Source organism: Nocardia grenadensis NBRC 108939 (genome assembly GCF_001613445.1).
GTDB classification, from domain to species: domain Bacteria; phylum Actinomycetota; class Actinomycetes; order Mycobacteriales; family Mycobacteriaceae; genus Nocardia; species Nocardia grenadensis.
In genome coordinates, this window is sequence record NZ_BDCJ01000009.1 from 399,576 (window position 1) to 456,684 (window position 57,109).

Here is a 57,109-nt window from a genome sequence, read left to right on the forward strand (position 1 = left end):
CGCTCGATTCACCCGGCTTCGAAAGGCGTCCAGTGGGCCGAACGGACCGCTTCGGCCGACGGCGGCCAGCGTGCCCAACTGCTGCCAGAGCCCCTTGACAGCGGTGAAGAAACCGGATCTGTCGCCGTCGTGCTCACGATCTGTCATACCGCCCTCCCCGGATGCTATCGACGCTAGTCATCCGACGGCCTGAAGCACAACGTCTTCGACGATATGATCGAACTGCCGCGCTGCACCGCCGTGTACGTGGCATCTGCCGGATTGCTCGTCGTCCCAGGGGGTTGTTTGCTGCCGTCGTCACAAAATGCCGGGCGGGTCGCCGCAGGATTGGCGTATCTGTGTGGGCATCTGGAGGATATTCGCAGCGTGCTCGGCGACGACGGGAGCGATACCGCAACACCCCTCAACCGTCTGATCGCCGCCGTGCACTCGGACAGCGCCACAGATCTCGGTGGGGCGCTCGATGCCGTCCATACCGCACTACAGGCCGGCGGTGATGCGCGTGGGCTGTACGGACATCACCGCACCCCCACGCCGATCGGCGTGCACCACCTCGAGGTCGTCTACCGCTGTCCGCTCGCACGGTGCACGGGCCGAACCGCCGATGAGGTCCACGACGACCCCCCGCGGTGCGCCCTCACCGAGCGGGAGTTGTTGCGGGAGCGACTTTCCTGAATGGGCGGCTTGTGGGGCGAACTGACGAAGAAGCTCGCCGAGAAATGGCTGTCGCTGCTGGTTTTGCCGGGTGCTTTCTATCTCGCGGTCGCCGGTGCCGCATTCGTTCTCGGACACGGTCGTGCGCTGGATGTGGGCCTGCTCGCCCGAACGATCACCGGCTACGCCGAAAACCCGGCGATCACCGCCACGGGCGCGGGGATCCTGCTCCTGGTGGCGATCTCGGCCTGCGCGGCCGCGGTTGGGCTCGTCGCGCAAGCTGTCGGAACATTTGCCGAACATATCGCGCTGGCGGCGGATTGGGCCGCCTGGCCGATGCCGGTCCGGTATCCGGTGCGCTGGTGGGTGGCCCGGCGCATACGTCGCTGGGATATCGCCGAGGCCGTCTACCGCCGGGAGCTCCGGAAGATGCTGGCTCCCGACCCCGCGGACCGGCCGGATTCCGCGCTCCGGCAGCGCGCGGCCCGCACCCGGAACCGGATCTCGGTGGAGCGGCCGGAACGACCCACCTGGAGCGGTGATCGAGTACACGCCGCGGCTGTTCGCCTCGACCGCGACCACCACCTCGACCTCGCCACGGTATGGCCGTCGGTGTGGCTGATCCTTCCGGATTCCACCCGTGACCAGATCAACGAGGCACGGACCGCCTTGGCGCGGGCGACCACGCTGCTCGCCTGGTCGGTCCTCTATTCGGTCCTGACGGTCTGGTGGTGGCCCGCCGCCCTGATCGGCGTCGTCACCGCGGCAACGGCCCGGTATCGCATCCGCACCGCAACAGATACCTATGCGACTCTCCTGGAAACCGCGACCCGGTCGCACGCCGTTTCCCTCGCGACCCAACTCGGTATCGAGCACGCGGGCCCGCTCACCCCGCAACTCGGCCACGTTCTCACCCGCCACCTCGGTAGCCCGCGTCCGGTCACCGACTGAGCGAACCGGTATCGCCCTGTAGGAAGGCGGCACGACCGGACCGGTCGCTGCCCACGGCTGCTCCGATATTCGTCGACGTTCCGGCTGTTCCGAACAGCAGATCGTTCCCGCACCGCCTGGGGCGGAATCGTGCCGGCCGGGTGTGGTCGGCCGAGGTCGCCGCTCACGAATCGTGGGCTACCGATCCGGAATCGAAACGGAACGTGCGGGCGGCCAGGGCCGATTGCAGCTGCCACCTCGACAGCATCTGGCCCAGCTTCATCGCCGTGCCCTTCATACTGCCCAGCACAGCCACCATCTGCTGTGCCGCCTGTAATGTCGAGCGCTCGGCGAGCATACGGCGCGCCTGATCGGTGCGCCCGATCAACGCCATCTTGGTCCCCACTCCGTGGGCCGCCTGGGTGGCCGCCAGTTTTCCGAGCATGCCTGCCCGGGCCAGCCGGCCCGAAACAATGCGATGTTCCACCGCTACGCCTCCTTCGCGTAGGTGCGATGCACCTTTCCGCCAACAGTCCCGGGCCATCGCCGATTGCGGTATCGAGTCGAATTCCTCCGCCGCGCCGGCGGCCCGTCATTACGCGACCATGATTATGCGAGCATGTCGGCTCCCCGGAAATCAGGTAGTCGGCGCCGGTCCGGTCACCTTGTGACAGGGCACAACGAATCGCGGAGCCACGGGATCGTCGGAGGAGCAGTCCTCGTAAACGGTGGGCGAACCCGGTAGCTGCCCGAAGTCGCAGTTCGCCGCGCGACCCAGGTGCGGGCCGCGCGGCGGAATCGTGCCGACCGAAGATCGTGGGTGGTGCGGGCCGGCCGCGTGAAGGGCGATCACGCGGCCCGCGGTGCGGCGATCAGAGCGAGCCACCGCCGCCGATCAACCACGGATTGAAGGTGCATTGCAGAGGCTGGGACGGATCCAGGGTGTTCAGGATGATCGACAGTACCCGCGGCGAGTACATCATCGTGAGGTGATCCGACAGGTCTTGTTCGCAGCCGTCTTGCAGAGTGATGTTGTGTACTGTCGCGCCGGGCCCCGCCGTCAGGAAGGTCGAGTCGTATGGGGTGGTGATCTCGTCGTACCGGCTTCCCACCACCGTGTACTTCACGCCGGGCACGGTGTCACCGGCGGCATTGAGATTGTTGACGAAATCGGACCCGACCGTCTGTTGGATACCGGAGTGGCCCACGAAGATCTCCACCAGGCCGAGCACATCGATACCGAGATTGTTGATGGCCCGGCCCAGCGCACCGATACCGATCAGTGTGGTGCCGTGATGGGTGGCACCGAAGGTCATCAGGTGCGCGACCTTCTGGTCGCCACCCTCGAACTGGAGGTACTGCCGTGACACGGCCCCACCCTGGGAATGGCCCACGATGTTCACCTTCTGTGCACCGGTGGCCGCGAGGACCCGGTCGACGAATACGGCGATCTGCTTCGCCGAATCCTCGATGTAACCGGTGCCGTTGGCGCCGGGCAGCGCCGAGCCGACGCCGCCGCCCTGTATCAGACCGGACTTACCGTAGTTGAAGGTGAAGACGCAGTGGCCGGCGTCGTGGATCGGCTGCGATACGAACGCGAAGTTGTCGTAGGCGTTCTCCCAGGTGCCGTGTATCAGTACGACCGGTTCCGGATGCTCGGCGGTGGGCTTACACGCCCAATCATTGGAGCCGGGTGGCGCGACATCGGGATTGAACGCGCTGTGCGCGAAGGCGGCGAGAAAGGAGGTGGAGGCGGGCCCGAATCCGACGGTGTCGGAGGAATGGCCGCCGCGCAACCCCGAACTCGAACCGGAACCGCCGTAGCAGTCGCCGGACCCGTTGCCCGAGCCGGTCCCACTACCGGAATTGCACGCGGATCCCGAAGCACTGCCGCTGTCGGCGATGGGGTGCGCGGCCGGGTCTTTCAGCCCGTCGGCGATCAGGTCGGCCAGCTGTTGCTCGGTGGGTGCGGCCGTAGGTTCGGCATGGCCGGCCGGGCCGGCCACGCCGGCCGCGAGGACAGCCGCGCTCACGACCACGGCGGCACGCAATAACCTGCTGATTATCGTTCGCTTCATCGGTTACCTTCCTGCACACAGGTGCGATCGGTTCCCGCAGTGGGTGAAACCTTTCACGCCTGAGAACCGCGAACGACGCTAGAACGGGTGGAGCCCGAAAAGCTTTCGAAAGATATTTATTCGGTGCGGTTCACGAGAAGAGCCACCGATAATCGGGCTCGACCACAGGCACTCGATTATGGGAGGGGGAGGAAAGAACAGCCGTTTCGATAGTTGTTTTGCACAGTGCCGGAGGAAACGCTTCCGGAACTATTGACGGCATATAGACCAATTCGAGTTTCGCCGGTCCGGGTGATCGGTGCTCGACGCTACGGTTGAGCGGATCGCCGATACGTGAGCCCGAGTCGGGGTCGGTGCCGCGGCGAGAAGGCCACCTCGGCGAGGACGGCGGGCGCGGGCGGCCGCGGTGCCTTGGGGCCGAGATGATCGGCCTGTTCGCCGAACGGGTGGCCGATCTGACGCGGCCGGATTCGGCGCCGCAGGTAGGGCCTCGACAGTTGTCGACTCGATGAACTCGGCCGAGGGGAGCGGAGTGTTTTCGGCTGTCTCCATCCGTCGGGCCTGTCGGTTGACCGGAGTCGGGCCGCCGGATGCCGCCCGCGTCGGCGACCGGCGATGGAACCGTTACCTCGCCGGGCCGGCCGCGTTCGGTCGGATGTCGTCGATCCGGAAGAGCACACACCGGCCGGCCAGCGCGGCGAACTCGTCCGGATCGTCGCTGGTCACCACCCCGGACTTGATCATCACCGGCACACCCGTGGGCACCAGTCGCGGAAACTCCCGCAGCACCGGTTCGCTTTCCTGCGCCGGGATCTCGACCAGGCGCACGACGCGCCGACGGCGTCCGAGCTTCAACTCCACGGTATCCGCGGCCTGTACATTCTTCACCCAATCCGCACCGGGTATACCACCGAGAACATATTCGACGCCGTGGTACTCGAACGGTGTCACCGGTGTCGTCCGCGGCTGCCCCGATTTCCGGCCCGGTACGGTGAGTAGCGCCATCGGCAGCGATACGCCTATCCGGCTCACCGCAACCATCGCCCGGTTCATCGGTTTGAGCCAACGGGGGATTCGGACGCTGCGCTCGCCTGCCACGATGTACTCCTGAAGAATTCGGTGTCGACGGCCCGCGCCGAGAGGAGCGGCCGGGGCACGAGATCATATCGTGCCGCGGTCGTTCAGAACGAATTCCACCGCCGCCGCGCCCCCATATCCCGGTCCCGCTCACGACCGTCCGGTGCGGGCTGGGCCCGGCTCTCGTCGCGGTCGTCCCGCGTACGGTCATATCCATGGGATCGGCGTTTCTGGGCCGGGCCGGTCCTTGCCGGCATTACCCTGTGGCGATGCGCCCACGGCTCCGTCGGTTCTGTGTAGTTTCGCTCACGGTTCTCGTTTCGACCGTAATGCTCTGTTCGCACTCCGCCGCCGCACCACAATCCGCCGCCGGGCTACCCCGATTGGACGGCGGGTTCCTCTGGGGTGTGGCGTCCTCGGGGTTCCAGGCCGAAGGGCATGCGCCCGACAGCAACTGGACGCGGTACATCGAGGCGAACCCCTCCCTCGACCGTCTCGGTAACTCGGTGGATTTCTACGACCGCTACGAATCCGATATCCGCCTCGCCGCGGATATGGGTGTGCGAGTGTTCCGGATCGGGATCGAATGGGCACGCCTGCAGCCGGCCCCGGGGGTGTGGGACGAGCAGGCTTTCCGCTTCTACGACTCGGTGATCGCGAGTATCGCCCGGGCCGGTATGCGACCTATGATCACCCTCGACCACTGGGTGTATCCGGGCTGGATCGCCGACCGGGGCGGCTGGCGCAGCCCGACCATCGTCGAGGACTGGCTGGCGAATATGCGCGCCGTCGTCGACCGTTACGCCGCCCAGGACCCGCTGTGGGTCACCGTGAACGAACCCGTCGCCTATATCGCCCACGAGACCGGCCGCGGTAACGCCGACGCTCCCCAGATGCTGGACCGGATCGCGCAGGCGCACAACAGTATCTACGACCATATCCACCAGATCCGCCCGGACGCTCAGGTGACCAGCAATGTCGGCTACGTCGCCGGCGCGGACGACCAGATCAACGGTGACCTGGTCGGCCGTATCGCCGCCCGCCTCGACTACGTCGGAATCGACTACTACTGGGCCTATGACCCGACGCGGACGATCCTCGAATATCTCGGCGGCGCCGTCGGATCCGCGACCCCGCCGGGGCAGCCGATCTGGGACCTCCCGGTCCGTCCGGAAGGGATCTACTTCGCCCTCCGGCACTATGCCGACCGTTTCCCGGGCAAACCCCTCTACATCGTCGAAAACGGTATGGCCACCGACAACGGGCAACCACGCGCCGACGGCTTCACCCGCAGTGCCCATCTCCAGGACACCGTCTACTGGATCCAGCGTGCCCGGGCCGACGGTATGAACGTGATGGGCTACAACTATTGGAGCCTGACCGACAACTACGAATGGGGCAGCTTCCGTCCCCGGTTCGGCCTCTACACCGTCGACACCACCACCGACCCGAGCCTCACCCGCCGCCCGACCGACGCCGTCGGCACCTACCGCCGGACCATCGCCGAAGGCGGTGTCCCCGGCGACTATCGACCCGGCCGCGGCCTGGCGCATTGCTTTCTCATCGACCCCCCGGACAGCTGCCGACGCCCCATCCCCGCACCCTGACCGCACCCGGTCCGCACACCGTCTCGTCGGCGGCGTGCGGACCGGTTGTTCATGAACTCGACGATCGCGGCCGGGTAGCGGCCGGCTCAACCGGCCTGCGTGGTGCAGGTCTGTCCGCTCGAGTTCGTGGTCGACAATGTCGGAATCACTGATGTGGTTCCCGGGGTAGGGGCCCTCGGGTGACATCGAACCCGTGGCCGATATCGCCGGACAGGGGCTGCAGACGCTCGGCGGCTGGCTCTTCGTGGGTTTCGCCAAGATTTCGAGAACGCGCGCGACTCTTGATCCTGACACCGTGTGAGGCGGTAAACCGGAGGGCGTCATGTTCAGTATCGGAGATTTCGCCAGACACGGACGAGTGTCGGTGCGCATGCTGCGTCACTACGACGGCATCGGCCTACTGCGGCCCGATGTGGTCGACCCGGCCACCGGCCACCGGTCCTACGCCGCTGGTCAGCTGGCCCGGCTCAACCGGCTCGTCGCGCTGAAGGAGCTCGGCTTCACCCTGGAACAGGTGCGCCGGATCCTCGACGATGAGGTGAGCGGCGCGGAACTGCGCGGCATGCTGATCCTGCGCCGCGCGGAACTGGAACAGCGTATCGCGACGGACCGGGACCGGCTCGTCCAGGTCGAGACGAGACTCCGTGTCATCGAGAAGGAGGGCGCCATGCCCATGCCAGATGTGGTTGTCACATCCGTCCCTGCTGTCCGCGTCGCCGAATTGATCGGTGAGGCGGGTGATTTCGAGCCGAACTCGATCGGTCCCGTGGTGGGTCCGCTGTTCAAGGAGTTGTGTGCGCGGCTGGAGCGCGCGGGGGTCGAACCCGTCGGGCCCGCCATCGCCTACTACGACGAGCGACCCGACGGCTCGGTGCTGGTGCACGCCGCAATGCCGGTCGTCGCGGACCCCGGAGCGGAAAACGACTTCTCGATCGTCGATCTGCCCGCGGTCGAGCAGGCCGCGACCGTGGTGCACCGCGGCAGCATGGACAAGGTCCTCGAACCGTGGCAGGCGCTCGGTCGGTGGATCGAGGCCAACGGCTACCGTTCGCACGGCCCGGCGCGCGAGGTGACGCTGGAGTTCACCCAGGACCCGAGTGGATGGGTCACGGAGTTGCAGGAGCCGATTGCGCGCCGGTGAAGGCCGCCCGAAGCTCGCTGTGATGCAAGAGCTCTCGGGCCCATCAAGCATCGTGGGCCGGCAGGGGGTCCCGGACCGGCAGGCTCCCGTAATCAAACTGACGAGTTGGTGTCCGGCCGGCGTTGTGCGGAACAACCCGACCGACTACCGGGTGAACGCCGACGGCACGATCGATATCGGCGGGATGCGGATGCGTGCCAGCCGGAAGTGCCGCAATGTGGAGGCGGGCAGCCGGGTGTCGTTCGTCATCGGCCGACAGGTTTCCCTGGAGCCGTACGTGATGCGCGGTATCGAGGTGCGCGGCACGGCCGAGGCGCTCGCCGACGAGGAGCCGTCGTACCCGCCCCAGGAACGCGCGGTCATCCGAATCCACCTCGAACGGGTCATCTCTTGGGGATTGACGGCGGACCCTTCGACTTCACCGGTCGCGGGGCCGAGTAGGCGGGCGCACCCCTACTTCTTCTCCTCCGTCCCGGCCGCCGGACTCTCCGGGATTCCTGGCGCATGGACCGTCACTCGGTCGGGTGTCGTCATAACTTCGTGGGCATGGCGCAGGATTCGTCGAGTGCGGGGGAATTCCGCCAGCTGCGCCGACAGCGAGCGGAGCGCGGAACTCAGCGCGGGTGCCGGCACACCGCGGGCCGTCAGGACATCGGCGGTCCAGAGGACGAAGGTGCTGAAGAGACCATCGTCGTCGATGTAGAGCGCCGTGGCCAGGAAGTCGACGATATGCGCGATATCCTCCGCGGTGCGCTCGCGCTGGAGTTCGGTGTAGGCGCGCATCGGTGGGTAGCTGTTCTCGAGGTCGGTCACGGTAGCGGCGATCAATTGCGTTTTCGTCCGGACGACAAGGGTGTATTCCTGGTCGCTCCGGTGCGTCGGGGGCGAGGACGGTACTCCTGCCGAGTTCGGTTGTCTGCGTCGAAGGCCACGCTCGAGTTCCCGGGCGGCGCCGCGTGCGTCGGCCGCCCACCCGTCGGCCGCCAGCAGTCGCGCGTAACGGCCGTCGGCGCCGAATGCCGCGCCGCCCACCAGCACGGGTACGCCGGCCGCCTGGCATGCGGTGATCGTGGCATGAGCGGTGGGGAGACGGGTAGCGAGCGAGGAGGACAATAGAACCGCGTCGGTATCGTGCTGATGGATGTGGGCGATCAGGTGATGGGTGGGTACATGGGCGCCGAGGAATTCCACCTGCCAGCCGCGCAGTCGCAGAACTTCGGCGACCAATCGGGCGGGCAGCGCGTGCCACTCTCCGTCGATGCAGGCGACGGTGACGTGACCTGCTGTGGCAGGGGTGGCGGCGGCGGGATGGCAGGCCACTGCGGCGATGACGCGCTCGTTGATCGCGGTGGCGGCGTGCTCTTGGGCGACAGTGAGGCGATCGGACGCCCATTCCGTGCCGACACGGAACTGCACCGCCGCGATGGCTCCGAGGAGTACCTCTTCGGGATGGACGCCCTTGTCAAGGGCGGCGATCACGGCGGCGACAGCGGTGTGCTCGTCACGCCGGCCGAGTGCTTCCCAGAGTTCCGCACGGAGCGCACCCATATCGCTGTGTGCCACGGTTTCGGACTGCGATGCGCTCATATCCTCCGGTCTCCCGTTCACGGTCCGGTCTTCTCCCGCTGCTGCGGCCACATCGGCGCGGTGACCACGACCAGCGCGATATCGTCGTGTTGCCGGTGCCCGACCCACTGCGCGGCGAGCATCTGGACATGTTCGACGACCGCCTCGGCGGGCATTCCGGCGCACCGCGACAGTGCCTCCAACAGACGGTGTTCCCCGAACATGCTCGTACCGAGTGGACCACCGCGGGCTTCGGTGATCCCGTCGGTATACAGCAGACAGCTTTCTCCCGGTTCGAGTGTGGTTCGCAGGGTGGTCGCGGTGACTCGCGGCAGCACGCCGATCAATTGCCCTCGGGTGTCGGCCTTCTCCACTGTGCCGTCGGAACGCACGATCAGTGGCGGTGGGTGACCGGCGGCCGTGAGTCGTATCCGCACCCGGCCGTCGCGGTGGGCGACCGAGGCCATGACCAGGGTGGCGAACCGGTCGTGGTGGGAGGTGAGCAGCGCCTGATTGAGAAGGTTCAGCACTTTCTCGTGGTCGTCGGACATGGAGACCAGCGCATGCAGTGTATTGCGGATCTTGCCGGTCAGGACGGCGGCCTCGAGGCCTTTCCCGCAGACATCGCCCAGGACGACAAGTGATTCGTCGCGGGTTCCGGCGGCCGCATGGACATCGTAGAAATCACCGCCGACGATCTGGTGGTTCTCCGAAGCCCGGTAGCCACTGGCCAGCTCCACACCGTGGACGCGCGGCAGCCGCGGCGGTAGCAGTTCGCGCATGAGCAGGTCGGTGATAGCGGTTTGCTCGGCGTAGAGCCGGGCGGCCGACAGGGCTGCCCCGGCGCGGATTGCGAAGAGGTGGGCCAAGATCTCGTCCCGCTCCCCGAAGGGATGCCGACCGACTCGGCGGAACAGGACGAGCGCGCCGGCGGGAAGCCCGTGACCGGGTAGCGCGATGATCATCACCGAGCCGAGCGGACCGCGGAAGTCCTCGGGCAGAATCCAGGACGGGACGGCATGCGGATCGATCCAGCGCGACGGTACCGGTGGAAAGCCGAGCAGGGCTTCCGCGAGACCCGGTACGGCAGCCGGGTCCCGGTCGACGAGTTGGTGCCGTACCTTGTCGACCGAGCAGGTGATCACGGGCAGCCGGAGGTCCTGGACAGGTGCTACGACGGTCGCCCCGTCGGCGAGACGGGCCGCCAACCGAGCGACGGATTCGGTGCACCGCTCGATATTCAGCGATGCCGACAGGGCCTCGGACGCTTCGATGAGGAACTCGGTCCGGCTGCGCTCCTCCGCGAGTTCCACGCCGGTGGTGCGCCGCCGTGGCCGACTCAGCGGTTCCCGGGTCACGCGATTGCGGCCGCGATACTGTCGAAAATCTGGAATTGCTCGGTGAGCCCGGTGACTTCGATCACCCGCCGCACGGCCGGTGAAACCGCCAGGCGCAGGTCCGGTGCCTCGTCCCGGCAGCCCAGCAGCACCTTCAGACCCGAGGAGTCGAAGAAACCCACTGCGGATAGGTCGAGGATCAGTGTCCGCGGCCGCTCGTCCATCGCGCGCGTCAATGCTTCGTGCAGGCGTGGAGCCGTATGGATATCGATCTCGCCGGTCGCGGTGACGGTGACCGACGCACCGTCCGGCAATACTTCGACCGTGAAATCACGTCGTCGGTCCTCATGATGCACGCTGGCGTCTCTTCCTGTGCTGGCGTCGGAGCGACCTTCTACACGGTCGTGCCGCAGGTGGCGGCCTCACTGCAGAGCCCTCGCTGAGCCGAACGGTTGTGCGCCGCTGCTCGGGGTGTGTCGCGCTGGATCGGGTGGCTCTGCGGGGCTGCGTTCTCAACACCGCAAGACTGCCTCACTCTACGGGCTGCTCGGGCTTCCTTCGCTCCCGGTCCCGGAGCAGGGATCGGGTCGGACGGCTCCGGTGCCCGTGGAGTTGCATTTCGCCATGGGGCTCCTGGTTCGAGTGGCGGCGCGAATGTCGCCGAGCGAGGCGATCGGCTTCCCGGGCCTCGATACCGGAGGTCGGATGGACCGGCCGCGACCTCTAGTCTGTTTCGAGGAGAGCCCGGTGGCTCATATCGGCGGGCGTCGGTGGGTGGATCGGCCCGGCGATGCGTGCGAGCCGCCGGCCGCTGCCGCCGCGGCGCCGGGCGATGACCTCGGCGAGGATGGAGACAGCGGTCTCCTCCGGTGTCGCGGCGCCCAGATCGAGCCCGATCGGGGAGGACAGGCGCCTCAGTTCGGCTTCGGTCACCCCGGCGGCGCGGAGACGTTCCATCCGGTCGGTGTGTGTCCGCCGGCTGCCCATGGCACCCACGTAACCCGCGTCGGACCGTAGGGCGATTTCGAGGGCCGGTACGTCGAAGCGCGGATCGTGAGTCAGGACGCAGATGGCGGTGGACGGTGTGATCGCCGCCTGTTTCAGGTAGTCCTGGGGCCACATCACCACCACTTCGTCGGCTTCCGGAAAGCGTTCGCACGTCGCGAAAACCGGCCGGGCGTCGCACAGTGTCACCGAGAACCCCAGGAGCTTCGCCGCTCGGACGAGCGCGTGGGCGAAGTCCACCGCGCCGAATACCAGCATGTTCGGCGGCCGAGAGATGGACGAGATCAGAACCGACAGCGCGCTCTCGGCGCATTCTCCGGTCTCGCCCAGCTGTACGGTCGTCACCGTGCCTGCCTCGAGGTGTCGGGCGGCCCGGGTGCGCACTGCCGCGTCCAGGCGCGGATCGCCGCAGGTGCCCGCCCATGATGTGCCGGTCGTGACGATCGACCCACCCAGGTGGACGCCCGCGGAGACGACGGTGGCCGTCGCGACCGGCCGGCCCGCCGCGACGCTGTCCGCGACCAGTGTGAGGCCGGGGGTATCCGTCGGCTCTACGCGCCGGATGAGGACATCCATCGCGCCGCCACACATCAGTGCGACGGCTCCGGCGCCGGCATCATCGGCCGAGTACCGGCGGATGGTCGCGTTCCCGGTGTCCATCACCTCGGTGGCGAGATGGAAGACATCGCTTTCGATGCAGCCACCCGAAATGCTGCCGACGACGGCGCCGTCTCGCGCGACGGCCATGACGGTGCCGACGGGACGGGGGATCGAGCCCACCGATCCGACGATTGTGGCCAGGGCGAGTCGATTCCGGCTGCCTGCCATCGGGCCACTGTGTTCAGCACCTCGTACATCCGACTACCCTCTGCCTTGTCGTGCCGGTCCGCGTTCGGTCGACCGGTGCGCGCGGTTCGCGGCCGGTGGTCACTGTCGGCGTTCACGCCGGTGCTGCGGCCGAGCCGTCCCGGCGAGACGATCGCCGGAGTCCCGCGCTGGTGGGATGATAGAAAAGATCGTACAGTACCTTTGCGCAAAGGTAAGCCGGTCGGGCGACGAGGGATGGGTTGTGGCAGAGGCAGTGACGGAAAACTCGGACGGTGTCGGCGAGATCATCCGGCAGTGGGCCCAATCGCGGCCCGAACTCGATGTCTCCGCGCTGGAGATCTTCGGGCGCATGCATCGCAGCTTCCTGCTCTACCGATCCCGGATCAACGGTGTGTTCGAGCAGTTCGGCACCAACGAGGCGGGGTTCGACGTCCTCGCGTGCCTGCGCCGGGCGGAGCCGGAGTTCCGGCGAACGGCGGGTGAGCTGGCGAAGCAGACGCTCGTGACGACAGGCGGCCTGACGCTGCGGGTCAACCGGCTGGAAGAGGCCGGGCTGGTGCTGCGGGAACGCGACCCCGAGGATGCCCGGGTGGTCTATGTGACCCTGTCCGATGCGGGGCGTGACCTGGTGGACCGGGTCGCCGATGCGCACTTCGCCGAACTCACGCACATGCTCGTGGGCCTGGACGCCGACCAGAAGGCTCGGTTGGCGGGGTTGCTCACGGTGCTGGAGGGATCGCTGCGAATGGCGGCGCTGCCGACGGGGGAGGGCGCCGCGGTCGATCGCACTGCCTGAATATCTGTTCTACACGCTCCCGGATCCCACGATCTGGGAGCGTTTGTCGTTTTCGGGGGAGTTTCCGCGACGTCCTTCCGGCGTTTTCTGTGGGTGCCGTCACGCGCGATTCATGGGTGTGACCTGCATCTCTCCGTTCATTTCGACGGATTCCGGTGGGGTTAACCCCCTGTTGATCGTCGGATTCGTGCCCATCCGACCGTTGACCTCTTAGCGGTAAGGAAGTACAAATCTCTTGCAGCCAAGATGTTCGGGCAACCGCGGTGGAATACAGCCCGGTCGCCACCATCGTCCCGACAGGAGACGTTCATGACGACAATCCGCCTCGCGGCCGCGGCCCTGCTGGCCGGCTCCGCCTTGGTTCTGAGCGCGTGCAGCGGTTCGGGCGAGCGCGCCGCCGTGGCCACCGACGGCACACTCGAGCAGACCGAGGTCTCGGTAGGCGTTCTGCCGCTGGCCGACTATGCGGCGGTGTACTGGGCGGACGAGAAGGGCTACTTCGAGAAAGAGGGGCTCACGGTAACGCTCGAGCCGATCCAGGGCGGGCCCATCGGTATCCAGAAGGTCGCCTCGGGAGAACTCGACTTCAGCATCGCCAACTCGATCTCCGCGGCGATCGCGCAGTCCCGCAAGACACCGATCACCACCGTCGCGCATACCGCCTCGCTCGGTGACGGCAGCGGAATCCTCTATGTGAAGCCGGATTCGCCGATCCGATCGCTGGCCGATGTCAACGGTAAGACCGTCGGCGTGAACACCACCAACAACATCGGCGATGTCACCATCGGCAACCTCGCGGCCGACCAGGGCGTCGATATCGAACCGCGGTACGTCGAGGTGCCGTTCCCGGAGATGCTGCCGGGAGTACAGGCCGGGTCGATCGATGTCGGGTACGCCCCCGAGCCGTTCTCCTCGGCCGCGCGCGGCGCCGGGATGCGGGAGATCGCGGACCTCACCACGGACACCAACAACGCACTGCCCGCGTCGATCTTCGTCGCGGGTGACGATTTCGTGGACGCGAACCCGGACACCACCGCGGCGTTCGCTCGCGCGATCTACGCCGCCGGGGCCGATATCTCCGCCCACGAGGCCGATTTCCGCAGCTGGCTGCCCGGTGTCGCGAAGGTCCCCGCGGAGGTAGCCCAGTCGATGTCGCTGCCGATCTTCGCATCGCGTATGGATCCGGCGAAGATGCAGTCCGTCGCCGATATGCTCGCCGCCCAGGGGCGGATCCCCGAGGGCTTCGACGTCACCTCGCACCTCGTCACGCTCGAGGACTGAGATGGATCTCCTCAGTGAGCCGCTCGGCCGGAAGCAGCAGATCGTCTACGGAATCGTCGGTGTGCTCGGGACGGCCGCGCTGACCGAACTGGTCATCCGGACCGGGGTGATCGCCACGCCCGGGTTGCCCGTTCCGAGCCGGGTGCTGACGGAGACCGGTGCGCTGTTCGGTGACCAGACCTTCTGGCAAGAAGTCGGTTTCACCCTCCGCGAATGGATGCTCGGACTGCTGATCGCGACCGTGGCCGGGATGGTGCTCGGCGGCCTGATGGGCGCCTTCACCAAAGTGTTCCTCGCCTTCGAACTCCCGGTCGAGGTCTTCCGGGTCCTGCCCTCGGTCGCGCTGGGTCCGGTCCTGGTGCTGTTGCTGGGTTCGGGGATGTTGCCGCTCTCGATCACGGTGGCGCTCGCCTGTATGTGGCCGATCCTGCTGAACACCCTGTACGGCGTGCGCGCCACCGACGCCACCGCCGTGCAGACGGCCCGGACCTTCGGACTCTCGGGGATCGCGATCCTGCGCCGCATCAAGATCCCCAGCGCACTTCCCTTCGCGTTCACCGGGATCCGGATCGCCGCGTCGATCGGGCTCATCGTCGCCGTCAGCGCGGAACTGCTGATCGGCAACGGTCAGGGGATCGGCGGTTACATCCTGCTCAACAGCGCCAACGCCACCAACCTCGACACCGTGTACGCCGCGACGCTGGTGGCCGGGGTCCTCGGCCTGGCGGTGAGCACTGTTTTCACCGCCCTCGACAACAAGGTGTTCGCATGGAAGAAGGGGCTGGCCCAGTGATGGTCGCATCGACCGACGACCCGGGACTCGCCGCGCCGGCCGTGCGGCCGGATCGGAAGTCTCCCGTGCTCGCCTCGGCCGCGCGTACCCGCGGCTCCCTGCCGGCGTCGCTGGGCAGGACAGGCATCCGGCTGCTGGTTCCCGTGCTGATCCTGGCCGCGTGGTGGGGGCTGGCGCAGTCGGAGGTCGGTTCGCTGATCGTGGCACCACCGTTCGAGGCGTTCGAACGGGTCTTCGCCGACTTCTTCGGTACCGACACCGGCCGGCTCTTCCTCGGCGACGCGACCTTCGACCATTTCTTCCCCAGCGTCTACCGGGCGATGGCGGGACTGCTGCTGGCCGTCGTGATCGGGGTGGCGCTGGGCGTCGCGCTGGGGGTCGTGCCTGTGCTCACGGCGCTGTTCCAGCCGCTCATCCACCTCGGGCGGTCGCTGCCCAGCCCGGCCCTGCTGGGGGTGTTCTTCTTCCTGTTCGGCACCGGGGACAGCCCGAAGATCTTCCTCATCGCGTTCTCCGTGGTCTGGCCCATCCTGTTCAACACGATCGACGGTGTGCAGAGCGTGGGAACCGGCCGGATGCAGGCGGCCGCGGTGTTCAAGATCTCGCGCTGGAAGGTGCTGACGCAGATCATCCTGCCCGGCGCCGGACCGAAGATCTTCGCCGGTGTGCGGACCGCGATGTCGCTGTCGCTCATCATCATGATCATCTCCGAACTGCAGAAGGCCGAGAACGGTCTCGGATATCTGCTGATCCGGTCACAGCGCGACTTCGACTACACCGGATTCTGGTCTGTCCTGATCGTGCTCGCCGCCCTGGGTGTCGCACTCAACTTCATCTTCGTGTTCGTCGAACGGCGGGCGTTGGCCTGGCACCGAGGAGTGACTCAGCAAAATGACTAGTACAGATGTGACGATCACGTCCGCGGAGCTGGTCCTCACCGGCATCTCGAAGTCCTACGGAACCAACCCGGCCGTCCGTGATATCACCGCCGACGCGCCGGCCGGCAAGGTCAGCGTGATCGTCGGGCCCTCCGGATGCGGTAAGTCGACCCTGCTGCGGATCATCAGCGGACTCGATACACCGACGACCGGCACGGTCACCTTCGACGGACGGCAGGTGTCCGGTGTGCCCGACGGTTTGGCCATGGTGTTCCAGGACTACGCGCGTTCCCTGTTCCCGTGGATGCGGGTGGACAAGAACATCGCCTTCCCGCTCGAACATCTGCCGCGGCCGGAGCGCGCCGCGCGGGTCCAGGAAGCCATCGACGCGGTCGGCCTGTCGGGCAAGGAGAAGCTCTACCCCTGGCAGATGTCGGGCGGTATGCAGCAGCGCGTCGCCATCGCCCGGGCGCTGGCCAGCCATCCGAAGCTGCTGCTCATGGACGAGCCGTACGCCTCGGTCGACGCGCAGACCCGCGCCGAACTCGAGGATCTGCTTCTGACGATCCAGGCGCGGCTGGGAATCACCGTCCTGGTGGTCACTCACGATATCGACGAGAGCGTGTACCTCGCCGATCACATCATCGTGCTGTCGAAACCGCCGAGCATCGTGGCGGAGACGATCGAGGTCGATCTGCCGCGGCCGCGGGATCACATCACCACCAAGACGGATCCACGATTCGTCGAGATCCGTTCGCATGTGACCAGGCTGCTGCGCGGTGAGGGCGTGGCAGCCGACAGTCCGCGCGATGCGGTTGTGAACAAGGCGCACTGATGAGGGCCACGGTCGACGGGTCCGGAATCGTCGCGCAGAGTCAATCGGCTCTCGCGCCGTTCCGGCTGTACCGTCCCGAATCGGTAACCGAGGTGGAGGCGGTGCTCGCCGCCGACCCGAAAGCGGTGATCGGTGCCGGATGCAGTGATCTGGTCGCCAGGATCCGGGAGGGCTGTACGCCGGCGGCGCTGGTATCGCTGCGGAAAGTGGCGGGCCTGAAGGCGATCACGCACCACGGCGGTGTCCTGCACCTGGGGCCGATGGTCACCCATCACGAGGGCGCGACCAGTGCGACTGTGGCCGCGGCGATCCCGGGGCTCGCGGCGGCATGGTCACGGATCGCCACCGTGCGGATCCGCTACACCGGAACGATCGGCGGGAATCTGATGGCCCGGCGCCATCGCTACGAGATGCCGTTACTACTGGGTGCTCTCGATGCCCGGCTGTCGATTTCGGACGGCCGCACTCTCGCATCCAGCGAACTGTGGACCGATGACACCAGCGCACTGCTCACCGGTATCGAGGTGTCCACCGCGGATCTGGTGTGGTTCGGGTACGAGCGTTCGATGCGCCCCACCACGACGGTCGCGCTCGCGATCCGGCGGGGCGCCGGCGCCACCCTGTCCGTCCACGCCACCGCGGGGTCGGAGTACCGCCGGGGTATCTCGTTGCGCGTCGACACCGGGGCCACGTCGGCGGCCGATATCGACACGGTGGCGACCGCCGCGGCCCTCGCCGCGCAACTCCCGGACGATATCGCCGATTACACCGGGTCGGCCGAGTACCGAAGGCACCTCGTCACAGTGCTGACCCGCAGGCTGCTCCAGGAGGCAGCCACTGCCACCCCCCATTGTGAGGACCAACCGCATGTGTGATCCCGATGCCGAGACGAGACCGGCCGGCGCGCAAGCTCCGCCGAGCACGCTCGACACCTCGATAGAGTTCGGCCTGAACGGCGAGAAACAGAACTGCAGAATCGATTCCAGCGCCGTCCTGCTCGATGTGCTGCGCGACGACTTCGGCTGCCGGGGCGTGCGGCGTTCGTGTGAACGTGGTGTCTGCGGAGCCTGCACGGTCCTCGTCGACGATGTGCCGGTCGCCTCCTGCTCGACCTTCGCGTTCGCGGTCGACGGTGCTTCCGTGGAGACCGTCGAGGGACTGGCGGCCGCGGACGGGACGCTCTCGCCCCAGCAGCGGGCATTCGCCGAATGCGGTGGTTACCAGTGTGGTTTCTGCACTTCCGGGATGCTGATGCTGACCACCGGTCTGTTGCGCCGGGAACCTCGGCCCGACCGCGGCACCATTCGCGAATGGATCAGTTCGAACACCTGCCGCTGCACCGGCTACGAAATGATCATGGAATCCGTCGAACGCGCGGCGGAGCTGACGGCCGCGCAGGACGGGGATCGCGAATGACGGCGATCTCGGATCGGTCGGCGGCCCGGGGCCCGCTGGTCGACGCGCGCACCCACGTGGTCGACGCCGGGGAAACGGTCGGCGGGTACCGGATCCACGAGTTGCCCACGGCACCGCCGGAACACCGGGTGGTCGGCCGGGACGGCCCGCGGGCGGACGCGACGGCGAAGGTGACCGGGCGGGCCGTGTACGGGGCCGATATCGTGCGCCCGGGCATGCTGCACGCGAAGGTGCTGCGCAGTCCGCACGCGCACGCCCGTATCGTCTCCATGGACACCGCGGCCGCACGCGCGCTGCCGGGGGTCACCGCGATCGTAACCCAGGACGAGATCGACGGCTTGCAGTGCTACGGGACGATGGTGAAGGACCAGCCGGTAGTCGCGACCGGTGTCGTCCGATATGTCGGTGATGTGGTGGCCGCGGTCGCCGCCGTCGACGAGCGCACCGCGCTCGCCGCCCTGGACCTGATCCGGGTCGAATACGAGGTCCTGCCGGCGGTGTTCACCGTCGGGGAGGCCCTTGCGGAATCGGCGCCGGTCATCCATCCGGACGAACCGTTCGGGGTGATCCCGAAGTACGGGCAGGGCGCGTCGGCGTCGTTGCGCAGCGAACCGAATGTGAGCTACGAGTTCCGGTACCGCACCGGCTCGCCCGACGTCTGGGAGACATGTGACCATATCTTCGAGGACACCTTCGAGTTCTCGCGGATGAACCATATGCATCTCGAACCGTTCGTGACCGTCGCCGAGGCGAGTGCCGACGAGATCGAGGTGTGGACCTCGACGCAGGCGCCGTTCAACCTGCGCAAGGAGCTGGCGCGGGTTTTCGGGCTGCCGGAGAACCGGATCCGTGTCCATGTGCCGTTGATCGGTGGCGGTTTCGGCGCGAAGAACGGACCCAAGGCCGACCCGGTCGCGATCCGGCTCTCCCAGCTCAGCGGCGGGCGACCGGTCCGGTTCTGTATGACCACCGAGGAGGTGTTCCTCACCGTTTCGCAGCACGCGGCGACACTCATCGTGAAATCGGGTGTGCGGGCCGACGGTACCTTCGTCGCCAGGCAGTCGACAGTGCTGCTCAACGGCGGTGCCTATGCCGAGCACAGTCCAGCGGTCGCGGAGAAGGCCGGCTACCGGATGCCCGGCGCGTACCGCTGGCAGCACATCGATTCGGTGTGCAAGGTCGTCACCACCAATACTGTGCCGGCCGGGGCCTACCGGGGGTTCGGTGGTACCCAGGCGACGTGGGCCAGTGAGCGTCAGGTGGATCTGATCGCCGATCGCCTCGGACTGGATCCCTACGAACTGCGGGTACGCAATCTCAAAGCGCTCGGTGAGGAGTTCGTGCCGGGGGAGTCCGGGATCGACTCCGACCTGGTGGCAGGGATGCGGCTGGTGGCCGACGCGATCGGCTACCACGGGCGTGCTCACACCGGGAACCGGGGGATGGGCGTATCGGTCGGCGTCAAGGACGGCGGCGGTATCAACAAACCGGCAACGGCCAGGGTCAAGGTCACCACGCGGGGTGACGTCCTGCTCAACTGCGCGCTCACCGAGATGGGGCAGGGCGGGCACTCCGCGATGGCGCAACTGGTCGCCGAGGTGCTGCGCTGCGATCCCGCCCGGGTGGCCTACGCGCGTATCGACACCGACAACACCCCGTTCGACCAGGGGACCAATGCGTCTTCGGGCGTCGCGGTGATGGGGCAGGCGGTGCGGACGGCGGCCGAGAAGCTGCGGGACGAGGTACTCGACTGGGCCGGGGCGCAACTCGCCGTCGATTCCGCCCGGCTCGAGCTCGTGAACTGGCATGTGCGTACGCCCGACGGGATCGTGCACGACCTGTTCCCGATGATCATGGATGTCTTCGGGAACACCGGATTCGAATTCTCCGCCGACGGTTTCTACAAGGCGCGCAATGATCACCGGGCGCCGCTCGAGGCCCCGTGTGTGTTCTGGGAGATCGGCTGGGCGGCCGCCGAAGTGGAGGTCGACCCCGAGACGGGCCGGATCACCGTGCTGCAACTGGCGGTCAGCGGTGACGCCGGCAAGATCATCAACAAGATCGCGTGCCGCGGTCAGGACGAGGGGGCCGCGGTGTTCGGACTGGGACAGGCATTGTTCGAAGAACTCCGGTACGACTTGGACGGGGAACTGCTCAATGCCGAGGCACTGCTCTACCGGGTGCCGCTCGCCGAGGATATCCCCGAGCGTTTCGTCTCGATCACGCAGGAGCAGGGCCACGGTGCGGGACCGTTCGGCAGTAAAGGCATGGGAGAGGGTGGGATGCTACCCGTCGCGAGTGCCATCGCCCAGGCCGTCGCCGATGCGGTGGGGGTTCAGCTCACCGAACTTCCGCTGTCACCGCAACGGGTCTACGAGGCGATCGCCGCGCGCGAAGCGGAGGGGGCGCGATGATGCGAAACCTTCGCCTGCGCTCCGGCCTTCGCCACCGTTTCCGAGAGGACGCGATGATACGAACTCGCCACCTACGTGGCGGTCTCCGCCGACCGCATACAACTCTTTCCGAGGGGGCACGATGAATTCGGGGTACAACGGCACACAGTCGGCCACTGCGGTACTCGGTGCCCGGGAGCCGGCGCGGGTGTGCGTGCTCGGTTACGGCAGTATCGGCGCGGTCGTGGCCGACCGGCTCGTCCGCGGTGATGTACCCGGCGCCCAGCTGGTCGGGATCGTCAATCGGTCTCCGGTCGAGGGTCTCCCGGCGCCCGCGCTCTCGCTCGCGGAAGCGCTCGAACTCGCGGACGTGGTGGTCGAATGCGCCTCGCAGGAGGCGGTCCGGGAGGTCGGCCCGCACGTGGTCGACGCGGGATGCGACCTGCTGGTGTCCTCGGTGGGGGCGCTGTCGGATCCCGCCTTCGCGCAGCGGATCGCGGGCAGCGGGCCGGGCCGGGTCGTATGCACACACGGCGCGGTCGGCGGTCTCGACCTGCTCGCCGCCGCACGCGACGCGGCGCCGTTCGACCATGTGCTCGTCCGGTCGACGAAATCGCCGGGATCGCTGGTGCAACCGTGGATGGACGCGGCGGAGCGGCACCGGATCGGTACCACGACGACGCGACTCCGTGTTTTCGCGGGCAGTTCGACCGAGGCGGTGCGGCTGTTCCCGAAATCGCTGAATGTGGCTGCCGCGGTGAGTTTCGCGGTGAGCGACTGGGAATCGGTATCGGTCGAGTTGTACGCCGATCCGGACGCGGAGCTGACCTGTCACGAGATAGAGGCCGCGGGGCCGATCGGCCGGTACTCGATAAAGATCGAGAACCTGCCGAGCGCGGACAATCCGCGTACCAGCGCGGTGGTGCCGTACTCGATCCTGCGGACGCTGGCGCATCTGACCGGCTCCCCGAATCTCATCGCCTGACCGGCCCGCTGGACGCTACGACGGAAGCGGCCCGGCCTAAGCCCGCCACGACAAAATCACGCAGACATCTTGACGCAAAGTATCTTGTAGCTCAGACTCTTTTACTGGAGGGATTCGGAGCGGTGACTGCCCCGGACAAGTGCTGCGACAGAGGGAACGGATGAAGACTCCGATGGACTTACAGAGCAGCACGAGCACTCGTTCGCCGCGGGCGGCGAGCGAGATCTCCGCCCTCGGGCCGGAAGCCGTGCCCGCCGATAGCGCGGACCTCGACCGTTCGTGGGCAGCCGGACCGGCCCCCGATACGACCGACGAGATCTTCGTGGCCGGCCGGTGGGTGCGCGGCTCGGGCAAGGTCATCGAATCGGTCGACCCGGCCACCGGCCGGATCTTCGCCCGCCTGCACGGCGCTGTGGCACATGATGTCGACCTGGCCGTCGACGGCGGCCTGCGGGCCGTAGCGAGTTCCGGCTGGGCCGAATTGCTACCGCACGAGCGCGCGGCCGTCCTGTACCGCATCGGCACCGCGATCGAGGCCAACACCGACCGCATCGCCGCCCTGCAAACCGCCGACACCGGAAAGACACTGGCCGAGACCCGCGCACTCGCGCGCAGCGCCGCCGGCACCTTCCGGTTCATGGCGTCGGCGCTCGAGACGATGGAGGAGGCGATCACCCCCCGGCGCGGACCGTTCCTCACCTTCGCGACCCACGAACCGATGGGTGTAGTCGGCGCCATCACCCCGTGGAACTCGCCGATCGCCTCGGACGCACAGAAGATCGCCCCGGCCCTCGCCGCGGGTAACGCGGTGGTCGCCAAACCGCCGGTATGGGCGCCGTGGGTGACCCTGCTGCTGGCCCGGCTGGCGGAGGAGGCGGGTCTGCCGCCCGGGCTGTTGTCGGTGCTGCCCGGTCCGGGCCGGACCGTCGGCGACGCGCTCGCCCGGCATCCGGGCATTGGCAAGATCTCGTTCACCGGCGGCACCGGGACCGGTCGGGCGCTGGCACATATCGCCGCCGAGAAGCTGATGCCGATCACGCTCGAACTCGGCGGGAAATCGCCCACCATCGTCTTCGCCGACACCGATCTCGATCAGGCGCTCGCCGGAGTCCTGTACGGCATCTTCTCCTCGTCGGGCCAGAGTTGTATCGCCGGTTCCCGGGTCTTCGTCCAGCGCGCGATGTACGACGAGTTCGTCGACCGGCTCGTCGCGGCGACCACGGCATTACGGGTGGGTCCGGGTACCGATCCGCGCACCCAGGTCGCGCCCATGGTCTCCCATGAGCATCGCGACGGGGTCGCGGCGATGGTCGACGACGCGGTGCGGGCGGGAGCGACGGTGCTGTGCGGGGCCGCCGTCCCCGCCGATCCCGCCCTCGCCGCGGGCGCCTACTACCTGCCCACCGTGCTCACCGGCGTTCCGAACAGCGCGACGATCTGCCAGGAGGAGATCTTCGGACCCGTCGCCGTCGTGCTCCCGTTCGAGGACGAGGCCGACGTCGTCGCCCAGGCCGACGACACGGTATTCGGCCTGGCCTGCGGGATCTGGACCGCCGACTATCGGCGCGCCTGGCGCACGGCCCGCGCCGTCCAGGCCGGAACGGTGTGGATCAACACCTACAAGCAGTTCAGCATCTCGACCCCCTTCAGCGGGCTGAAGGACAGCGGTATCGGGACCGAGAAGGGCCGCGACGGAATCCGGTCCTACATGAACCAGAAGAGCATCTACCTCGACCTGTCCGGGCAGCCGCTGCCCTGGGCAGGTCTGTGAGAAGGGAGCACCATGAGCGCTCATCCCTACAGCCCGGCCTTCGGAATCGCCGGCTTCGGATTCGTGTCCGGCGCACTGTCGGTCGATGAGGACGGGGTCGCGGTCCCCGGTCGCCGGGAAGCTCTCGAAGCCGCGATGGCGCGGCTGAGCGAGCGACTCTCGACCATCGATATGACGCTCGAGCACATTGTGAAGACCACCTATTTCGTCACCGACGTCGCCCTGCGGGACGAGGCGAACAGGCACTACGAGGCGGTATTCGCCGAGCCGCGCCCGGCGCGGTCGTTCGTCGAGGTCGCCGCGCTGCCCTACGGCGCGACGGTCGAGATCGAGGCCATCGCCCACCGCGGGTAGCGCACCCGCGTCCCACCAATCACCCACAGAGGAAGGCACACATCATGTCCAGCACCGAAAAGACCGGCGTCGATCTCGAAGCCCTGATCGACTCCTGCATCGCCGCCGCCGGCACCCGCTACGAGGACTGGGACACGCTCGGGTTCCAGGCGGCCAAGGGCGGCGACCGTTTCAAGCGGGCACAGATCCGCTACATCGGCTCGGGGGCCACCGGCAACCACGACACCGACAACAACATCATCAAGGCCGACCACTTCACCTTCTCCAATATGCGCCTGCCCGCAGGCGCGGTCGGCCCCGAACACACCCATCACGATGTCGAAGAGGTCTTCTACGTGCTCGAGGGCGAGATCGAGGTCGCCGTCCACGATGTCGAGGACGGGACGAAGAAGGCCGTGCGCACGCTCGGCTACCGCGACCTGATCCGCGTCCCCGCCGGGGTACCGCGCAGCCTCGCGAACGTCTCCGACTCCGACGCGCTGTTCTGCGTCATCATCGGCACCCCCAAGCCGCAGCTGCCCACCTACCCGCCCAGCTCCGAAATGTTCGGCGTCACCCGCTGATCCGAGCCGGAAGAAGGACGAGGAGAGCCCGATGGACGAGCCGATGAGGCGGACGCTGCGCGTCCAGCAGAAGACCTGGGAAGCCGACGGCGTCATCGGCATCACCTTTGTCGACCCGTCCGGTGCGGATCTGCCCGCCTGGGAACCCGGCGCACATCTCGCGCTGCATCTGCCGAACGGGCTCGTCCGGGAGTATTCGCTCTGCTCGGACCCGGCGGACCGGTCGCGCTGGACGGTGACGGTGCTGCGCACCCCGGATTCGCGGGGCGGCAGCACCCATATCCACGACCTCCTGCCGGTCGGTGGGTTGCTCGAGGTCGAGGGGCCCCGGCAGAACTTCGCGCTCGACACCGCGGCCCGCCACATCCTGGTCGCGGGCGGGATCGGTATCACCCCGATCCTCTCGATGGTGCGCACCCTGCACCGCGACGGCGCGGACTGGACACTGCTCTACACCGGACGATCCCGGTCGACGATGGCGTTTCTCGACGAGATCGACGCCCTGCCCGCCGACCGCGTGACGATCCACGCGGACGACGCGGCAGCGGGTCGGTTCCCCGACCTCGCCGGGCTGCTCGGGGATATCGATGCCGGCACCGTCGTCTACTGCTGCGGTCCCGAGTCGTTGATGTCCGCGTGCCGCGACGCGCTCCCGGACGCCGGGCAGTTGCGGATCGAGCGATTCAAGGCGCCCGAACCGATCGCCACCGGGGAGGACACGGCATTCGACGTGATCCTCGCCGGCAGCGGCCGCCGGATCCCGGTCGGCCCGGATGTCTCGGTCCTGAGCGCACTGCGGAACGCCGGTGTGCCGGTGGAGAGCTCGTGCACCGAGGGTATCTGCGGGACCTGCGAGGTCGGTGTCGTCAAGGGCGATGTCGAGCACCGCGACTTCCTGCTCTCACCCGAGGAGCAGCAGACCGGCGGCACCATGTTCGTCTGCGTTTCCCGGTGCCGCTCCGCCGAACTCGTCCTCGACCTGTAACCGGCACTCCCTCGACAGAAAGGTCGATCATGCGATTCTCCGGAACACCGGTCTGTACTCTGCGCGCATTGCGGTCGGTATCGGTCACGGTGCCCGATCCGGCCCGTTCGCGCGACTTCTATCACGAGGCCTGGGGGTTGAGCACCGTCGACGAAGACGGTGACACCTTCTGGCTGCGTGCCACGGGCAGCGAGCACCATGTGCTGCAACTGCGCGCCGGTGCCGGGAACGCACTGGACCGGATCACATTCGCGCTCGCGACCCCGCGTGAGGTCGACGAGGCGGCCCGCGCACTGCAGAAGCTGGGTGTCCCACTGCTGCGCGAACCCGGCCCGCTCGACGACGCGGGCGGCGGCTACGGTCTGCAACTCGTCGATCCGGAGGGCCGGTGCCTCGAGCTGTCCGCCGATACGTTCGCCGTCTCCGCGCAGGAACCGGCCGGCCGCCGGGCGATCCCCCGCAAGCTCGCGCATGTCGTGCTCAACACCAGCGATATCGATCGCACCGCCGACTTCTACACCCAGGTGCTCGGTATGCGGATCTCGGACTGGTCCGAACACCAGATGACCTTCCTGCGCTGTAATTCCGACCATCACGTCATCGCCCTGAACCAGGCCGACTTCCCGTCGATCAACCATGTGGCCTACGAGATGGAGAGCCTCGACCATTTCATGCGCGGGCTCGGCAGTCTCAAACGTAGCGGCATCGTTGCGCAGTGGGGTCCCGGCCGGCACGGTCCGGGCGACAACACCTTCTCGTACTTCACCGATCCGGCCGGGCTGGTGTGCGAGTACACGTCCGAGGTGGCGCAGATCGACGAGGATCGCTGGCTGTGCCGGACCTGGAAGCGTACGCCCGAACTCTCCGACCAGTGGGGGACGGCGGGTCCGCCGACGACCACGGTCCGCGCGGCGATGGCCGGCATACCCGATCTCGGGCATCGCCACCTGGTCACCCCGGGGATCGACGACTACTTCTACGGGGGACAGTGATGCGCCGGGTGCAGCCGTGACCGGCCCGGCCGCGCCGGCCCGGGCGACCCGGTGGGTTTCGGCGCGGGGGATCTCGCTCGAGGTCCGCGGGGCGGGCGATCCGGTGCTGCTCCTGCACGGTATCGGCGGTAGTGCGGCAGCCTGCGCTGCACTGGCCGAGATGCTGAGCGCGCACGGCTACCGCACGTACTGCTGGGACGCGCCGGGATACGGGCGGTCGGCCGATCCGGCGCCGAGTGTGGACAATTCCACCGCGGGCTACGACCACGCGCTGGTGGTCGCGGAACTGATCGCCGAACTCGGTGGCGGGCCCGTGCATCTGCTCGGCACGTCGTGGGGCGGGGTGATCGCGACCGCGGTCGCCGCCGTGCATCCCGCGTCGGTCCGTTCGCTCGTCCTGGCCGACAGCACCCGCGGCTCGGGGGTTCACCCGGAGCGGGCGCAGGCGATGCGGGCCCGCATCGGTGAGCTGCGTGCGCTCGGCGGCCCGGCATTCGCGGCGGCCCGCGCGCCGCGACTGGTCTCGCCCACCTGCCCCGAAGAGGTCGCGCGCACTGTGGCATCCGATATGGCACAGGTCCGGCTACCCGGTTACACCGCCGCCGCCGAGTACATGGCCCGCACCGATACCGGGCCGAGCCTGGCCACCCTGGCGGCACCCACGCTGGTGCTGGTCGGGGCAGACGACATCGTCACCGGCGTCGACGAATCCCGGCTGCTGGCCGACGCGATTCCCGGCGCCCGCTTCGGGCTGATCCTGGGCGCCGGACATGCGGCAGTGCAGGAGAAGCCGGTGGAGACGGCCGCGCACATCCTGCGGTTCTGGAAGGAACTGGACGAATGAGCAGACTTGTCGTGGTCACCGGGGCCGGCCGGGGACTGGGTTTCGCGATCGCCGAGCGGCTGGCCGCCGCGGGCGACCGGGTCGTCATCGCGGAGATGCGCGCCGAACTGGCCGACGGTGCCGAGAAGTCACTGCGGGACAAGGGGTACGACGTCACCGCGGTGGTCACCGATATCGCCGACCGCGATTCGGTGGTCGCCCTCGCGGGCCGGGTAGCCGACCTGGGTGGCGCGGACGCGCTGGTCAACAATGCGGCGCTCGCGGACGGTGTGGGCGGTGATGCGTTCTGGGAACTCGATGAGGGGTTCTTCCAGAAGGTGATGACTGTCAACACGTTCGGGACCTGGCTGGTCAGCAAGCATCTCTTCGCCCAGTTGGCGCGGGGCGGTAACGGCGCCATCGTGAATATCGCCTCCGATGCCGCCCTGTACGGCTCGCCCCGCCTGGTGCACTATGTCGGCTCCAAGGGCGCGGTCATGGCGATGACCCGCACGATGGCGCGCGACGGGGGCCCGCACGGGCTGCGGGTCAATGCCATCGCCCCCGGCCTGACCCGGGTCGAGGCCACGGCCACGGTACCGGCATCGCGGTACCGGCTCTACGCCGACAACCAGGCGCTGGACCGCGAACAGACCCCCGACGACGTCGCGGGCACGGTGCAGTTCCTGCTCTCGGACGCGGCGAGCTACCTGACCGGCCAGACCCTGGTGGTCGACGGGGGATTCGTCATGAACTGACCGCCCGCCGCTATCCGAAACCTACGCCGCACAAGGAGACCGACCCTCGATGGATCTGCAACTCACCGACCGCACCGTGGTCGTCACCGGCGCGAGTTCCGGGGTGGGACTGGCGACGACCCGGATGCTTCTCGCCGAGGGCGCCCGGGTCGCCGCCTGTGCCCGCGATCTGGACCGGTTGCGCACCGCGATCGATTCGATCGACGGTGCCGATCACGCCAGGATCCACCTGGCGGCCTGCGATGTCACCGACCGAGCCGAGGTGGAAGCCTTCATCGGCTCCACCGCCGAGCGTTTCGGCGGTATCGACGGGCTGGTGTGCAATGCCGGTCGCTCCCTGATGGCACCGCTGTCGGAGACCACCGACGAGCAGATCCGCGCGGAATTCGACCTGAAGATCTTCGGCTCCTGGAATCTGGTGCGTGCGGCCCGCAGTGCGCTGGCCGCCGCGGACCGCGGCGCCGTCGTCAATGTCAACGCGATCCTGTCCCGGCAGCCGGAGCCCCGGCTCGCCGTCACCTCGGCCGCACGGGCCGCGCTGCTGAACCTCACCCACTCCATGGCCGAGGATCTCGCCGCGGACGGGACCCGGGTGAACTCGGTGCTGCTCGGACTCGTCGACACCGGCCAGTGGCGCCGCCGGTTCGAGACCTCGGGGACCGCACTCGACTACGACGCGTGGAGCGCCGAGATCGCCGCCGACCGCGGTATCGCGCTGGGCCGGTTCGGCACCGCCGACGAGGTCGCGTTCCCCATCGTCACCCTGCTCTCGCCGCTGAGCGGCTACACCACCGGCACCAGTATCGACGTCGGTGGTGGCGTCGGCCGCTACATCTGACCATCAGCCCGGCCCGGCGGATCCGCCGTTCCCAGATCTCTCCGGAGGACAACCCATGACGACCACCGACAGCCCCGGCGCGAAGGATCCCACCGGTGGCGATGTGCTCGTCGCCGTAATGCGCAGGCACGGCATCGACACCGCCTTCGGCGTGATCAGCATCCACAATCTGCCGCTCGTCGAGGCGGTGGCGCGGGAGCTGAACTTCGTGGCGGTACGCCATGAGGCCGCGGCAGTCAACGCCGCCGACGGCTACGCGCGCGCGACCGGCAGGATCGGAGTCGCGATCACCAGCACCGGGACCGGCGCCGGAAATGCCGCGGGTTCGATGCTCGAAGCATTGACCGCGGGGAGCCGGGTGCTGCATGTGACCGGCCAGATCGAGAGCGAGTACCTCGGTTCCGGCGGATCGACGCGGGGTGTGATCCACGAGGTGCCCAAACAGCTGCAGATGCTCGATGCCGTCTCCCGTTACGCGACGACCATCGAAGCCGCGGAGGATGTCGAAGCGGATCTGGAAACCGCCATCGCCCATATCCTCGCCGCTCCGCAGGGCCCGGCCAGTGTGGAATGGCCCTCGGATCTGCAATATCTGGCGCGTCCGGCCGATCAGCGCGGGTACGACCCGCCGGTCTTCGACGTGCCGGTACCGGAGCGCGACGCGATCACCGCGGCAGTCGCCCTGCTGGCGGCGGCCGAGCGTCCCCTGATCTGGGTCGGCGGGGGAGCGGCGGGCGCGAGAACCGAACTGGCCACGCTGCTGCACACCCTCGGAGCGGGTCTGCTGACCAGCAACTCGGGGCGGGCGATCGTGCCCGAGGACGACCCGTTGGTGATCGGGAACTTCGCGACGGCGCCGGAGGTCGCGCCCCTGCTCGCGGACGCCGACCTGCTGCTGTCGATCGGCACCCACTTCCGCTCCAACGAGACCAAGAGCTACCACCTGCGGTTACCGGACACACAGATCCAGATCGATGTGGACCCGGCGGCCGTCGGCCGTATCTATCCGGCGAAGGTCGGCCTCGTGGGTGATGCCGCGGCCACCCTCGCCGCGATCAACGACGGCCTGACGAGCACCTCGGTGGACCCGGGGTGGCCCGGCCGGGTCACCGACACCAGGGGGGCGGTCCGCGCGGCGCTCACGGCCTATATCGGCGGGTACGCGGAGATCTGCGAAGGGATGCGGTCGGTACTGCCGCGCGAATCCGTGGTCGCGCGCGATGTGACCATCCCCTCCAGCCAGTGGGGCAACCGATTGCTGCCCTTCTACGAACGCGAGACCAATATCTTCCCCCTCGGGGGTGGTATCGGGCAGGGCCTGGCCATGGGGATCGGCGCCGCGCTCGGACGGCCCGAGGTGCCGACCGCGGTGATCGCAGGGGACGGCGGTCTCGCCGTACACCTCGGCGAACTCGCCTCGCTCGCCGGCAACGGCGCCTGGTGCGTCGTGGTGATCTTCAACGACGGTGGTTACGGTGTACTGCGGAACATGCAGGCGGCCAACGGTTTCGACCGGTCCGGTGTCGATCTGTTCACGCCCCGGTTCGATCTGCTCGCGGCCGCACTCGATATGCCCTACACCCTGGTCCAGGGCCCGGGACGTTTCGCGAAGGCGTTCGCGGACGCGGTGGCGACCCGCGGTCCGGCGATCGTCGAGGTCGATGTGGCCGCGGTCGAACCGCCGCCCGGCCCCTTCACCCCACCGGTGCACATCCCGATTCGGGAGGGCTGATCCGATGACCGGCAACGAATGGGACGACGACACCCCGGCGCACGCGCTGGTGTGCCTGCACGCCGGACCGGACCCGGCCCGCTGGTTCGCCGGCCAGATCGAAACGCTCGGCGCGATCGCGCACCAGTCCCGGGCGCTGGACGCGGCCGACGCGGAGCACGTCGACGCCTGGGCCGATGAGGTGGCATCCGCCGTGACAGCCCTCGGCCACGACCGCGTGCACCTCCTCGCCACGGGCGCCACCACATACGGCGCCATCGCCCTCGCCGCCCGGTACCCCGCGCTCGTCACCAGCCTCGTGCTGGGCGACCCGGAGGCCGACCCGGACGCTCCCGGATACGGCGAACTGCTGGCACAGGTGGCCGCCCCGACCCTGGTGATCGCCTCGGTCCCCGACGAGCGCGTGGATATCGCGCAGGCACAGAGCATCGCCGGCGGTATCGACAACGGGGTGTTCGTCGTCATCGACGGCGCCGCGATCCCGGCCCACCGCGAACGCGCCGCCTCGTTCAACGAATGGGTCACCGCGTTCACCGCTATCGCCGAAGGTCTCGATGCCATGGCATCGCAGCAACAGGAGAAAACCAATGCCTGACACCACCGAGCACTACCTCGAGCCCAATCAGACCCACCCCGAACCGATCAGCCCCTACGAGACCAAGCTGTCCGGTTCGATCATGGAGATCTTCGGCCGGGGCACCCACGATCTGCCCGGGCTGATCGCCGGACTGAACGAGCTGGGCCTGCACGCGCCCGACGGGCAGGCCTGGACCGAGGACAATTTCCGCGCCGAGATGCGACGACTGGGAGACTGAGATGACCACCGCGACCACATCCGCCCCGACCGCGACCGGCGGTCCGAAGAAGCGCGCGGTCGGTGTCCGCAAGGAGATGACCGCCGCGGATATCGCCGCCACCGGGCTGCGTGACCGGTGGTATCCGATCCTGCCCTCGCGCATGGTGAAGCCCGGGGAATCCAAGAAGGTCACCCGGCTGTCCGTCGACTGGGTGCTGTTCCGGGACCCGCGGGGGACCGTCCATATGCTCGCGGACCGCTGCCCGCATCGCAGCGCACCGCTGTCGGTGGGCCAGCACCTCGGCGACCGGCTCGCCTGCAAATACCACGGTGTCCAGGTGGACGGCACCGGCACCGTCGTCTCCGTGCCGGGTATGCCCGGCTGCGCGCTCGAAGGTAAGCGGGCGACGGTGTCGTTGCGGGTCGTCGAGGCCGCCGACACCATTTTCGCGTACGTCCCGCTGACCGAGGATTCCGAGCCCACGCCGTTCGTCCTGCCCGATCGGCTCACCGACGAGGCGGTGTCCTGGTTTCCGAACTTCGCGGAATGGGCCGGACCGTGGCGTTTCTATATGGATAATGTGCTCGACCCGATGCACGGTGCGTTCCTGCACCGCGATTCGCATTCGATGTTCGGCGGCGACACCTCGGCGCGCTTCCGGATCCGGGAAACCGACCGCGGCTTCTTCTTCGAGAAGACCGATCAGGTCGGTGTGAACTTCGACTGGGTCGAGTACGTGCGCGGATCCATGGACTACGTCGACCTGGAGATCCCCTACGCGCCGAACGCCGGCCCCGGCGGCGTCTTCGGCATCGTCGGTATGGCCACACCGATCGACGCGGACAATTCCGCGATCTTCCATTGGCGCACCCGCCGCGTGGACGGCTGGGAGCGTGAGGTGTGGCGCTTCCTCTACCGCACCCGGCTGGAGGCCCGGCACTGGGAGGTGCTCGAACAGGACCGCGAGGTGCTCGAGGCACTGGCCGCCGACGCCGACCACGAAGAACACCTGTACCAGCACGACCTCGGTGTCTCGCGTATTCGCCGCATCTACCGCGCGGACGCGAGGAAACAGGCGGCGATCCTGGCGGGCGAAACGGTATGAGCGCGCCGCGGGCGGATTCCGCCGACACCATGATGCTGACGGTGTTCCTGCGGCACGACCAGTCGCAGAACCTGGAACAGATCCAGGGCCGGCTCGACGAGGCCGGCTGGTGGCAGAATTTTCCGCCCGCGGGCTGCGAGGTCGTCTCCTGGGTGGTCGCGATGGGCGTGGGACAGATCGTGACACTGCGGCTACCGGTGGCGCGGCTTGCCGCCGTCAATGTGGAGCTGGAACGGCGGGCGTGGGGTGTGTTCCACACCGACTTCTACCCGACCTACGACTTCGTGCCGGTGCGCGAGCGGCTGACCCGCGAATCCGGCGAGCGGCGCGGCGTATGACCCGGGTGGCGGCGGAGACGGTCGCGGAGGCGCCGCGGCCGGGCATGTTCAGCAATGCCAGGGTGCACGGCGATCAGTTCTTCCTGTCCGGGATGCATGCGGGCGAACCCGGCGGGATCGTCGGCGGCGCCGACACCTATCTACAGGCCCGGGAGGCGTTCCGGCGGGTACGCGCGCTCACCGAGGCCTGCGGGGCCGTCGTGGACGACATCCTCGTCCTGCGCGTCTATCTGACCGATATCGCCGACCGGGCGGCGGTCGGCAGGGCGCGCGCCGAGGTGTTCTCCGGCGACTTCCCGTGCTCGACGCTGGTCGAGGTATCGGCGCTCGTCGAATCCGGCCTGAAGGTGGAGATCGAGGCCCAGGGCGTCATCGGGTCACACAGCGGCACCTGATCCGCCGCCGGTTCGGATCGCACGCACACTCTCGAAAGTTGAGGACAGAATCATGAGCAAGGCACCGAGCGTGGCCGTCTGCGGGGCGGGTATCGGCGGTCTCACCGCGGCCCTCGCACTCCGGAAGATCGGCATCGACGCGCAGGTCTTCGAGCGGACGAGCCGATTCGCCCGGGTCGGCGCGGATATCAATCTCACCCCGAATGCCGTCCGCGCGCTCGACGGCCTCGGCCTGGGTGCGGCGCTGCGGGATTCGGCGGCCCGGCCGCAGTTCCGGATCAGCCGGACCTGGGATACGGGCGCGGAGACCTCACGGCTCGAGATGGGCTCCTCGGCGGAGGCACGTTATGGCTCACCGCAACTCACTCTGCACCGCGGTGATCTCATGTCCGCCCTCGAATCGGCGCTGCCGGAGGACAACATATCGCTGGGCCGACAGGTCGTCGATATCCGCGACGGAGTAATCCATTTCGCCGACGGCGGGGTACACCGAGCCGACGTGATCATCGGTGCGGACGGTATCCATTCCGCGGTCCGCACCGCGCTGTTCGGCCCCGAGCATCCCACCTTCACCGGTGTCGTGGCGTTCCGTGCGGTCGTCCCGGCGGCGGCGGTCGCCGCGGTGCCGAATCTGGACAGCTTCACCAAATGGTGGGGGCCGGACGCCGCGACCCAGATCGTGACGTTCCCGCTGAGCCAGGGCAAGGACATCTTCATCTTCGCCACCTGCGCGCAGGAGGAGTGGACCGAGGAGTCGTGGACGACCCCCGGCAGCGCCGACGAACTGCGCGACCTGTACCGGAACTTCCACCCGGAGGCGCGCGCCCTGCTCGACGCCTGTGACGACGTTCTCAAATCCGCGCTGTACGTGCGTGATCCGCTGCCCGCGTGGACACAGGGCAGGGTCACCCTGCTCGGCGACGCGTGCCATCCGATGATGCCGTTCATGGCTCAGGGAGCGGGGCAGGCGATCGAGGACGCGGTGGTGCTGGCGCGCTGCCTCGGGTCGGATACCTACGCCGACGTGGCCGATGCCCTGATCGGGTACGAGAACACCCGGATGGACCGGACCGCTCGGATCCAGCGCGGCTCCCGGTCCAACGAATGGCTGAAAACAGCGGGCAACGGCGACTGGGTGTACGAGTACGACGCCTGGAACGTGGCACTGGCCGGCGCATAGTCACCGGTCCGTCGCCGACCCCGCCGAGTGGTCGCGGACCGATCCGTTGTGCCGAGGGGTGCGTGCCCAGGACCGGACTCCTTACTCGGCTGCAACGAGTGACCGGTTCCGCGTTCGCCCTTCCGGCGATCGTGCGCTGTGCACCGAGGTGCCGACGCGATCGATTCCCCAAGCAGGGCCGGGTCGATGATCCGGCGCTGTGGGAGCCCGTACTCGGTCTGCGACGCGATTTCCTGGACGCCGCGTTCGAGCAGGCGCGGCAATCGTTCCGCTCGATGGACAACTTCGCCGGAAGCGGGCCGGGTGCCGACGCCATCTCTCGCGGCGCAGCGAACGAAACCGGCGGGCTGAACCGGCGCAGTGCGCGCATCGTGGCGGCCGGCCGATTCCGGCCCGGGACCGATGGGCCCGGGCCGGGTTGCCCTGTCCGGTCAGTCCACGAGGGACGGGAGGACCAGATCACGGTAGCGCTGCTTCATCGTCTCGATCACCTCGTGGCCGTCGCCGGCCCAGAGCGCGGCATTGAAGATCTCGACCTCGACGTCGCCGCGGTAACCGGCGGCGCGAACCCACCCGCCGATGGTCGCGAAATCGATGACGCCATCGCCCATCATGCCGCGCGACAGCAGCGGATCGGCGGTCATCGGGTTCAACCAGTCACACACCTGATAGGAGCTGATCCGTCCGGCGGCACCGGCCTGGGCGATCTGCTCCGCCACGGCCGGATCCCACCAGATATGGAAGGTGTCGACCACGACGCCCACGGTCTCCGCCGGAAACGGCCGGGCCATGGACAAAGCCTGCGCCAGTGTGGATATCACCGCACGGTCGGCACAGAACATCGGGTGCAGCGGCTCCAGGGCGAGGCGGACACCGCGCTCGGCCGCATACGGGACCAGTAGAGCGAGCCGCTCGTTCACCCGCTCCCGGGCGGCGACGAGGTCCCGGTCCGGTATACCGCCGACCACCATCACCAGTTCCCGGGTGCTCAGCGTCGCCGCGTCGTCGATGGCACGGCGGTTGTCGTCGAGTGCCGCCCGACCATCGCCCGACTCGGTCAGGAAGCCGCCGCGGCACAGACTGGAGACGCGCAACCCGGCGTCGGCGACGATCTTCGCCGCGGCGGCGGCGCCGATTTCGTCGACCCGGTCGCGCCACAGCCCGACCGCGCCGAGCCCCGCACGGGCCGCGCCCTCTACCGCCTCGGTGAGCGTCCACCGCTTCGTCGTCGCCGTATTCAGCGACAGCGATCGATACGGATCGGCCGGGTCAAATGGAATATGCTGTGCCGCAACAGATGTCATGAGATAGAACCGTTCAGCTCGAGGTAGACCCGCATGCGGTGGGCGGCCAGCTCCGGGTCCGACAGCAGTCCGGCCTTGTCCGCGAGGCGGAACAATTCGGCCAGGTGAGGTACGGACCGCCCCGTGGCCAGCCCTGCCACCATCGAGAAACCCGGTTGCCGGCCGTTGAGCCACGACAGGAATGCGATACCCGTCTTGTAGTAGTAGGTCGGTGCGGCGAAGATGTGCCGACCGAGTGCCCGGGTGGCGCCGAGTATTTCCGACGCACGCGTCACATTGCCGTTGTCGAGTTCCTGTAGCGCGGTCGACGCGGCCGGGTAGATCGCCGCGAAGATACCCAGTAATGCGTCCGAATGCCCCTGCGCGTCACCGACGATCAGCTCGGGATAGTTGAAATCGTCACCCGTGTACAGCCGCACCCCGTCGGGCAGCGCGCGGCGCAGTGCGACCTCGTGTGCCGCGTCGAGCAGCGAGACCTTGACTCCGTCGATCTTCGATCGGTTGTTCTCGATGAGCGTACGGAAGGTCGCAGTAGCGGTATCGATATCGGAGCTGCCCCAGTACCCGTGCAGCGCGGGATCGAACATGGTGCCGAGCCAGTGCAGGATCACCGGTCGGTCCACACCGGCCAGCAGCTTCTCGTAGACATAGAGGTAGTCGGCGGCCGAACGGGCGACCTGTACAAGTGCCCGTGAGGCCATCAGGATCACCTGCGCTCCGGCATCGGTCACCACATCGATCTGCTCGCGGTAGGCGTCGATGATCCGGTCGAGGCCGGCCGATCCGGCGGGGAGTCCGGTGGGGTCGAGCTGATCGGTCCCGGCGCCGCAGGCGAGCCTGCCACCGGCCGCGGCCGCCTCGGCGCCGGATCGCCGGATCAATTCGGCCGTCGCTGCCCAGTCGAGGCCCATGCCGCGCTGTGCGGTGTCCATGGCATCGGCGACACCGAGCCCGTAGGACCACAATTCGTGCCGGTAGGCCAGGGTCGCGTCCCAGTCGACAGCCGCGGGCGCGCCCGGTGTGTTGTCGCCGGTCACCCGTGGAATCACATGTGCGGCAGCGAAAGCCACACGTGAGGTGATCGGTGCCGTCGGCCGTGTCCAGGCGCCCGGTGTGCCGAGAACGTACGGTTCGAGCCCTCCGTCGACGGGAAGCACGACCGACACACCGGTGGACATGGCGGTCACAGCGTGACCTCCGGGATCTCGATCCGGCGGCCTTCGGCGGAACTGCGCAGGCCCAGTTCGGCCAGTTGGACACCGCGGGCGGCGGACAGTAGCCCGTAGCGATGCGACCGTCGGTTCACCACGTCGGTGAGAAACTCCTCCCACTGCAATTTGAAACCGTTGTCCAGATCCGCGTTCGCGGGCACTTCCAGCCATTGATCACGGAACGGCTCGGTGACCGGGAGATCCGGATTCCAGACCGGCTTGGGCGTGTGCGAGCGATGCTGGGCGACGCATTTGCGCAGGCCGGCGACGGCTGAGCCGTGCGTTCCGTCGATCTGGAATTCGACGAGCTCATCGCGGTACACGCGGACCGCCCACGACGAGTTGATCTGCGCGACGACGCCGTTCTCCATCTCGAAGATCCCGTAGGCGGCATCATCGGCGGTGGCCGAATACGGCTGCCGCTGTTCGTCCCATCGGGTGGGGATATGGGTCGTCGCTTTCGCGGTGACCGCCTCGACCTTGCCGAGCAGGCCCTCGAGCACGTAGTTCCAATGGCAGAACATATCCACGACGATGCCGCCGCCGTCCACGGTCCGGTAGTTCCAGCTGGGTCGCTGGGCGGGTTGGCCGTCGCCCTCGAAGACCCAGTACCCGAACTCGCCGCGCAGCGACAGGATCCGGCCGAAGAAGCCTTCGTCGACGAGCCTGCGCATTTTCACCAGGCCGGGCAGGTAGAGCTTGTCGTGCACGACGCCCGCGGTGACGCCGGCGTCGGCCGCCACCCGGGCCAGTTCCACGGCTTCGGTCAGGGTCTCGGCGGTAGGCTTCTCGGTGAAGACGTGTTTGCCCGCCTTCATCGCCGCGGCGAGCGCCTCGGCGCGACGTGAGGTGACCTGCGCGTCGAAATAGATATCGATGGACGGGTCGGCGATGACCGCGGCGGCGTCGGTGCTCCATTCGGCGATGCCGTGCTGTTCGGCGAGTTCGGCGAGCCGGGCGGCATTGCGGCCGACGAGGACCGGCTCCACCAGGACGCGGGTGCCGTCCGGGAGCAGCAGCCCACCGCCATCGCGGATAGGCAGGATCGATCGCATCAGGTGCTGGCGGTAGCCCATGCGACCGGTGACGCCGTTCATGGCGATGCGGAGCGTGCGCGGGGCAGGGGAATCGGGCATTGGTCTGTGCCTCTTCTGATTTGCGTGGCCGACGACCGCGGAACGGGTCGTGGACGATGCGGATGGATCCGTATACGCGGAGTGGACGAGCAGCGTCGGAATGCGCTTTCCAAGCTATGCTAGTCCTGAAGTCCGGTCAACCCCCACGACTATCGAGAGAACGAGGCACCTGGCCATGGCGGCTGTGAGATTGCAAGATGTCGCGACCCGGGCGGGCGTCTCCCTGGCGACCGCGTCTCGGGTGCTCAACGGCTCCTCGCGGGTCCCCGGCGAAGGCGTCGCCGACCTGGTGCGCGCCGCTGCCGCCGAATTGGGATATGTGGCAAACGCCCAGGCCCAGGCTCTCGCGCGGGCTTCGACGGGACTCATCGGACTCGTCGTGCACGATATCGCCGACCCCTACTTCTCCTCGATCGTGCAGGGTGTCCAGGTGGCCGCGCGCCGGGCGGGCAAGCTCGTGCTGCTGGCCAGTACGCAACGCGACTTCGATATCGAACGCGAATCCGTGAGCACCTTCATCTCGCACCGCGCCGACGCGATCATCCTGGCGGGGTCACGCCAGAGCGGGGATCTCGACCGCGATCTCGAGAAGGAATGCGCGCGGTACCTGGACAACAGCGGCAAGGTTGTGGTGATAGGGCAGCCGCTGTCTTTCGGTGCCGCGGTGGAACCCGAAAACCACGCGGCCTCGGCGCAATTGGCATACGCCCTCCTCGAGCAGGGGCATCGCGACTTCGCCGTCATCGGTGGGCCGGGCAATATCAGGACCGCGGTCGACCGGCGCAACGGTTTCGTCGAGGCGCTCGCGGCGCAGGGTGTGACACCGCTGGTGGAGATCGCGGGAGACTTCTCGCGGGACGGTGGGGCCGGCGCCGCTCGTCGCCTCGCCGCCGCGCTGGACCTGCGCTCCGGAGCGGTCGGCAACGCCGCGCCCTGTGTTTTCGCGGTCAGTGATGTGATGGCGATCGGAGCGATCGCGGCATGGCGCGGGCTGGGCCTCGCGGTCCCCGATGATGTCTGTGTCGCCGGGTTCGACGATATTCCGACGCTGCGGGACCATGTGCCCGGTCTTTCGACGGTGGCGCTGCCGCTGGTGGAGATCGGCGAGCACGCCGTCCGGCTCGCGCTCGACGACTCGGCGACGGCCGCACACGTCCACGAATTCGTCCCCGGACGCGTCATCCTGCGCGACAGCAGCATTTTGCGCCCGGTCTGAACTGGGGAAATTACGAACCCTTGACACTGTGGGTCCGGTCACACTAGCCTCGGTGACAGCTTCGGAAAGCGCATTCCCGGCGGGTGTAGTGCGAACCCCGCTCCACTACTAGCTTTAGGACCCCAGATGGCGGTAGTCACGTCCGTCGAGGCCAGCCCCTCCGCACCGAACCCGGCGCAACCCGCCCGTACTCGGCGTCGGAAGCTCCCATCCCCATCCACTCTGTGGTCGACCGTGTGGCGGCCACTCGCCCTGGTGGCGGTGCTCGTCGTCGCCTGGTGGGCCGTTACCGAGTTCGAGCTCGTCGAGCCCTACATCCTGCCGTCGCCGGCGGATACCTGGCGCACCGCCGCCGACAACTCGGCATACCTGCTCCAGAACACCTGGGTGACGACCTACGAAACAGTGGTCGGCTTCGTTATCGCCGCCGTGATCGGCGAAGCCGTCGCACTGGTGATGATCTACTCCCGTGGTGTCGAGCGAACGATGTATCCGCTCATCCTCTTCGCGCAGGTCATACCCAAGATCGCGATCGCCCCGCTGTTCATCGTATGGCTCGGGTTCGGCACGAGCCCCAAAATCCTCGTCGCCGTACTGATGGCCTTCTTCCCGATCGTCATCGCCGGTATGGCCGGGTTGCGTTCGGTGGATCCCGAAATCCTCGAGCTCACCTCCACCATGGGCGCGAGTAATTGGAAGACATTCGTGAAGGTCCGTTTTCCGGCCTCGCTGCCGCAATTGATGTCCGGCCTCAAGATCGCCGCCACCCTCGCGGTCACCGGCGCCGTCGTCGGCGAATTCGTCGGCGCGAACGAAGGGCTCGGCTATGTGATCCTGCAAGCCAATGGAAATATCGACACAGCGATGCTGTTCGCCGCCCTGATCATCATGTCCCTGCTGGGCATCATCCTGTTCGCGATCATCGAAATCGCCGAGCAGTTCCTCATTCCATGGCACGCCTCGCGTCGATCCACGGCCTCGGCCGTCGGCGCGGCCTGAGCATGCCGAACAACCGCATTCGCGGCAAAGCTGGAGAAACTCGCATGAAATTCGGAATTCGCAGACTCACGACGATCGGCGCCGCCGCGGTGGCATCGGTCCTGGTATTGGCCGGCTGCGGGGGCGGCGGCAATGACGCGAAGGATCCCGGCGCCGACGGGAAGACCACCGCGGTGTCGTTGATGCTCAACTGGTATCCCTACGGCGAGCACGCACCGTTCTATTACGGAGTGCAGGAGGGGATATTCGCGAAGCACGGTATCGATCTGCAGATCTCGGCCGGTCAGGGCTCGACCAAGACCGCGCAGGCCACCGGTTCGAAGCAGACCGATTTCGGCTGGGCCGATACACCGGCCGTGCTCAGCAATATCGACAAGGGCGTCAAGATCAAGAGCGTCGGCGTCTACCTCCAGACCACACCCTCGGCAGTGCAGGTATTCGCCGATTCGAATATCCGGACCCCGGCGGATCTGGCGGGTAAGACCATTGCCGTCTCCGCGGGTGACGCGCCGACCACCACCTTCCCGGTCTATCTGGACAAGGCGGGTGTGTCGGCGGATCAGGTGACCCAGCAGAGCCTGGACTCGGCGGGCAAGATGTCGGCGATGCTCTCGGGCCGGGTCGACGGACTCATCGGATTCGCGCACGACCAGGGCCCCACCATCGCGAACAAAAGCGGCAAAGAGGTCCGCTATCTGCGGTATTCCGACCAGGGCTTGAACTTCTTCAGTAACGGGCTGATCGTGAACGAGGCCACCATCGCATCCTCGCCCGAGCTGGTACAGGCCATGGTGGATGCGACGAGCGAGGCCTTCGCCGCCGCGGTCGCCGACCCGGACGCAGCGGTCGCCGCGATGGAGGGCAAGGATCCGCAGCTGCCGCCGCGGCAGGTCCTGCTCCAGCAGTGGCAGCAGACGATCCCGCTACTCAGCACACCGGAGACCGCCGGGAAGGCGCCGGGAACCAATGCCGAAGCGAACTGGCGCGCCACGATCGATGTCCTCAGCAGTGCGAAGCTCCTCGACAAAGCCGAGGACCCGGCCAAGTACTGGGACGCGCAGTTCACTCCCGCCGGCAAGCCGTGACCGGGCAGGTGACGAGATGAGCACACCCACCGACACCATCGCCCGCACCGATACCGCGGTCGCGGTCGCCGATCTGACCGTACGGTTCTCGTCCAAACGTGGCGAGGTCACCGCATTGCACGATGTCGACTTGCAGGTACGTCGAGGCGAGTTCGTCTCGATCGTCGGCCCGTCCGGCTGTGGCAAATCGACGCTGCTGAAAGTCGTGGCCGGTCTCACCGATCCGAGCGGGGGCAGCGTCGAACTCGGCGGCGCCCCCGTGCGGGGGCCGCAGCGCAATATCGGCTATGTATTCCAGCGTGCCGCACTGCTGGAATGGCGGACCGTACGCAAGAACATCCTGCTCCAGGCCGAGATGCGCGGACTGAACAAACGGGCGGCCGCGGCCGAATGCGCGCGTCTCATCGAGATGACCGGGCTCAGCGGATTCGAGGACGCCCTGCCGCACGAACTCTCCGGCGGTATGCAGCAGCGGGTTTCGCTGTGCCGGGCCCTGCTGCACGAACCGGAAGTGCTGCTGATGGATGAGCCGTTCGGTGCTCTGGACGCGCTCACCAGGGAACGGATGAACGTCGAGCTGCATCGGATCTGGCGGGAAACGGGCACCACGGTACTGCTGGTCACCCATTCGGTGGCCGAGGCGGTATACCTCGCCAACCGGGTGGTCGTGATGAGCCCGCGGCCGGGCCGGATCGTCGAACTGCTCGACGTCGATCTGCCCACGCACCGGAACTACGCCACGACGATGGAGACGCCGGAATTCATCACGGTCGCCAACCGGGTCCGGGATCTGCTCGGTGCGGTGGCGCACGCGGACTGATCCCCGACCCACTGCCGGATCAACCGAGAGGAAGCCGACCGCGTGAGGGTTCTGGTCGCCCCGGACAAGTTCAAAGGAAGCCTTTCCGCCGCCGAGGTGGCCGACCGGCTGGCGGCGGGCTTGGCGGCGGCGGGTGTCGACACCGACAGAATGCCGCTGGCCGACGGCGGGGACGGGAGCGTCGACGCCGCAGTGGCGGCCGGGTTCACGCCGCATCCGGTAACGGTGGCCGGCGCGGCGGGGACTCCGAGCTATGGGTGGATCGCTGTCCGTGACGGCACCGCTGTGGTAGAGGTCGCCAATACCTGCGGCCTCACCACCCTGCCGAACGGACGCCTGCTGCCATTGGACGCGAGCAGTCTCGGGATGGGGCAGGCCATCGCGCAGGCGTTGCGCTTCCGGCCGCGCCGGTTGGTCCTCGCCCTCGGTGGCAGCGCCGGCACCGACGGCGGCATGGGACTGCTCGCGGCGCTCGGCTTCACCTTCGCCGACGCGCGGGGGATACGACTGCGCGCGTGCGGACGGAACCTGGGTCGAGTCCACACCGTCGACTCCGCACGGGCGGTAAGGCTGACCGGCATCGAGATAGTGGTCGCCGGTGATGTCACCAACCCCTTGTTCGGGCCGGACGGCGCGGCGGCGGTGTACGGGCCACAGAAAGGGGCCACCGACGCCGAGGTGCGGTTCCTCGATATCGGCCTGCGTAACCTCGCTCGCGCGTTCGCCCGCAGCGGCCACCCGGACGCGACAGCCCTCGCGGCCACGGCCGGAGCGGGCAGCGCGGGCGGAATCGGTTTCGCCGCGTTACTGCTCGGCGGCACGATCGAGTCGGGCGCCGGGTACTTCCTCGATCTGCTCGGGTTCGATCGGCTCCGCTCCGGTGCCGACCTGGTGGTCACCGGCGAGGGCAGTATCGACGAGCAGACCGCGAACGGCAAACTACCCGCGGTACTGGCCCGCCGCGCCCGCCCCGTTCCGGTCGTTGCCGTCGCCGGCCGGAACACGCTGTCCCCGGACCGATGGGGCCCGGCGGGATTCACCACCATCTACTCCCTCGGCGACTACACCGACCGGGATACCGCCGGTGACCCCGAACTGACCCGGCACTTGCTGACCCGCATCGGCCGGGAGATCGGCCGTCTCCCGGCCCTGACGCCCTGAACAGGCCCACCCCGGCCCGCCGGTGAGAGGCCGCCCCGGCCCATCGTCGGCTGGATGTCGACAATGCCGAACCGCTGCCCGACGCCGCCTGGTACTACCCCGAACCCAAGGCAAAAGCAGCCGAGATCGAGAACTACGTCGCCTTCTACAAGAATCAGGTCGAGATCCTCGACGACTGACCGCCGGTACCCTTCGCCGGGCGACCTCGGTGCCGTAGTCCTCGGCAGGACGGCCCGAGCCCGGCGGGGAGAACGCAGCCGGGTGAGCGGTCGACCAGCAGCGGGAACGGACCTGTCGCCCCATCGGGGTCGGCGTGACCGGAAGGAAAGTCCCGCCGTCATCGGCCCCACCTCTGCCGGTGCCGGATATAGAGCCGGGCCCGATCCGAGCCGCGTCCGCACGGGTCCTTCAGAGGAGACTCGTGGACGCCGGCCGATGACGAGCCACGGGTGCACAAGCGGCGTGGTCGGGTCGTGATTTTCCGGCGGGTACCCCGCTCGCTATTCGGTGACGGCGTGTGACAGACCAGCGGTTCGCTGCCGATCGGCCGTGGAGACTGCTTCCGGTGGTCCGAGAACGTGCGCGTCGACGACGTGCCGGAGTTGCTCTTCGGTCCGGGTCCGGATCCAGGTGGTGGCGATGTCGTACCCGGTGTCGAACAGCTCCTCGGAGGTCTGGGCCGGCGCACTGAGCGCTGCCCCATAGCGCCGGTGGGCGAAGATGGTCGACTCGCGCAGGGTCCGGTCGCGGAATGGTCGCGGGCGGTGCGCGATGGAGGGCAGTGACGGGTGGAGCAGCGGGAAAATCAATCCGCCCCGGCTGTCGTGGGGTTCCGGTCCGTAGAGATCCAGCACGAGGGCGGGGTTCCCGGCGAAGATATCGCGGGGGACGCGGTATTGGCAGCCGCCGTCGAAGACGTCGTCGAGTCCGGCGGCGGCGGGCAGGGCCCCGGGTATCCGGGTGGCGGCGACGATTGCGTCGGCAACGGGCAGATCGGCCAGGCCCAGCTTCGGCAGGTCCCGGGGCAGCAGCAGGGTGCCGTGACCGGCCGCGTAGACCGGGATCAGCAGCGACGAGGCCACACGGTGTGGTTCGGATCCCGGGGGCCCGAGGGCGAAGTCGGCGAAGGTGCGGTCTCCGGCGAATGCGTGGGCGAGTTCGCGAATCCGTGCGTGCGGATAGAGGGCGCGCTGTGTCATCAAGCCACGCAGGCTTCTGGTGCCGAGGATTTCGTGCTCGGGGTGATCGATCGCGAGCATCCGGGCGCGGTCACGTGTCATGCCCAGCGCTGTCGCGGTTGCCGCGAGCGCACCGCCACTGACGCCCACCACGACCGGCTGCAGAGCCGGCGCGGTGGGCCCGAGGTACTGGGCGCGCCGGGCGGTGAGTGCATCCACCGACCCGATGCTCATTCCCACCATCAAGGCGAGGCTGCGGCCGGCGACCCCGGCGAGAATACGGACAATCGGACGTTCCGCTGTGGACGATTGATCTGTCACCGTTGTCCTCGCTCGCCCGTGAATGCCGCGATCCAGCGCTGGAGTCCGCGGCCGGAGCCGGAGGCATTCCCTTGTTCCGAGGCCGTCGCGGCCAACGCGGTGCGGAGCCCGCGCCGTGCACCGGTGCTCTGAATCGGACGCCAGGGCTCGTCCCGGGTCATCCGCAGCACCACGAAGCCGAGATCGGCGTCCATGCCGTAGACATTGGTATAGGTGTGGTGGATATGGTTGTGTGCGCGTTTCCAATGGCTGGACGGGCCGGCGAAATCCCGTTCCCAACAAGCGGAATGGATCTCCGGGTCGTTCATCCAGTCCCACTGCCCGTGGCTGATGTTGTGTCCGGCCTCCATCATCTCGATGATCTTGGACCCCGCCAACATCGCAGTCCCGGCAAGCCGCGCGCCCCGATACCGGCCGCCGCACAACAGAATCAGGCGGGCCGCCGTTTCGAGGCCGCGTTGAAATATGATGACCCGCCGAATGTAGGCCGCATCTCGTGGTCCGCGCGCCTTCTCGATATCGGTGCGGATCCGATCCAATTCGTGGCCGAGCGAATCGATATCCTCGGCGGTGAGGTGTGCGAATGCTTGTATATCCCTGATCGCCATCGATCTTGCTACCGCGCTCCTCGAATGCGGCCGGCGATTCCGGCCCGGATGGCCGGGTGCGACTGATCGGCGGGCCCGGCCCCGGTGCGGGATTTTTCTGCCGTGTCGGCCGGTGTTGCCGCCGTCCCCGGAACCGTAGTCGATTCGAGCTTCACGTCTATCTCCTCCACAAAACTCCGGCAAATATTCTTGAAGTGCGCATGATTGAGCAGATGTGGAACACCGCTGGTTCTCGAGCTGTCGAGATCTTTCTCCGACAGCATTCGGCCGGGTCGCCGGCCCGGCCGCGGCGGCCACGAGGCACGCGAATTGCCATGGCCGCGAACGATATCGCCCGAATTCTCGCTTCGGGCGGGCGTCGTCGCCGATTCCGGGAATTCGTTCGCATGTGCACACCGGGCTGGTCGACATGTCGCGATCACGCAGTGCGGTACGATCGTCTATCTTGCCGCGAGTATCGGCCTACTCTGATCGCGCAATTCCCTTTCCGTCCGCGTCGTACAACGTTTCGTTGTAGACCCGGACGACTCTACTGAAGCAGTTTATCGAGAACAACGAATTCGCCTCGTCAATCGAAAAGTTTGTCAGACGTGCACATTCGATGGAGCGTCTTTGTCCCCGCCGCACAACGCACTCGACCGCCGCTGCCCTCGTGTGCGTTCGCCGGCGGTCTCCCCGCCGGTAACGAGGCTGGTCTGCCCCGATTCGAGAGACGGTACCGGTCTTGTCCATCCCGAGCTGTCGAGGATCGGCGCGAAGCGCGCCACCCGGTGCGGTGGGGTGGTCCTGCCACCCGACCCGGTGACCGTCAGGACGGCGGACGCAGCACACTCCGTCCCAGGAAGCGGCAGATCCTCAGCGCCAGTGCGATATCCAGCTTCTCGTGACCCGCTCCACTGATCCGGGTGGCGTCGACTGCCTTCGTGATGCGGTATTTGACGGTGTTGCGGTGCAGGGTCATCTGCTGCGCGGTATGCACGTGGCTTTCGCCGGTTTCGTAGAAGGTGCGGAGAGTGTCTCGTAATGTTGCTGCCTGTTCGGTGTCGTCGGCGAGCGTTCCGAGTACCTCGCGCACCCACGCCCGGGTCGCGTCGAGGTCTTTGGCCAGCAGCGACACCACCGCGACGCCGGGGTCACCGAACCCGATCGTCCGGCAGCCGGGCGGTATCCCCGGCAGAGTGGCGACGAAATAGGCGGCGGCGGCTTGTTGATGGGAGCGGCGGAAACCGTCGTGTCCCCGTCCGGGCAGTCCGACTGCGAGCCGAACCTGCGCGGGAAGATCGGCCTCCGACCGGAACCCGTCGGCGTCGACGGCGGGCTGTCGGTCGAACGGGAACCACGCCCATACCGTCCGCCGGTCGATGGCTGTCACCAGTGGCGGGCCATCGGCCTGTATCGCGTGAGTGATGGCCCGGCTGCCGGAAGCCAGCAGAGCCGTGGCGACCTCGTCGCTGCCCGTGGACCACAGAATCACCGCCAGATGTGCCCGGTCGAGACCGTAACCGGTCTCTGCCTCGAACCCTGCCGGATCCGGTGTCCGTGTCGACAGCAGCGTGTGCACCATGGAGGAGTGCACAGTTCCGCGGGCCTCGACCCACCGCATGCGTTCGGTCTCGTAGGCCGCGGAGACGTACTCGATGATCCAGTCGGTGTAGGCGTAGACACTCTCGGTGAGGCGTTGGAGAACGGCAAGTCCCAGGGCTGTCGGCAGGCTCCGCTGCGCGACCTCGTCGTAGCAGATACGCATCATGGTGTTCTGGCCCATGTGGTAGGCCCGCACCAGGAAGTTGGACGGGATATCGCGTTGCGCCATCCGCCGCGCGTATTCGACGGCTGCCATGGGCGGTTGCAGGTGATCTACGGGGATATTGTTGGCCAGGATCTCGACCATGGTGGTCACATTGGCCTGGATGCTGGCGGTCCGCAGGTCCGAAAGCCGCGGATCGGCCCGGGTGTAGTCGATCGTGTGGAGTATCCGCCGGGTCATTCCCGCGGCGATCTCCGGTTCCCGAGTGCGCAGTCCCGCCCCGATCTCGAGAACGATAGCGGCTATGCGGGCCGGCGTCGGCTCCGACGGCGGCCCGGGCCGGTGCCGCGGTGGGTGTGCAGAAGCGGTCATCGTGCGTGGTCTTTCACGGGAGAGGCGCATGAACGGGTCGATGGTGCCGGGAACCGTAGCGTATGTGCTCATGGTCGCCCGGTGGCTTCCCGATGCCGGTGACCGCGAAACCGTCGATCGCGCAATGCGAAACCCGACTTCGTCCTTGCTAGTTTGTCTGTGTAACCGAACCCGAACCGCTGCGGCGGGCCGAATCCAAAAGGACAGAAGAGGTCGATGCCGGAAACGAACTATGCGACCGACCGCCATCTGGTCGGGCGCGCCATTGCCGACATCACCGGAGAACCGGCCGAGGTCGGCATGCTCGGCTACGGCAAGGCCGATCAGAAGACCGCCGGGATACATCTCCGGCTGCGCTCCCGTGCCTTCGTCTTCGTCGACCCGCTCGTCGATCGGCGGGTGCTGCTGGTCGTGAACGATCTGCCGTTGATCTTCTCCAGCATCACCCAGGAGGTGCTGCGCCGGCTGGCCCAGCGCTTCGGTGACACCTACACCCACTCCAATGTGATGCTCACGGCGACCCACACCCACTGCGGGCCCGGTGGCTATTCGCACCACCGGTTGTACAACGGCTCGGGCGGGTTCCGCCCCGAAACCTTCGCGGCGATCGTCGACGGCATCATCGAGGCGGTCGAACGGGCACACGAGGATCTCGCCCCGGCCACCCTGCGTCTGGCGCACGGCGAGTTGCGCGCGGCCAGCGTCAATCGCTCACGTGCGGCATTCGACCGGAACCCGCAGGAGGACAGGGATTTCTTTCCCGACGCCGTCGATCCGCAGACGACGCTGCTGCGCATCGATCGCGAGGGCGAACCGGTCGGCGCCATCAACTGGTTCGCGACGCACGGCACCTCGATGTCCAGCCGGAACACACTGATCAGCGGGGACAACAAGGGCTACGCGGCCTATCACTGGGAGCGCGTGGTCGAAGGCGTGAACTATCTGGTGGACCCGGATCCCGACTTCGTCGCCGCCTTCGCGCAGACCAACGCGGGGGATATGTCGCCGAATCCGGACGGTAGGCCCGATAACGCCGGCGACGAGTTCGACAACGCTCGGGTGGTCGGCCTGCGCCAGTACGAGGCCGCGGCGAAACTCGCCGCGGGGTACGTGCCGCGAATGGCCGGCAGCATCGACCACCGTGTGGTGCACGTCGATCTGTCCGCCGTGACCGTCTCCCCGGAATTCACCGGCGATGAGCGCGAGCATCGCACCGGACGACCCGCCGGGGGTGCGGCCGCCTTCGCCGGCGCGGGGTACGACGGACCCACCCACTGGAAGACCTTCCGCGAAGGACGTAACCCCGGCTGGGATCTGCTGTCGCGGTTGGCGTACCGGTTCGCGCCGGCGCTGCGGGATGCGCAGGCGCCCAAGGCGATCGTTGCGCCGGGCGGCTTGCTCAATCGGTTCGGGCCCTACGTGCAGGAGATCGTTCCGGTCCAACTCCTCCAGCTCGGCGAGCTGTATCTGCTCGGTATTCCCGGCGAGGTGACGATTGTCGCCGGGCTGCGGTTGCGGCGCACGGTGGCGGCCGTCCTCGGCGTAGAGCCGGCCGATGTGCTGGTCGCCGGATACAGCAACGCCTATATCCATTACGTCACCACCCCCGAGGAGTACGACGCCCAGCACTACGAGGGCGCGAGCACCTTGTTCGGCCGCTGGGAATTGCCGGCCCTGCAACAGATCGCGGCGCAGCTGGCGACCGCGATGCGCGACGGCAGCCCGGTCCCCGCCGGCACCGGGGCGCCCGATCTGTCGGAAGTGCAGCGTCGCGCGAAAGCGTTCTCGTCGCCGGACTTTCCGCCGGTGGGACATGACTTCGGGGATGTGCTCAGCGAGCCCGAGCCGGCCTATCGCGCAGGGGAGCGGGTGAGTGTCGAATTCGCCGGCGCGTACCCCAATCACGACCTACACCGCGGCAGTACCTATCTCATGGTGCAGCGGCGCGACGGGGAGCGGTGGCGGACGATCGCCGACGACGGGGACTGGTCGACCACCTTCGGCTGGTCACGTGGCGCCGCCTCGAGCTCACGGGTCACCATCACATGGGACAGCCCCGCCGATGCGACGCCCGGCAGCTATCGCATCCGGTACTTCGGCGACGCCGTGAAACCGGGCAGCGACCGCGTGCCGATCAGCGGTACCTCGCCCGAGTTCCGGATCCACGACGAGTAGTCGGGCGAATGACCGCAGCGGATCCGCGGTAGCGGCAGCGCACCGTGCCGGTGAGTACCGCGGGCACGGCTACAGCAGACCCAGTAGGTGGAGGTCGGTGCTGTATTTGACGATGATCTCCGGGGTCACGTGCGGGATATCCCGGTCGGCGCCGATCTTCGCGTGTCGCACCGCCGCGCGGAACTGTTCGGTGGGCGCGATCGAACCGCGCACCGCTCGCTGCGGTTTCCGGTAGCTGTCCAGCAGCGGTAGCAGCGAATACCGTCGCTGCCGATCCGGCAAGGCGCGTATCGCGGTCTCGAACCGCCGCAACCAGCTGTCGTAATCGGGTATCCGTTGGATGGGATGGCCGGCGTCGATGAGCCAGTCGACGTAGGTATCCAGCGAGATCCCGTCGTCGTACGGGTTCATCACGTGGTAGGTGTGGAACCCGGTCCCCGCGCGGGCGCCGAGCGAGACGATGGCCTCAGCGATGAAACCGACCGGAAGCCCGTCGTAGTGGGCGCGCTGCGGCCGGCCGTCCGGATCGAGTTCGTAGAAGGACAGGGGGGCCGTGCCGGTGGCTTCCAGACTCAACATCAACCGGGTGAACATATCGGGGACATTGAGCTGGCCCGCGTACTCGGTATCGGCGAGGATCATATCGCAGCGGAATATCGCCACCGGCAGACCGCACAGGTCGGCGGCCTCCCGTAGCAGCACCTCACCCGCCCATTTGCTGTTCCCGTAGCCGTTGGCGTACCGGTCGTCGATGCTGCGGTGTGGGCTGATCACGCGGATATCGGCGTCCTCGGTGAAATCCGCGGGCGCGACCTGATCGCCCACCGCGATGGTCGAGGTGTAGGTGTAGGGCTTCTGCTTCGTGGTGAGCGCGAGCCGGATCAGTTCAGCGGTACCCACGACATTGGGGCCGAACAATTCGCTGTAGGGCAGGATGTGATTGACGAGTGCGGCCGGGTCGACGATCACGTCGACGGTATCGGCCAGCCGCTGCCAGGTGTCGTGGTCCAGTCCGAGATCGGCCCGGCCCTTGTCACCCGCGATCACCTCGAGATGATCGGCGGCGAGCTCCCGGTAGCGCGCGGTGAGTACCGGGTCGCCGGAGTCGAAGGTTTCGTCGAGCCGGGACCGGGCCGCGGTGTCGTCTGTGGCGCGGACCAGGCAGATCAGTGTTCCGCCGGCGCGGGCCATCCGTGCCAGCCATTCCAGCGCCAGATACCGCCCGAGGAATCCCGTCGCGCCGGTGAGCAGGGCCGTCCGGACCGTCTCGCTCGGACCCGGTAGGTGGGGCGCCCGCGCGAGCGTGCGTTCGTCGAGGAACTTGTCGAGTGTCAGTTCGTCGGCGTGCACCTCGGTCGCTTCCGCACCGTGCACCGCGGCGAAGGTGGGGCGCCGGGCGCCGGTCCGTTGTTCGTCGATGTAGTGGGCGACCGCCCGGAGGTCGGCGGTGGGGCCGATGAGGAAACCCACCGGGACCTCGACCCCGAAGATCTCGCGTAACAGTTGTCCGAAGGTGAGCGCCGACAGGGAGTCGCCGCCCAGGTCGGTGAAATGCGCGTCCGGGCGTATCTCACCGGTGGCGGCACCCAGCAGGGCCGCGGCCGCGCGCACGACCGTCTCGATCGTGGGCCGGTCCCCGGCGCCGTGGCGCACGGCGCGCAGCTCCTCGGCCTCGGATTCGGCCAGCTCGGTGTACAGCTGCTCCAGGCGCGGGCCGTAGTGCTCCTTGAGGGCCGGCCGGGCCAGTTTGCGGATACCGGTGAGCAGGCCGTTCTCCGGTGTGAACCGCTGGTATTCGAGGAGGAAATCACGCGGGATCTCGTAGGACTGCAGACCCGAGGATTTCGCGACCTGCTGTAGGGATTCACTGATCATCCGCTTGAGCGCGCGGCTGTCGCCGCCGGCTCGTTCCCGTGCGGCGGCCGTCGGTACCACCACTGCCACGAGGTAGGAGCGCGTGCTGTTGCCGTAGACGTAGATCTGGCGGATCAGCGGGCTCTCGGCGAACACGGCTTCCACCTTCGACACCGTCACGAATTCACCCTGCGAAAGCTTCAGTACGAAGCTGCGGCGATCGACGTACACGAGTTGATCGGGGCCGACCTCGGCGAAGATGTCTCCGGTGTGATAGGCGCCATCGGCGTCGAAGACTTCGGCCGTCACGTCCGGACGCTTGTAATACCCCGGGACCAGCGTGTCCGAACGAACCACCAGCTCCCCTCTGGGGTACGGGCGGTCGGTGCGGAAGTAGCCCAGATCCGGGACATCGACGAGTTCGTAGCGGGTGACCGGTGGTCGGCGCACCCGGCCGTCCACAGCAATACTCCCGGTTTCGGTGGCACCGTAGCCGTCCACCACATGCATATCGAGGAAGGACTCGACCCACGCCCGCATCTCGGCCGAGATCGGCGCCGAACCCGTCGTCGCCGCGAGATACCGCCCACCCAGCAGATTCCGGCGCAGGTCCGCCGCCACCTCGGCTTCCGAGGTCGTGCGGTCGGTTCCGTCGCCGCCGCGGCGGGCCACTTCGCCCTGGAACCGATGGAAGAGCATTTCCCAGATCCGGGGTACGAAGGAGAGCTGGGTGGGCCGGACCAGGGCCAGATCGTCCAGGAGGGTCGACAGGTCGCTGGTGGCGGCGAAGAAAACGGTGCCGCCGCGGCCCAGCGTCATGTAGAGAATGGCGCGCCCCATGATGTGGCTCATCGGCATGAAGCCGAGCGCTATCGCCGGTTCGGTCCCACGCTGGCCCCATTTCTCACTGCTCGCGGCCCGCCAGTGGTCGGCCACCAGCCGCTCGGTGAGCATGGCTCCCTTGGGTGCCCCGGTGCTCCCGGAGGTGTAGATCAACAGCGCCAGCGAGTCCGCCTCGACGGTCGCCGGCGCCGGCGCGGGCGGCAGCACCGCGCCGCGGGCGACGACTTCGGCCAGAGTTTCGGCGACCACCGTGCCACCTGCCTCCGCCAGCCGCGCCCGGGCCGCCGTCAAGGTCGCGTTCTCGTCGTCGTCGCGCTCGTGGTGGTCGAAAACGATCAGCCGGGCCGGGGCGTGGCCGGTGAGCGCGAGTTCCACGGCATCCGTGAGCCGATCGATACTCGCCGCGATCACCACCGGTTCGGTCTCGGCGACTATGGGCAGCAGGCGGGCCGCGGCCGAACTGGTCGGCAGCGGGACGGCCACCGCGGCCATCCGGGTGAGCGCCACATCGATCACGGTGTAGTCGACACTGGTGAACCCCAGCATGCAGACACGATCGCCCGGCCGTACGCCGTCGGCGGTCAGCGCGGCGGCGATAGCACCGGCTCGGTCCCATACCTCGCGATAGGTGACGGTCTCGAATTCGGGCCGCAGTGTCGTCGTGGTGCGCCCGGTCCGCTCGTCGGTGACGTACTCGATCGCACGGTGCCCGAGCGCGGGCCGGTGCGCGTAACCTTCCATCACGGTCCGCGCGATCTCGAACGCGCGCAAACCGGGTTTCGCGGCCGCCGCGGTGACCGCCGGGTCGGGCCGGGCAGCGGCGAACTGCTCGTCGGTGCGGTACAGCTCCGCGATGCGGTGTTCGAGCCGGGACTCCCGGGTTTCGATCGACATCGGACTCACCTTCGAAAGCTCGTAGTCTCGAAATTCTCCGGTGGCACTCGCGAGTGTCGGATGGCACTTCCAAGTCTCGAAGTGTCCCAAGGGTGCGTCAAGGGCCTGTGACAAAAGTGACCGGGCCTACCGATCGGCCACATCGGTCGCCACCCCGTGGTGTGCGGTCGAGGCCTCGCCCCACCAGGCCGTCCCGGTGGTATCCGGCCGCGGTGCCCATATCGGGGACGCGGCGTGGCGAGGACGGCGCCGAGTCGCCCGCAGCGATTCGCTGATCGGCCGCGGGCGACTCGGAACCGTACACAGATGTTTCGTCAGCAGGCGACGGGCGCGGGCTCGCCGCGTACCCGGCCCTCGAGCCACGCCAGCATGGCGGGTGCACCCGCCACGGCCGCGGACAGATGTTCGAACGAGGGAACCAGCAGCGTCTGCAAGCGCACCCCGGCCCCACACCACCGGCGGTTGGTGTTGTCGATGGCGTTGATCGGCACCAGCGGGTCGGTCGGCGAGTGCCATTCGAATATCGGTATCCGCGGAACCGGGTCGTAGAGTTCCACGCTGTTCTCCCGCACCACGGCCCAGGCATCCGGCTGTTCGAAGACGGCAGGCCCTGTGGCGAACTCGTGTGCGCTGCCACCGGCCCCGAGGGCGAGGATGTCATTGGTGCAGAGGTTGGCCATCGCGTCACGCATGGCGAGACCACGCGGATTGAGATTCCCGCTGACCTGCACCCGGTCGGGGTACTCCCGCTCGAGGCCGATGGCGGCCGCCATCGCCAGCCCGAAAGCCGGGTGTGGCTGGTAGCCCAGCCCCTCCGCCATCGAGACCAGGTTCATCGGGGCTCCACCGATGGCCGCACCGGCGAGCCGGAGTTCGGGTGCGTAGGACGGCTGCAGCACGGCCGCCCACGCCGTGGCGAGGCCGCCACCGGAGTAGCCGGCCAATACCGCCGGGCTGTCCGCGACGCCGAGTTCGGGCATCCGCTGCGCCGCCCGGACACCGTCCAATGTGATCTGACCCCCCAGACGCCCGGCCCCGAGGGCGAACTCCGGCCCGAGATGATCCGGCAACGCCACGCTCCAGCCTCGCGCCAGCATGGCGCCCAATGCCGGCATGATCACCGACAGGTTCAGGTCGGCGCCGTAGAGCCGGTGCGATACCGCGCAGTCGGTGCCGAGCGAATTGATGAAATGCTGATACGACAGCAGCGGTGCGCCCGGTTGATGTCCCGCGGGAGTGGCGATCGTGGTGGTCGCCGCGATCGGTGCGCCCCGCGAATCGGTGGAACGGAACTTGACCAGCCGCACTGTGGCGCCGGGGAAGACGGCCACCGGTGGCAGGACCCGCACATCGAGTACGTCACCCGGCCGGTGCGCCGCCAGATCGGCAGGGGCGGCGTAGAACCGGTCGGGGTCCGGGATCGGATAGATGGGTTCGGCGGTGGCCGGTGTCGCCACCAGCAGGGCGCATGCCACACCGCCGAGCGCACCCAGAAAACGAACAAACGGACGAGTCACGATCTCAACCTCCAGGAGGGGGGAATAGTTCGCCGCAATTGCTGACTCGCAGCCGGAACAGATCGCTTCGGTGAGCAAAGTTAGCACGACAGTCCGGGGTGTGGCCGTATTGATCGGGAGGCACGTTCACCTGCGAAAAGACGTGGATTTACCAGCTGTCACACCCGCCGGTCAGGGTGCGGCGAGCCGGGCGGCCGGTCCGGGTGTCGGAGTCGAGGCGGGCAGCCGGTCCGCGGGGCCGCCCCGGCACTGTACGGTCGCCTCCCCTCGTGCCACAGCCACTCTCGGATGGGAGGCGCCTCGCCCAGCGGGCCACGAGCCGACCCGGCGACCACCGGGGCCCTCGAGTGCGCGAACGAGGTCCGTCGATGGAGCAGGTCCACCGATGGAGGTCCACCGCACTCACGGCCGTTCCGCGCTCTTCACCGCAGCGCGATCGCCCGCGCGAGGGGCGGCACGCGGTGAGATGGCGGCTCTCACCCCTTCGAAAAGCCGTTCGGCATCAGATGCCTGGACGCGCTGGACGGCCGTGTCACCGCTCTAGCGGCCGCCGGGGTGGGTGGCCGCGGAACCCGCCCCCGGCCGCCCGGCGCTCGCCCCGGCGCCGCGAACCGCAGGTGCACCGGGCGATCGTGCCGTACAACTCCCGGCTACCGCGAGCCCCAGCATGGCTGCGATCAGTATCCACCCGGTGGCGTCCGTGCCGAAAACACTCAACAGATAACCGGCGGTGATCGCGCCGAGCGCGACCGCACCGTCGGTCACCATCGAAACCGTCCCCACCGCACGGCCCAGGACCTCCTCCGGAATCCGTTCCACCCGATACAAAGTCAAGGCGACGTTCACCACAGTGCCGACCGCGCCGACACCGAACCAGGCCGCGCCCACGACCAGCGGCTGGGAACTCAGCGCGAGGGGGAACAGTAGCCCGGTCCAGCACCACAGCGCCGAGCGATACAGCTGCTGGGCGCCGAATCGGGTAGCCAGCGGGGCAGCGACGGCGGAGCCGATGATCCCGCCCACTCCGGCGGCGCCCAATACGACTCCGACCACCCACACCGGCTGGTCGGATCGTTCGATCTCCACGATGATCAGCAGGATGACTACTTGAATGACCATATTCGACAGTCCGCTGATCACCGTCGAGCTGCGCAGGAAGGGGTCGCGCAGAACCAGCCCCGCCCCTGTCCGCAGCGTCGGCGGCGTGGACTCCGCCGGCCGGTCGTCGCGTCGGCCGGCCGGGTCGACCCGGATCGATGCCAGGGTGCACAGACAGATCAGATAGGTGACGGCGTCGGCGACGAGGGGCACCCACCGGGCAATCCCGTAGACGGCTGCGCCGGCGGCTCGGCCGATGACCAGGGCGATGGGCTGTTCGGCCTCGAAAAGCGAGAACGCCGCCGGCCGCTGCGCAGGAGCGACGACATCCCGGACCATCGCCAGTTCACTCATTCCGAAGAAGACGAAGGCGGTGCCTTCGACGAACGCGGCGATGATCAGCAACAGTCCCGGTGCGGGCAGCTCGAGGACGAGGGTCAGGCAGGCCGAGCATGCTGCGGCGAATCCGACCGTCTGGCAGACCATCATTATGGTCCGCCGGTCCCAGCGGTCGGCGGCGGTACCGGCCGGAATCTGGAAGATGAGCGCGGGTAGTGAAATCGCGAATCCGACCCAACCGGCGACAGCTGCCGAACCGGTGATCGCCAGCGCCAGCAACGGGTAGGCGATGCGGACCCCGTGGAACCCGATCAGCGATATCGCGTTACCGGACCACAGAAGTACGAAATTCCGGTTCCCGAAGACGCCGGAATCGCTCACCCGCCCACCGTGGCCTGCAGATCGGCCCGGACCCGGGATTCGATATGCCTGATGAGCTTTTCGAGATCCGCGCAGTACACCGACGGGTTCCGGAAGCCTTTTCCGGCCAGGTAGCGATGCGCGTAGTGTCCGGCACCGCACACCCGGTGGACCGGGCAGGCGCGGCAGCTCGCGCCGAGCGCCTCGATACCTATCTGCCGGGCGATCACCGCGGGTTCCCGGGTCGCGCGGTCGAGTGCGTTGCCCGCTGCTCCGCCCGCGAGCCGGGCCGCCCCCGCGAACGCGGACTTCAGGGCATCGACCTGTTCGAGGCTGCCGTCGGTTTCGACCACGGCGAGCTGGATCGGTGCGAGACCTACCGACTCCGACGCCCCGGCTCCGCCGAGCAGCAGTTCGATGATTTCGTCGAAGAGCCGGATGCGGGTGGTCACGATGGGGGATCCGTACCAGCGATCGAAGATGGCGATGAGCCAGTCGGCGTACGGGGTGTGGGTCCGGTCGGCGGTCCACGCCGGCGGCGGTGCGGACCAGTTGCCGTGCGGTAGGAGCAGATCGAGGGCCGGTGGGGCGAAGTCGAGCAGTGCCTCGTAGGTCTCGAGTGGATCGTTGTCGATATCGA

52 protein-coding genes and 2 pseudogenes (2 of these 54 only partly in view) are annotated in these 57,109 nt (G+C 67.8%); 36 read left to right on the forward strand and 18 right to left on the reverse strand.

The genetic code is table 11. The annotated features are described in order from the left end of the window. Positions 1–147: the 5' end (the start) of a CHAT domain-containing protein gene (locus tag NGR01S_RS11680; RefSeq protein ID WP_063036191.1), read on the reverse strand. The gene continues 3,381 nt to the left of window position 1, outside the view; only the first 147 of its 3,528 coding nucleotides appear in the window; the start codon lies at positions 145–147; its stop codon lies off the left edge, out of view. A 219-nt stretch (positions 148–366) separates the two neighbouring features. Between NGR01S_RS11680 and NGR01S_RS11685 the strand changes: the two genes are divergently transcribed. Both NGR01S_RS11685 and NGR01S_RS11690 read left to right on the forward strand, forming a co-directional pair. Then, positions 367–675: a hypothetical protein gene (locus NGR01S_RS11685; RefSeq protein WP_157107211.1), complete on the forward strand. Its 309-nt coding sequence runs from the start codon at positions 367–369 to the stop codon at positions 673–675. Then, complete coding sequence (locus tag NGR01S_RS11690; RefSeq protein ID WP_063036193.1) at positions 676–1,605, forward strand: serine/threonine-protein kinase; 930 nt, start codon at positions 676–678, stop codon at positions 1,603–1,605. It begins immediately after the preceding gene. A 163-nt stretch (positions 1,606–1,768) separates the two neighbouring features. On the opposite strand, the gene NGR01S_RS11695 is transcribed toward NGR01S_RS11690, so the two are convergent. The 3 genes from NGR01S_RS11695 to NGR01S_RS11705 form a co-directional block, all read right to left on the reverse strand. Next, the gene (locus NGR01S_RS11695) at positions 1,769–2,071 is read right to left on the reverse strand and encodes a hypothetical protein (RefSeq protein WP_157107212.1); all 303 of its coding nucleotides are present in this window, start codon (positions 2,069–2,071) and stop codon (positions 1,769–1,771) included. A 385-nt stretch (positions 2,072–2,456) separates the two neighbouring features. Then, complete coding sequence (locus NGR01S_RS11700) at positions 2,457–3,662, reverse strand: esterase/lipase family protein (RefSeq protein WP_063036195.1); 1,206 nt, start codon at positions 3,660–3,662, stop codon at positions 2,457–2,459. Positions 3,663–4,286: 624 nt separating this feature from the next. Then, entirely contained in the window at positions 4,287–4,715 is a 429-nt protein-coding gene (locus NGR01S_RS11705; protein WP_063036196.1) for a nitroreductase family deazaflavin-dependent oxidoreductase, read from the reverse strand. A gap of 293 nt (positions 4,716–5,008) precedes the next feature. Here NGR01S_RS11705 and NGR01S_RS11710 point away from each other — a divergent pair, with 293 nt between their 5' ends. The 3 genes and pseudogenes from NGR01S_RS11710 to NGR01S_RS33180 all read left to right on the forward strand — a co-directional run. Further along, positions 5,009–6,346: a family 1 glycosylhydrolase gene (locus NGR01S_RS11710; protein WP_063036197.1), complete on the forward strand. Its 1,338-nt coding sequence runs from the start codon at positions 5,009–5,011 to the stop codon at positions 6,344–6,346. 322 nt (positions 6,347–6,668) lie between these two features. Then, complete coding sequence (locus NGR01S_RS11715) at positions 6,669–7,487, forward strand: MerR family transcriptional regulator (RefSeq protein WP_063036198.1); 819 nt, start codon at positions 6,669–6,671, stop codon at positions 7,485–7,487. Positions 7,488–7,509: 22 nt separating this feature from the next. After that, positions 7,510–7,827, forward strand: a pseudogene (locus NGR01S_RS33180) (PNPOx family protein); the annotation flags it as partial. A gap of 113 nt (positions 7,828–7,940) precedes the next feature. Here the strand turns inward: NGR01S_RS33180 and NGR01S_RS11725 are convergent. The 4 genes from NGR01S_RS11725 to NGR01S_RS11735 all read right to left on the reverse strand — a co-directional run bounded on the left by NGR01S_RS11725 (position 7,941) and on the right by NGR01S_RS11735 (position 12,223). Then, entirely contained in the window at positions 7,941–9,074 is a 1,134-nt protein-coding gene (locus NGR01S_RS11725) for a cobalamin B12-binding domain-containing protein (protein ID WP_084480684.1), read from the reverse strand. Between the two features lie 17 nt (positions 9,075–9,091). Further along, positions 9,092–10,411 carry a PP2C family protein-serine/threonine phosphatase gene (locus NGR01S_RS11730; protein ID WP_245664534.1) on the reverse strand — a complete coding sequence of 440 codons (1,320 nt, stop codon included), beginning with the start codon at positions 10,409–10,411 and terminating at the stop codon, positions 9,092–9,094. Continuing rightward, the gene (locus NGR01S_RS32460) at positions 10,408–10,746 is read right to left on the reverse strand and encodes an STAS domain-containing protein (RefSeq protein ID WP_245664535.1); all 339 of its coding nucleotides are present in this window, start codon (positions 10,744–10,746) and stop codon (positions 10,408–10,410) included. The genes NGR01S_RS11730 and NGR01S_RS32460 overlap by 4 nt, the downstream gene beginning before the upstream one ends. Before the next feature lie 367 nt (positions 10,747–11,113). Continuing rightward, positions 11,114–12,223, reverse strand: coding sequence for an XdhC family protein (locus NGR01S_RS11735; RefSeq protein WP_218020758.1), 1,110 nt, complete (start codon positions 12,221–12,223; stop codon positions 11,114–11,116). A gap of 241 nt (positions 12,224–12,464) precedes the next feature. On the opposite strand from NGR01S_RS11735, the gene NGR01S_RS11740 reads away from it, so the two are divergent. From NGR01S_RS11740 to NGR01S_RS11855, 24 genes are all read left to right on the forward strand, one after another. Next, on the forward strand, positions 12,465–13,019 hold the full coding sequence (locus NGR01S_RS11740; RefSeq protein ID WP_245664536.1) for a MarR family winged helix-turn-helix transcriptional regulator: 555 nt from the start codon (positions 12,465–12,467) through the stop codon (positions 13,017–13,019). 309 nt (positions 13,020–13,328) lie between these two features. Then, a complete protein-coding gene (locus NGR01S_RS11745) occupies positions 13,329–14,300 on the forward strand; it encodes an ABC transporter substrate-binding protein (protein WP_063036202.1) in 972 nt (323 codons plus the stop codon). 1 nt (position 14,301) lies between these two features. After that, on the forward strand, positions 14,302–15,093 hold the full coding sequence (locus NGR01S_RS11750) for an ABC transporter permease (RefSeq protein ID WP_063036203.1): 792 nt from the start codon (positions 14,302–14,304) through the stop codon (positions 15,091–15,093). Beyond that, positions 15,069–15,992, forward strand: a complete 924-nt coding sequence (locus NGR01S_RS11755; RefSeq protein WP_245664537.1) for an ABC transporter permease — start codon at positions 15,069–15,071, stop codon at positions 15,990–15,992. Before NGR01S_RS11750 ends, NGR01S_RS11755 begins: the two co-directional genes overlap by 25 nt. Further along, the gene (locus NGR01S_RS11760) at positions 15,985–16,806 is read left to right on the forward strand and encodes an ABC transporter ATP-binding protein (RefSeq protein ID WP_063036204.1); all 822 of its coding nucleotides are present in this window, start codon (positions 15,985–15,987) and stop codon (positions 16,804–16,806) included. Before NGR01S_RS11755 ends, NGR01S_RS11760 begins: the two co-directional genes overlap by 8 nt. Then, complete coding sequence (locus NGR01S_RS11765; protein ID WP_063036205.1) at positions 16,806–17,681, forward strand: FAD binding domain-containing protein; 876 nt, start codon at positions 16,806–16,808, stop codon at positions 17,679–17,681. Before NGR01S_RS11760 ends, NGR01S_RS11765 begins: the two co-directional genes overlap by 1 nt. Beyond that, a complete protein-coding gene (locus NGR01S_RS11770; RefSeq protein WP_063036206.1) occupies positions 17,674–18,222 on the forward strand; it encodes a (2Fe-2S)-binding protein in 549 nt (182 codons plus the stop codon). Before NGR01S_RS11765 ends, NGR01S_RS11770 begins: the two co-directional genes overlap by 8 nt. Further along, entirely contained in the window at positions 18,219–20,636 is a 2,418-nt protein-coding gene (locus NGR01S_RS11775; protein ID WP_084480692.1) for a xanthine dehydrogenase family protein molybdopterin-binding subunit, read from the forward strand. Before NGR01S_RS11770 ends, NGR01S_RS11775 begins: the two co-directional genes overlap by 4 nt. Positions 20,637–20,757: 121 nt before the next feature. Beyond that, entirely contained in the window at positions 20,758–21,600 is an 843-nt protein-coding gene (locus tag NGR01S_RS11780; protein WP_063036207.1) for an aspartate dehydrogenase domain-containing protein, read from the forward strand. Positions 21,601–21,772: 172 nt separating this feature from the next. Continuing rightward, positions 21,773–23,371, forward strand: coding sequence for an aldehyde dehydrogenase (locus NGR01S_RS11785; protein WP_084480760.1), 1,599 nt, complete (start codon positions 21,773–21,775; stop codon positions 23,369–23,371). Between the two features lie 12 nt (positions 23,372–23,383). Continuing rightward, positions 23,384–23,725: a RidA family protein gene (locus NGR01S_RS11790; protein ID WP_063036208.1), complete on the forward strand. Its 342-nt coding sequence runs from the start codon at positions 23,384–23,386 to the stop codon at positions 23,723–23,725. 44 nt (positions 23,726–23,769) lie between these two features. Further along, the gene (locus NGR01S_RS11795) at positions 23,770–24,288 is read left to right on the forward strand and encodes a cupin domain-containing protein (RefSeq protein ID WP_063036209.1); all 519 of its coding nucleotides are present in this window, start codon (positions 23,770–23,772) and stop codon (positions 24,286–24,288) included. Positions 24,289–24,319: 31 nt separating this feature from the next. Next, positions 24,320–25,273 carry a PDR/VanB family oxidoreductase gene (locus tag NGR01S_RS11800; protein WP_084480694.1) on the forward strand — a complete coding sequence of 318 codons (954 nt, stop codon included), beginning with the start codon at positions 24,320–24,322 and terminating at the stop codon, positions 25,271–25,273. 29 nt (positions 25,274–25,302) lie between these two features. After that, positions 25,303–26,265, forward strand: a complete 963-nt coding sequence (locus NGR01S_RS11805; RefSeq protein ID WP_063036210.1) for a VOC family protein — start codon at positions 25,303–25,305, stop codon at positions 26,263–26,265. A gap of 16 nt (positions 26,266–26,281) precedes the next feature. Further along, on the forward strand, positions 26,282–27,109 hold the full coding sequence (locus NGR01S_RS11810) for an alpha/beta fold hydrolase (protein WP_063036211.1): 828 nt from the start codon (positions 26,282–26,284) through the stop codon (positions 27,107–27,109). Further along, positions 27,106–27,846, forward strand: coding sequence for an SDR family oxidoreductase (locus tag NGR01S_RS11815; RefSeq protein WP_063036212.1), 741 nt, complete (start codon positions 27,106–27,108; stop codon positions 27,844–27,846). The genes NGR01S_RS11810 and NGR01S_RS11815 overlap by 4 nt, the downstream gene beginning before the upstream one ends. A gap of 49 nt (positions 27,847–27,895) precedes the next feature. Next, the gene (locus NGR01S_RS11820; protein ID WP_063036213.1) at positions 27,896–28,684 is read left to right on the forward strand and encodes an SDR family oxidoreductase; all 789 of its coding nucleotides are present in this window, start codon (positions 27,896–27,898) and stop codon (positions 28,682–28,684) included. Between the two features lie 55 nt (positions 28,685–28,739). Further along, positions 28,740–30,416 (forward strand): thiamine pyrophosphate-binding protein, encoded by a 1,677-nt coding sequence (locus tag NGR01S_RS11825; RefSeq protein ID WP_063036214.1) that lies wholly within the window; start codon positions 28,740–28,742, stop codon positions 30,414–30,416. A 4-nt stretch (positions 30,417–30,420) separates the two neighbouring features. Further along, positions 30,421–31,011, forward strand: coding sequence for an alpha/beta fold hydrolase (locus tag NGR01S_RS11830; RefSeq protein WP_063036215.1), 591 nt, complete (start codon positions 30,421–30,423; stop codon positions 31,009–31,011). Continuing rightward, entirely contained in the window at positions 31,004–31,231 is a 228-nt protein-coding gene (locus NGR01S_RS11835) for a recombinase-like helix-turn-helix domain-containing protein (protein WP_039829149.1), read from the forward strand. The genes NGR01S_RS11830 and NGR01S_RS11835 overlap by 8 nt, the downstream gene beginning before the upstream one ends. 1 nt (position 31,232) lies before the next feature. Next, positions 31,233–32,318, forward strand: coding sequence for a Rieske 2Fe-2S domain-containing protein (locus NGR01S_RS11840; protein ID WP_063036216.1), 1,086 nt, complete (start codon positions 31,233–31,235; stop codon positions 32,316–32,318). Beyond that, positions 32,315–32,656 carry a hypothetical protein gene (locus tag NGR01S_RS11845; RefSeq protein ID WP_063036217.1) on the forward strand — a complete coding sequence of 114 codons (342 nt, stop codon included), beginning with the start codon at positions 32,315–32,317 and terminating at the stop codon, positions 32,654–32,656. The genes NGR01S_RS11840 and NGR01S_RS11845 overlap by 4 nt, the downstream gene beginning before the upstream one ends. After that, positions 32,653–33,051, forward strand: coding sequence for a RidA family protein (locus NGR01S_RS11850; RefSeq protein WP_063036218.1), 399 nt, complete (start codon positions 32,653–32,655; stop codon positions 33,049–33,051). Before NGR01S_RS11845 ends, NGR01S_RS11850 begins: the two co-directional genes overlap by 4 nt. A 52-nt stretch (positions 33,052–33,103) precedes the next feature. Continuing rightward, positions 33,104–34,231: an FAD-dependent monooxygenase gene (locus tag NGR01S_RS11855; protein ID WP_063036219.1), complete on the forward strand. Its 1,128-nt coding sequence runs from the start codon at positions 33,104–33,106 to the stop codon at positions 34,229–34,231. 431 nt (positions 34,232–34,662) lie between these two features. On the opposite strand, the gene NGR01S_RS11860 is transcribed toward NGR01S_RS11855, so the two are convergent. The 3 genes from NGR01S_RS11860 to NGR01S_RS11870 are packed head-to-tail and all read right to left on the reverse strand — an operon-like array spanning position 34,663 to position 37,882. Beyond that, positions 34,663–35,535 (reverse strand): sugar phosphate isomerase/epimerase family protein, encoded by an 873-nt coding sequence (locus tag NGR01S_RS11860; protein ID WP_063036220.1) that lies wholly within the window; start codon positions 35,533–35,535, stop codon positions 34,663–34,665. After that, positions 35,532–36,722, reverse strand: a complete 1,191-nt coding sequence (locus NGR01S_RS11865) for a dihydrodipicolinate synthase family protein (protein WP_157107216.1) — start codon at positions 36,720–36,722, stop codon at positions 35,532–35,534. Before NGR01S_RS11865 ends, NGR01S_RS11860 begins: the two co-directional genes overlap by 4 nt. Continuing rightward, the gene (locus NGR01S_RS11870; protein ID WP_063036221.1) at positions 36,719–37,882 is read right to left on the reverse strand and encodes a Gfo/Idh/MocA family protein; all 1,164 of its coding nucleotides are present in this window, start codon (positions 37,880–37,882) and stop codon (positions 36,719–36,721) included. Before NGR01S_RS11870 ends, NGR01S_RS11865 begins: the two co-directional genes overlap by 4 nt. Before the next feature lie 175 nt (positions 37,883–38,057). Here NGR01S_RS11870 and NGR01S_RS11875 point away from each other — a divergent pair, with 175 nt between their 5' ends. The 6 genes from NGR01S_RS11875 to NGR01S_RS33185 all read left to right on the forward strand — a co-directional run bounded on the left by NGR01S_RS11875 (position 38,058) and on the right by NGR01S_RS33185 (position 43,342). Next, positions 38,058–39,098 (forward strand): LacI family DNA-binding transcriptional regulator, encoded by a 1,041-nt coding sequence (locus tag NGR01S_RS11875; protein ID WP_063036222.1) that lies wholly within the window; start codon positions 38,058–38,060, stop codon positions 39,096–39,098. 255 nt (positions 39,099–39,353) lie between these two features. Further along, positions 39,354–40,097, forward strand: coding sequence for an ABC transporter permease (locus tag NGR01S_RS11880; protein WP_245664538.1), 744 nt, complete (start codon positions 39,354–39,356; stop codon positions 40,095–40,097). A 44-nt stretch (positions 40,098–40,141) separates the two neighbouring features. After that, positions 40,142–41,182: an ABC transporter substrate-binding protein gene (locus tag NGR01S_RS11885; RefSeq protein ID WP_063036346.1), complete on the forward strand. Its 1,041-nt coding sequence runs from the start codon at positions 40,142–40,144 to the stop codon at positions 41,180–41,182. 16 nt (positions 41,183–41,198) lie between these two features. Next, complete coding sequence (locus tag NGR01S_RS11890; RefSeq protein WP_063036224.1) at positions 41,199–42,002, forward strand: ABC transporter ATP-binding protein; 804 nt, start codon at positions 41,199–41,201, stop codon at positions 42,000–42,002. 42 nt (positions 42,003–42,044) lie between these two features. Beyond that, positions 42,045–43,163, forward strand: a complete 1,119-nt coding sequence (locus NGR01S_RS11895; protein ID WP_063036225.1) for a glycerate kinase — start codon at positions 42,045–42,047, stop codon at positions 43,161–43,163. A gap of 74 nt (positions 43,164–43,237) precedes the next feature. After that, positions 43,238–43,342 (forward strand): DUF427 domain-containing protein, encoded by a 105-nt coding sequence (locus NGR01S_RS33185; RefSeq protein WP_373861413.1) that lies wholly within the window; start codon positions 43,238–43,240, stop codon positions 43,340–43,342. Positions 43,343–43,663: 321 nt separating this feature from the next. Here NGR01S_RS33185 and NGR01S_RS11900 read toward each other — a convergent pair whose 3' ends face one another. The 3 genes and pseudogenes from NGR01S_RS11900 to NGR01S_RS11910 form a co-directional block, all read right to left on the reverse strand. Further along, on the reverse strand, positions 43,664–44,662 hold the full coding sequence (locus tag NGR01S_RS11900; RefSeq protein ID WP_063036226.1) for a patatin-like phospholipase family protein: 999 nt from the start codon (positions 44,660–44,662) through the stop codon (positions 43,664–43,666). Between the two features lie 131 nt (positions 44,663–44,793). Next, positions 44,794–45,270, reverse strand: a pseudogene (locus tag NGR01S_RS11905) (fatty acid desaturase family protein); the annotation flags it as partial. Positions 45,271–46,078: 808 nt separating this feature from the next. Then, positions 46,079–47,389, reverse strand: coding sequence for a PucR family transcriptional regulator (locus NGR01S_RS11910; RefSeq protein ID WP_063036227.1), 1,311 nt, complete (start codon positions 47,387–47,389; stop codon positions 46,079–46,081). A gap of 216 nt (positions 47,390–47,605) precedes the next feature. On the opposite strand from NGR01S_RS11910, the gene NGR01S_RS11915 reads away from it, so the two are divergent. After that, on the forward strand, positions 47,606–49,564 hold the full coding sequence (locus NGR01S_RS11915) for a neutral/alkaline ceramidase (protein ID WP_063036228.1): 1,959 nt from the start codon (positions 47,606–47,608) through the stop codon (positions 49,562–49,564). Positions 49,565–49,633: 69 nt separating this feature from the next. On the opposite strand, the gene car is transcribed toward NGR01S_RS11915, so the two are convergent. The 4 genes from car to NGR01S_RS11935 all read right to left on the reverse strand — a co-directional run. Further along, positions 49,634–53,155, reverse strand: a complete 3,522-nt coding sequence (gene car, locus NGR01S_RS11920; protein WP_063036229.1) for a carboxylic acid reductase — start codon at positions 53,153–53,155, stop codon at positions 49,634–49,636. Positions 53,156–53,469: 314 nt separating this feature from the next. Beyond that, a complete protein-coding gene (locus tag NGR01S_RS11925) occupies positions 53,470–54,672 on the reverse strand; it encodes a lipase family protein (protein WP_063036347.1) in 1,203 nt (400 codons plus the stop codon). A 540-nt stretch (positions 54,673–55,212) separates the two neighbouring features. Beyond that, a complete protein-coding gene (locus NGR01S_RS11930) occupies positions 55,213–56,490 on the reverse strand; it encodes an MFS transporter (RefSeq protein WP_063036230.1) in 1,278 nt (425 codons plus the stop codon). Then, positions 56,487–57,109, reverse strand: partial view of an FxsB family cyclophane-forming radical SAM/SPASM peptide maturase gene (locus tag NGR01S_RS11935; protein WP_063036231.1) — the 3' portion only. 613 nt of this gene lie beyond the right edge of the window; 623 of the gene's 1,236 nt are visible here — the last part of the coding sequence; its start codon lies beyond the right edge, outside the window; it ends in the stop codon at positions 56,487–56,489. Before NGR01S_RS11935 ends, NGR01S_RS11930 begins: the two co-directional genes overlap by 4 nt.

What these genes read in the sequence shown, in the direction of transcription:
- NGR01S_RS11690 (WP_063036193.1), top strand. Translation starts at nt 676, where the DNA reads ATGGGCGGCTTGTGGGGCGAACTGACGAAGAAGCTCGCCGAGAAATGG.
- NGR01S_RS11700 (WP_063036195.1), bottom strand. Translation starts at nt 3,662, where the DNA reads ATGAAGCGAACGATAATCAGCAGGTTATTGCGTGCCGCCGTGGTCGTG.
- NGR01S_RS11705 (WP_063036196.1), bottom strand. Translation starts at nt 4,715, where the DNA reads ATGAACCGGGCGATGGTTGCGGTGAGCCGGATAGGCGTATCGCTGCCG.
- NGR01S_RS11710 (WP_063036197.1), top strand. Translation starts at nt 5,009, where the DNA reads ATGCGCCCACGGCTCCGTCGGTTCTGTGTAGTTTCGCTCACGGTTCTC.
- NGR01S_RS11715 (WP_063036198.1), top strand. Translation starts at nt 6,669, where the DNA reads ATGTTCAGTATCGGAGATTTCGCCAGACACGGACGAGTGTCGGTGCGC.
- NGR01S_RS11725 (WP_084480684.1), bottom strand. Translation starts at nt 9,074, where the DNA reads ATGAGCGCATCGCAGTCCGAAACCGTGGCACACAGCGATATGGGTGCG.
- NGR01S_RS11735 (WP_218020758.1), bottom strand. Translation starts at nt 12,223, where the DNA reads ATGGCAGGCAGCCGGAATCGACTCGCCCTGGCCACAATCGTCGGATCG.
- NGR01S_RS11745 (WP_063036202.1), top strand. Translation starts at nt 13,329, where the DNA reads ATGACGACAATCCGCCTCGCGGCCGCGGCCCTGCTGGCCGGCTCCGCC.
- NGR01S_RS11750 (WP_063036203.1), top strand. Translation starts at nt 14,302, where the DNA reads ATGGATCTCCTCAGTGAGCCGCTCGGCCGGAAGCAGCAGATCGTCTAC.
- NGR01S_RS11755 (WP_245664537.1), top strand. Translation starts at nt 15,069, where the DNA reads ATGGAAGAAGGGGCTGGCCCAGTGATGGTCGCATCGACCGACGACCCG.
- NGR01S_RS11760 (WP_063036204.1), top strand. Translation starts at nt 15,985, where the DNA reads ATGACTAGTACAGATGTGACGATCACGTCCGCGGAGCTGGTCCTCACC.
- NGR01S_RS11765 (WP_063036205.1), top strand. Translation starts at nt 16,806, where the DNA reads ATGAGGGCCACGGTCGACGGGTCCGGAATCGTCGCGCAGAGTCAATCG.
- NGR01S_RS11770 (WP_063036206.1), top strand. Translation starts at nt 17,674, where the DNA reads ATGTGTGATCCCGATGCCGAGACGAGACCGGCCGGCGCGCAAGCTCCG.
- NGR01S_RS11775 (WP_084480692.1), top strand. Translation starts at nt 18,219, where the DNA reads ATGACGGCGATCTCGGATCGGTCGGCGGCCCGGGGCCCGCTGGTCGAC.
- NGR01S_RS11780 (WP_063036207.1), top strand. Translation starts at nt 20,758, where the DNA reads ATGAATTCGGGGTACAACGGCACACAGTCGGCCACTGCGGTACTCGGT.
- NGR01S_RS11785 (WP_084480760.1), top strand. Translation starts at nt 21,773, where the DNA reads ATGGACTTACAGAGCAGCACGAGCACTCGTTCGCCGCGGGCGGCGAGC.
- NGR01S_RS11790 (WP_063036208.1), top strand. Translation starts at nt 23,384, where the DNA reads ATGAGCGCTCATCCCTACAGCCCGGCCTTCGGAATCGCCGGCTTCGGA.
- NGR01S_RS11795 (WP_063036209.1), top strand. Translation starts at nt 23,770, where the DNA reads ATGTCCAGCACCGAAAAGACCGGCGTCGATCTCGAAGCCCTGATCGAC.
- NGR01S_RS11800 (WP_084480694.1), top strand. Translation starts at nt 24,320, where the DNA reads ATGGACGAGCCGATGAGGCGGACGCTGCGCGTCCAGCAGAAGACCTGG.
- NGR01S_RS11805 (WP_063036210.1), top strand. Translation starts at nt 25,303, where the DNA reads ATGCGATTCTCCGGAACACCGGTCTGTACTCTGCGCGCATTGCGGTCG.
- NGR01S_RS11815 (WP_063036212.1), top strand. Translation starts at nt 27,106, where the DNA reads ATGAGCAGACTTGTCGTGGTCACCGGGGCCGGCCGGGGACTGGGTTTC.
- NGR01S_RS11820 (WP_063036213.1), top strand. Translation starts at nt 27,896, where the DNA reads ATGGATCTGCAACTCACCGACCGCACCGTGGTCGTCACCGGCGCGAGT.
- NGR01S_RS11825 (WP_063036214.1), top strand. Translation starts at nt 28,740, where the DNA reads ATGACGACCACCGACAGCCCCGGCGCGAAGGATCCCACCGGTGGCGAT.
- NGR01S_RS11830 (WP_063036215.1), top strand. Translation starts at nt 30,421, where the DNA reads ATGACCGGCAACGAATGGGACGACGACACCCCGGCGCACGCGCTGGTG.
- NGR01S_RS11835 (WP_039829149.1), top strand. Translation starts at nt 31,004, where the DNA reads ATGCCTGACACCACCGAGCACTACCTCGAGCCCAATCAGACCCACCCC.
- NGR01S_RS11840 (WP_063036216.1), top strand. Translation starts at nt 31,233, where the DNA reads ATGACCACCGCGACCACATCCGCCCCGACCGCGACCGGCGGTCCGAAG.
- NGR01S_RS11845 (WP_063036217.1), top strand. Translation starts at nt 32,315, where the DNA reads ATGAGCGCGCCGCGGGCGGATTCCGCCGACACCATGATGCTGACGGTG.
- NGR01S_RS11850 (WP_063036218.1), top strand. Translation starts at nt 32,653, where the DNA reads ATGACCCGGGTGGCGGCGGAGACGGTCGCGGAGGCGCCGCGGCCGGGC.
- NGR01S_RS11855 (WP_063036219.1), top strand. Translation starts at nt 33,104, where the DNA reads ATGAGCAAGGCACCGAGCGTGGCCGTCTGCGGGGCGGGTATCGGCGGT.
- NGR01S_RS11860 (WP_063036220.1), bottom strand. Translation starts at nt 35,535, where the DNA reads ATGACATCTGTTGCGGCACAGCATATTCCATTTGACCCGGCCGATCCG.
- NGR01S_RS11870 (WP_063036221.1), bottom strand. Translation starts at nt 37,882, where the DNA reads ATGCCCGATTCCCCTGCCCCGCGCACGCTCCGCATCGCCATGAACGGC.
- NGR01S_RS11875 (WP_063036222.1), top strand. Translation starts at nt 38,058, where the DNA reads ATGGCGGCTGTGAGATTGCAAGATGTCGCGACCCGGGCGGGCGTCTCC.
- NGR01S_RS11885 (WP_063036346.1), top strand. Translation starts at nt 40,142, where the DNA reads ATGAAATTCGGAATTCGCAGACTCACGACGATCGGCGCCGCCGCGGTG.
- NGR01S_RS11890 (WP_063036224.1), top strand. Translation starts at nt 41,199, where the DNA reads ATGAGCACACCCACCGACACCATCGCCCGCACCGATACCGCGGTCGCG.
- NGR01S_RS11910 (WP_063036227.1), bottom strand. Translation starts at nt 47,389, where the DNA reads ATGACCGCTTCTGCACACCCACCGCGGCACCGGCCCGGGCCGCCGTCG.
- NGR01S_RS11915 (WP_063036228.1), top strand. Translation starts at nt 47,606, where the DNA reads ATGCCGGAAACGAACTATGCGACCGACCGCCATCTGGTCGGGCGCGCC.
- car (WP_063036229.1), bottom strand. Translation starts at nt 53,155, where the DNA reads ATGTCGATCGAAACCCGGGAGTCCCGGCTCGAACACCGCATCGCGGAG.